The 57,671-nt window shown below is 64.0% G+C and carries 46 protein-coding genes (2 of these 46 cut by a window edge); 22 read left to right on the top strand and 24 right to left on the bottom strand.

Annotation, left to right across the window (positions count from 1 at the left end):
* Both EN808_RS20030 and EN808_RS20025 read left to right on the top strand, forming a co-directional pair.
* Positions 1 to 58, top strand: partial view of a carbohydrate ABC transporter permease gene (locus tag EN808_RS20030; RefSeq protein WP_135916696.1) — the final stretch only. Its footprint begins 773 nt before the window's first position; the window shows 58 of its 831 coding nt (coding positions 774-831); its start codon lies beyond the left edge, outside the window; its stop codon occupies positions 56 to 58.
* Positions 59 to 84: 26 nt separating this feature from the next.
* Positions 85 to 1,350, top strand: coding sequence for an ABC transporter substrate-binding protein (locus tag EN808_RS20025; RefSeq protein WP_135916695.1), 1,266 nt, complete (start codon positions 85 to 87; stop codon positions 1,348 to 1,350).
* Positions 1,351 to 1,404: 54 nt separating this feature from the next.
* Here the strand turns inward: EN808_RS20025 and EN808_RS20020 are convergent, their stop codons facing one another.
* The 11 genes from EN808_RS20020 to EN808_RS19970 all read right to left on the bottom strand — a co-directional run bounded on the left by EN808_RS20020 (position 1,405) and on the right by EN808_RS19970 (position 11,601).
* Positions 1,405 to 2,292 (bottom strand): amidohydrolase, encoded by an 888-nt coding sequence (locus EN808_RS20020; protein WP_189524139.1) that lies wholly within the window; start codon positions 2,290 to 2,292, stop codon positions 1,405 to 1,407.
* The gene (locus EN808_RS20015; protein ID WP_135916693.1) at positions 2,292 to 3,428 is read right to left on the bottom strand and encodes a VWA domain-containing protein; all 1,137 of its coding nucleotides are present in this window, start codon (positions 3,426 to 3,428) and stop codon (positions 2,292 to 2,294) included. Before EN808_RS20015 ends, EN808_RS20020 begins: the two co-directional genes overlap by 1 nt.
* A gap of 110 nt (positions 3,429 to 3,538) precedes the next feature.
* The gene (locus EN808_RS20010; RefSeq protein WP_135916692.1) at positions 3,539 to 4,420 is read right to left on the bottom strand and encodes a MoxR family ATPase; all 882 of its coding nucleotides are present in this window, start codon (positions 4,418 to 4,420) and stop codon (positions 3,539 to 3,541) included.
* A 9-nt stretch (positions 4,421 to 4,429) separates the two neighbouring features.
* The gene (locus EN808_RS37640; RefSeq protein WP_135916691.1) at positions 4,430 to 5,431 is read right to left on the bottom strand and encodes a molybdopterin cofactor-binding domain-containing protein; all 1,002 of its coding nucleotides are present in this window, start codon (positions 5,429 to 5,431) and stop codon (positions 4,430 to 4,432) included.
* Position 5,432: 1 nt separating this feature from the next.
* A complete protein-coding gene (locus EN808_RS37635; protein WP_135916690.1) occupies positions 5,433 to 6,800 on the bottom strand; it encodes a xanthine dehydrogenase family protein molybdopterin-binding subunit in 1,368 nt (455 codons plus the stop codon).
* 12 nt (positions 6,801 to 6,812) lie between these two features.
* The gene (locus EN808_RS19995) at positions 6,813 to 7,295 is read right to left on the bottom strand and encodes a (2Fe-2S)-binding protein (protein WP_135916689.1); all 483 of its coding nucleotides are present in this window, start codon (positions 7,293 to 7,295) and stop codon (positions 6,813 to 6,815) included.
* A gap of 109 nt (positions 7,296 to 7,404) precedes the next feature.
* Positions 7,405 to 8,199, bottom strand: coding sequence for an FAD binding domain-containing protein (locus EN808_RS19990; protein WP_135916688.1), 795 nt, complete (start codon positions 8,197 to 8,199; stop codon positions 7,405 to 7,407).
* Between the two features lie 11 nt (positions 8,200 to 8,210).
* Positions 8,211 to 8,654 carry an SRPBCC family protein gene (locus EN808_RS19985; protein ID WP_127278865.1) on the bottom strand — a complete coding sequence of 148 codons (444 nt, stop codon included), beginning with the start codon at positions 8,652 to 8,654 and terminating at the stop codon, positions 8,211 to 8,213.
* 113 nt (positions 8,655 to 8,767) lie between these two features.
* Positions 8,768 to 9,595, bottom strand: a complete 828-nt coding sequence (locus tag EN808_RS19980) for an AraC family transcriptional regulator (protein WP_135916687.1) — start codon at positions 9,593 to 9,595, stop codon at positions 8,768 to 8,770.
* Positions 9,596 to 9,806: 211 nt separating this feature from the next.
* Entirely contained in the window at positions 9,807 to 10,805 is a 999-nt protein-coding gene (locus tag EN808_RS19975; RefSeq protein ID WP_135916686.1) for an ABC transporter permease, read from the bottom strand.
* A gap of 52 nt (positions 10,806 to 10,857) precedes the next feature.
* Positions 10,858 to 11,601 carry an ATP-binding cassette domain-containing protein gene (locus tag EN808_RS19970; RefSeq protein WP_135916685.1) on the bottom strand — a complete coding sequence of 248 codons (744 nt, stop codon included), beginning with the start codon at positions 11,599 to 11,601 and terminating at the stop codon, positions 10,858 to 10,860.
* Positions 11,602 to 12,048: 447 nt separating this feature from the next.
* Here EN808_RS19970 and EN808_RS19965 point away from each other — a divergent pair, with 447 nt between their 5' ends.
* Together EN808_RS19965 and EN808_RS19960 are read left to right on the top strand one after the other, a co-directional pair.
* Positions 12,049 to 13,038: a sugar-binding protein gene (locus EN808_RS19965; RefSeq protein WP_127280594.1), complete on the top strand. Its 990-nt coding sequence runs from the start codon at positions 12,049 to 12,051 to the stop codon at positions 13,036 to 13,038.
* A 188-nt stretch (positions 13,039 to 13,226) separates the two neighbouring features.
* Entirely contained in the window at positions 13,227 to 14,009 is a 783-nt protein-coding gene (locus EN808_RS19960) for a FadR/GntR family transcriptional regulator (RefSeq protein WP_127280593.1), read from the top strand.
* Between the two features lie 18 nt (positions 14,010 to 14,027).
* Here EN808_RS19960 and EN808_RS19955 read toward each other — a convergent pair whose 3' ends face one another.
* Positions 14,028 to 14,966: an NAD(P)-dependent oxidoreductase gene (locus EN808_RS19955; protein ID WP_135916684.1), complete on the bottom strand. Its 939-nt coding sequence runs from the start codon at positions 14,964 to 14,966 to the stop codon at positions 14,028 to 14,030.
* Between the two features lie 120 nt (positions 14,967 to 15,086).
* On the opposite strand from EN808_RS19955, the gene EN808_RS19950 reads away from it, so the two are divergent.
* The 3 genes from EN808_RS19950 to EN808_RS19940 all read left to right on the top strand — a co-directional run bounded on the left by EN808_RS19950 (position 15,087) and on the right by EN808_RS19940 (position 17,462).
* Complete coding sequence (locus EN808_RS19950) at positions 15,087 to 15,983, top strand: NAD(P)-dependent oxidoreductase (RefSeq protein ID WP_127279251.1); 897 nt, start codon at positions 15,087 to 15,089, stop codon at positions 15,981 to 15,983.
* A gap of 100 nt (positions 15,984 to 16,083) precedes the next feature.
* Positions 16,084 to 16,860, top strand: coding sequence for a FadR/GntR family transcriptional regulator (locus EN808_RS19945; protein WP_127279252.1), 777 nt, complete (start codon positions 16,084 to 16,086; stop codon positions 16,858 to 16,860).
* A 158-nt stretch (positions 16,861 to 17,018) separates the two neighbouring features.
* On the top strand, positions 17,019 to 17,462 hold the full coding sequence (locus EN808_RS19940; RefSeq protein ID WP_127279253.1) for an SRPBCC family protein: 444 nt from the start codon (positions 17,019 to 17,021) through the stop codon (positions 17,460 to 17,462).
* Positions 17,463 to 17,503: 41 nt separating this feature from the next.
* Here EN808_RS19940 and EN808_RS19935 read toward each other — a convergent pair whose 3' ends face one another.
* Entirely contained in the window at positions 17,504 to 17,794 is a 291-nt protein-coding gene (locus EN808_RS19935) for a DUF3175 domain-containing protein (protein ID WP_135916683.1), read from the bottom strand.
* A gap of 177 nt (positions 17,795 to 17,971) precedes the next feature.
* On the opposite strand from EN808_RS19935, the gene EN808_RS19930 reads away from it, so the two are divergent.
* From EN808_RS19930 to EN808_RS19900, 7 genes are all read left to right on the top strand, one after another.
* Positions 17,972 to 19,201, top strand: coding sequence for an MFS transporter (locus tag EN808_RS19930; RefSeq protein WP_127279255.1), 1,230 nt, complete (start codon positions 17,972 to 17,974; stop codon positions 19,199 to 19,201).
* A gap of 160 nt (positions 19,202 to 19,361) precedes the next feature.
* On the top strand, positions 19,362 to 20,390 hold the full coding sequence (locus EN808_RS19925; RefSeq protein ID WP_135916682.1) for a LacI family DNA-binding transcriptional regulator: 1,029 nt from the start codon (positions 19,362 to 19,364) through the stop codon (positions 20,388 to 20,390).
* A gap of 290 nt (positions 20,391 to 20,680) precedes the next feature.
* Positions 20,681 to 21,808, top strand: coding sequence for a sugar ABC transporter substrate-binding protein (locus tag EN808_RS19920; RefSeq protein ID WP_127873185.1), 1,128 nt, complete (start codon positions 20,681 to 20,683; stop codon positions 21,806 to 21,808).
* Positions 21,809 to 21,886: 78 nt separating this feature from the next.
* On the top strand, positions 21,887 to 23,434 hold the full coding sequence (locus tag EN808_RS19915) for a sugar ABC transporter ATP-binding protein (protein ID WP_135916681.1): 1,548 nt from the start codon (positions 21,887 to 21,889) through the stop codon (positions 23,432 to 23,434).
* On the top strand, positions 23,431 to 24,411 hold the full coding sequence (locus EN808_RS19910) for an ABC transporter permease (RefSeq protein ID WP_127280764.1): 981 nt from the start codon (positions 23,431 to 23,433) through the stop codon (positions 24,409 to 24,411). Before EN808_RS19915 ends, EN808_RS19910 begins: the two co-directional genes overlap by 4 nt.
* Positions 24,408 to 25,394, top strand: a complete 987-nt coding sequence (locus tag EN808_RS19905; RefSeq protein ID WP_127873182.1) for an ABC transporter permease — start codon at positions 24,408 to 24,410, stop codon at positions 25,392 to 25,394. The genes EN808_RS19910 and EN808_RS19905 overlap by 4 nt, the downstream gene beginning before the upstream one ends.
* 2 nt (positions 25,395 to 25,396) lie before the next feature.
* A complete protein-coding gene (locus EN808_RS19900; protein WP_135916680.1) occupies positions 25,397 to 25,945 on the top strand; it encodes a gluconokinase in 549 nt (182 codons plus the stop codon).
* Here EN808_RS19900 and EN808_RS19895 read toward each other — a convergent pair.
* The 3 genes from EN808_RS19895 to EN808_RS19885 all read right to left on the bottom strand — a co-directional run bounded on the left by EN808_RS19895 (position 25,940) and on the right by EN808_RS19885 (position 28,785).
* Positions 25,940 to 27,091 carry a hypothetical protein gene (locus EN808_RS19895; RefSeq protein ID WP_135916679.1) on the bottom strand — a complete coding sequence of 384 codons (1,152 nt, stop codon included), beginning with the start codon at positions 27,089 to 27,091 and terminating at the stop codon, positions 25,940 to 25,942. The genes EN808_RS19900 and EN808_RS19895 overlap by 6 nt on opposite strands.
* Positions 27,092 to 27,101: 10 nt before the next feature.
* On the bottom strand, positions 27,102 to 27,551 hold the full coding sequence (locus tag EN808_RS19890) for an Rrf2 family transcriptional regulator (RefSeq protein ID WP_023769580.1): 450 nt from the start codon (positions 27,549 to 27,551) through the stop codon (positions 27,102 to 27,104).
* A gap of 250 nt (positions 27,552 to 27,801) precedes the next feature.
* Positions 27,802 to 28,785, bottom strand: a complete 984-nt coding sequence (locus EN808_RS19885; RefSeq protein WP_135916678.1) for a sulfate ABC transporter substrate-binding protein — start codon at positions 28,783 to 28,785, stop codon at positions 27,802 to 27,804.
* 236 nt (positions 28,786 to 29,021) lie between these two features.
* On the opposite strand from EN808_RS19885, the gene EN808_RS19880 reads away from it, so the two are divergent.
* Both EN808_RS19880 and EN808_RS19875 read left to right on the top strand, forming a co-directional pair.
* Complete coding sequence (locus EN808_RS19880) at positions 29,022 to 29,303, top strand: DUF1778 domain-containing protein (RefSeq protein WP_135916677.1); 282 nt, start codon at positions 29,022 to 29,024, stop codon at positions 29,301 to 29,303.
* Complete coding sequence (locus tag EN808_RS19875) at positions 29,303 to 29,779, top strand: GNAT family N-acetyltransferase (RefSeq protein ID WP_135916802.1); 477 nt, start codon at positions 29,303 to 29,305, stop codon at positions 29,777 to 29,779. The genes EN808_RS19880 and EN808_RS19875 overlap by 1 nt, the downstream gene beginning before the upstream one ends.
* Before the next feature lie 53 nt (positions 29,780 to 29,832).
* Here the strand turns inward: EN808_RS19875 and EN808_RS19870 are convergent, their stop codons facing one another.
* The 7 genes from EN808_RS19870 to EN808_RS19835 all read right to left on the bottom strand — a co-directional run bounded on the left by EN808_RS19870 (position 29,833) and on the right by EN808_RS19835 (position 42,494).
* Positions 29,833 to 30,873, bottom strand: a complete 1,041-nt coding sequence (locus EN808_RS19870; protein WP_127280599.1) for a sulfate/molybdate ABC transporter ATP-binding protein — start codon at positions 30,871 to 30,873, stop codon at positions 29,833 to 29,835.
* A gap of 12 nt (positions 30,874 to 30,885) precedes the next feature.
* A complete protein-coding gene (cysW, locus tag EN808_RS19865) occupies positions 30,886 to 31,770 on the bottom strand; it encodes a sulfate ABC transporter permease subunit CysW (protein WP_127873179.1) in 885 nt (294 codons plus the stop codon).
* Positions 31,763 to 32,614, bottom strand: coding sequence for a sulfate ABC transporter permease subunit CysT (cysT, locus tag EN808_RS19860; protein WP_135881967.1), 852 nt, complete (start codon positions 32,612 to 32,614; stop codon positions 31,763 to 31,765). Before cysT ends, cysW begins: the two co-directional genes overlap by 8 nt.
* A 23-nt stretch (positions 32,615 to 32,637) precedes the next feature.
* On the bottom strand, positions 32,638 to 33,666 hold the full coding sequence (locus EN808_RS19855) for a sulfate ABC transporter substrate-binding protein (RefSeq protein WP_127278932.1): 1,029 nt from the start codon (positions 33,664 to 33,666) through the stop codon (positions 32,638 to 32,640).
* A gap of 211 nt (positions 33,667 to 33,877) precedes the next feature.
* A complete protein-coding gene (locus EN808_RS19850; protein WP_135916676.1) occupies positions 33,878 to 34,555 on the bottom strand; it encodes a M15 family metallopeptidase in 678 nt (225 codons plus the stop codon).
* Positions 34,556 to 34,677: 122 nt separating this feature from the next.
* Positions 34,678 to 36,768 (bottom strand): penicillin-binding protein 1C, encoded by a 2,091-nt coding sequence (gene pbpC / locus EN808_RS19845; protein WP_245525102.1) that lies wholly within the window; start codon positions 36,766 to 36,768, stop codon positions 34,678 to 34,680.
* Between the two features lie 245 nt (positions 36,769 to 37,013).
* Positions 37,014 to 42,494 (bottom strand): alpha-2-macroglobulin family protein, encoded by a 5,481-nt coding sequence (locus EN808_RS19835; protein ID WP_135916675.1) that lies wholly within the window; start codon positions 42,492 to 42,494, stop codon positions 37,014 to 37,016.
* A 280-nt stretch (positions 42,495 to 42,774) separates the two neighbouring features.
* Here EN808_RS19835 and EN808_RS19830 point away from each other — a divergent pair, with 280 nt between their 5' ends.
* From EN808_RS19830 to EN808_RS19805, 6 genes are all read left to right on the top strand, one after another.
* Positions 42,775 to 44,703, top strand: a complete 1,929-nt coding sequence (locus tag EN808_RS19830) for an autotransporter assembly complex family protein (protein WP_135916674.1) — start codon at positions 42,775 to 42,777, stop codon at positions 44,701 to 44,703.
* A 2-nt stretch (positions 44,704 to 44,705) separates the two neighbouring features.
* Positions 44,706 to 50,762 (top strand): translocation/assembly module TamB domain-containing protein, encoded by a 6,057-nt coding sequence (locus EN808_RS19825; protein ID WP_135916800.1) that lies wholly within the window; start codon positions 44,706 to 44,708, stop codon positions 50,760 to 50,762.
* Positions 50,763 to 51,014: 252 nt separating this feature from the next.
* Positions 51,015 to 52,667 carry an ABC transporter substrate-binding protein gene (locus EN808_RS19820; protein WP_127277964.1) on the top strand — a complete coding sequence of 551 codons (1,653 nt, stop codon included), beginning with the start codon at positions 51,015 to 51,017 and terminating at the stop codon, positions 52,665 to 52,667.
* Positions 52,668 to 52,884: 217 nt separating this feature from the next.
* Positions 52,885 to 53,919 carry an ABC transporter permease gene (locus EN808_RS19815; RefSeq protein WP_135916673.1) on the top strand — a complete coding sequence of 345 codons (1,035 nt, stop codon included), beginning with the start codon at positions 52,885 to 52,887 and terminating at the stop codon, positions 53,917 to 53,919.
* Between the two features lie 11 nt (positions 53,920 to 53,930).
* The gene (locus EN808_RS19810) at positions 53,931 to 55,088 is read left to right on the top strand and encodes an ABC transporter permease (protein WP_127277962.1); all 1,158 of its coding nucleotides are present in this window, start codon (positions 53,931 to 53,933) and stop codon (positions 55,086 to 55,088) included.
* Between the two features lie 48 nt (positions 55,089 to 55,136).
* Positions 55,137 to 57,467, top strand: a complete 2,331-nt coding sequence (locus EN808_RS19805; protein WP_127873172.1) for an ABC transporter ATP-binding protein — start codon at positions 55,137 to 55,139, stop codon at positions 57,465 to 57,467.
* 13 nt (positions 57,468 to 57,480) lie between these two features.
* Here the strand turns inward: EN808_RS19805 and EN808_RS19800 are convergent, their stop codons facing one another.
* Positions 57,481 to 57,671 carry the 3' end of a transglycosylase SLT domain-containing protein gene (locus EN808_RS19800; protein ID WP_135916672.1) on the bottom strand. It continues 400 nt past the right edge of the window, so 191 of the gene's 591 nt are visible here — the last part of the coding sequence; the start codon falls outside the window, past its right edge; its stop codon occupies positions 57,481 to 57,483.

The raw sequence follows: 57,671 nt of genomic DNA, 5'->3' as shown, positions 1-57,671 counted from the left end.
CCTGTTCGCACAGAAGCGCTTCGTCGAAGGCATCACCATGACCGGTCTCAAAGGCTGACCGGGTCGAACCAGGAGCACGAGCACATGAAGCAACTTCCCAGGATTCTTGCAGCGGCGGCGGTCTCGCTGACCTTCGCCCTTCCGGCCTATGCCGACACGACGCTGACGGTTCATTATCCGATGCCCGGCTTCTTCAAGAACGTGATGGACACGATCTCGAAGAAGTTCATGGAAGAAAATCCCGATATCAAGATCCAGTTCGCCAGCCCGTCCGCCACCTATGAGGAAGGCATCCAGACCATCCTTCGCCAGGCCGGCACCGACGAGATGCCCGACATCACCTTCATCGGCCTCAATCGCCTGCGCATGCTCAACGAGCGCGACGTTGCCGTCGATCTTGGCCCGCTGGTCAAGAAGGAAGGCAACATGGCGGAGCTCGGCTTTTCCGACACGATCCTGAAGCTGGCGCAAGTCAACGGCAAGCAGATCGGCCTCGCCTTCGCCACCTCGAACCCGATCATGTATTACAATGCCGACCTGGTGAAGGCCGCCGGCGGCGATCCGGACAACCCGCCCAAGACCTGGGACGAGGTCATCGCGCTCGGCGGCAAGATCAAGGCGCTCGGCAAAGGCGTCGACGGCATCGACTTCCGCTGGCAGGGTGACGACTGGATGTTCTCGGCGCTGCTGTTCGGCGCCGGCGGCAAGATGCTGAACGAGGACGAAAGCAAGGTCGCCTTCAATGGGCCGGAAGGCGAGAAGGCCGTCGAGATCCTGGAGCGGATGGTGAAGGAGGGCGGCATGCCGGTCTTCACCAAGCCGGCTGGCGAGCAAGCGTTCGCGGCCGGCAAGGTCGGCTTCGAATTCCAGACCACCGGCGCCCTGGTCAACACGATCAAGAATGTCGGCGACAAGTTCACGCTGCGCACGGCCAAGATCCCGCTGATCGATCCGATCAACGGCCATCTGCCGACCGGCGGCAACGCCGCGGTCATCCTGACCAAGGACGCGGCCAAGCAGGACGCCGCCTGGAAGTTCGCGAAGTTCGCCGCTGGTCCTTATGGCGCGTCGGTCGTCGTGCCCGGCACGGGCTATGTCCCCAACAACGAACTGGCGGCGAAATCGCCGGAATATCTCGGCGATTTCTACAAGAAGAACCCGCTGTTCCAGGCTGGTCTGAGCCAAATGCCGCTGATGGTTCCGTGGTATGCTTTCCCCGGCACCAACGGTGTGAAGGTGACACAGACCATCGTCGACAATCTGTCGCGGATCGTCGACCAGTCGGCAACGCCCAAGGAGGCGCTCGGCGACGCTGCAAGCGACGTCGAAGGCATGCTGCCCACGCAATAAGGAAGCACGGCGGCTCTTTCCTTCTCCCACAAGGGGGGAAGGAAGACCGCTGCGTTAAGCCGGCCGATACACCCGCTCCGCCGTATTCCAGAAGATATCCGCCTCGGCGGCCGGACCGTGCTTCGCCACCGCATCGCGGTGCGCCTTGATCAGTTCGGCGTGGCTGGTCCACAGCTTTTCGATCGGGAAGTTCGAGCCGAACATCAGGTGATCGGTTCCGAGAATGTCGATCGCGTTGTCGACGATATAGGCGATGAGAGCCGGGTCGTTGCGGTGGACGAAAGTGCCGAGACCGGAGAGCTTGGCATAGAAATTGGGCGCAGCCGACAGCGTGCGCAGGCCGGCCTTCCAGGCCTCGGTGGTTTCCGTGTCCATGCCGGTCAGCATGCCGGCATGGGTGAGGATGAATTTGGTTTGCGGATTCTCGCCGACCAGCGCCAGTCCGTCCTTCATCTGGGCGGGGAAGAGCTGCAGGTCGAAGGACAGGTCGTAATCTTTCAGCCGCGCGACATTGGCGCGCACTCTCGGGTCGATCACCTGGTCGGCCGAGGCAGCGAAGCGGAAGGCCGGCGTCTCGTGCCAGTGCAGCTGCATGCGCACGCCGCGCAGCAGCGGATATTTTTTCAAGCGGTCGATCTGCGGCCTGACATCGTCGACCGTCATGTCGGCATAGCCGACGATAGCGTGCGGCCAGCCGGTCTCGTCAGCCGTTTTCTGCAGGAAGGCGACTTCCTTTTCGAAATCCTCCTTGGCCCAGTTGGTCTGGACATAGACCGCTTTTTCTACGCCGGAACCCTGCTGGTCGGCAAGAAACTCCCCGATCGGATAATCGCGGCGGATCGGCTCGTAAGGGCCGAAGATGCGCGGCACCATCGGCCCGACCAGCCAGGGCTGGTCCTGCTGGCGCCAGATGTGGAAATGCGCGTCGATGGCTTTCTGCATCACGATACCCTCTTCCAGATTGCCGCCGCCACGGGCGCGGGGCGGGCAAGCGACAGGATGAAATCGGTCAGACCGGCAAGTGACGAGCCGTCGACCAGATCGTCAAGCACTGGCAGGATGGCGCCGAGCGCGGCGGTCTCCGGCCGGAAGCGAGGGTCGCCGGCCAAAGGGGTCGCCAGCGACAACCGGAAGGCGCGGGCGCTCAGCCGGCGGATGGCCGTTTCCAGTTCGGCATGATCGCCGCGCTCCAGCGCGTCGGACAGGATGACGACGGCTGCACCGCGCGCAAAGGAGGAGAAACGCGGCACGGAGAGGAAGGCAAGCAGCGTCGGCCCCATGCGGGTGCCTCCGTCCCAGTCGTCGACCTGGGCGGCCGCGCGCGCCAGCGCCTGGTCCCGGTCGCGGACGCGCAACGCCGTGGTGATGCGGGTCAGACGCGTGCCGAAGGTGAATATTTCTGCCCGGTCAGCACCCTGAACGGCGGCATGCGCCAGCTTGAGATAGTCCGCTGTGTGCAACTTCATCGAGCCTGAAACGTCGATGAGGATCAGCAGCTTGCGCGGCACGGTCTGGCGGCGGCGCAGCAGCGGCGAGGGGACATCGCCATCGGCGCTGACGATTTCCCTGAGCGAGCGGCGCAGGTCGAGCTTGCCGCGTGAATGGGTGCGCACCGTGCGGAACGAGCGGCGCGCGGGGAGCGCGGATGACAGTTGGCGGTGAAAGGCGGTCAGCCTGTCGTCGTCGCGCTGGAAGTCGCGGGTGCTCAACTGCTCCAGCGCTGAGGAAAACTCTCCGCCTTCCTGTTGCTGCTCGGCCTCGATCCGTTCGGCGTCGGCGCCGCCATCATCCTTGATGCGGGTCTCGTCGTCGGCGTCGCCTTCGACCACGGCTGATGTGTTGCCGTAAAAATAGCGTTGGAAGTGAGCCTCAAATTCGTCGCGGCGATCCGGCGGCGGCGCCAGCGTGGCAAGGGCCGCCGCGCGGATATCGGCCATCGAGCGGGGGCCAAGCAAGGTTATCGCCTGCATGAAGCCGGAGGCTTGTTCGGGGGCAATGGCGAAACCGTGCTGGCGCAGCAGCCGGGCGAAGCCGAGGAAGGGAGCGGCGGCCGGAGGTAGGCTACGGTCGCGCGGCATGGCAGAAATATTCCGACCGTTGCGTTCCTTCGCGTCCCCCTCTGTCCTGCCGGACAGAGGGGGGCGCTGTCCCGCCGACGTTAGAGACAGAGGCTTGTTGACTCCCCGCATCACGCCAGCGCCTCCTTGACGATGCGGCCGAGCTCCGGAGCAATGTAGGACAGGTCTTCCTCGTCCTTGATCAGCACGCCGATGGCGCGGCGGAAGGCTTCCGGCCAGGGGCTACCGCCTTTTTCAAGAATGGTCGCGGCATTGGCCCATTCGACCGCCTCGGCGATGCCGGGCGGCTTGGCGAGTGGGCGTGCTCGGATGGTCTGTACAGCCGCCGCCACGGCGCGAGCAGTGGCCTGCGCCACATCGCCGGCGCGCAGCATGATGATGGCGGCCTCGCGTTCGGCGTCGGGATAGCCGATCCAGTGATAGACGCAGCGGCGGCGCAGCGCTTCGGCGAGTTCGCGGGTGCGGTTCGAGGTCAGCACGACGATCGGCTGTGCCTCGGCACGGATGGTGCCGCGCTCGGGAATGCTGATCTGGAAGTCGGAGAGGAATTCCAGCAGCAGCGCTTCGAATTCATGGTCCGAGCGGTCGATCTCATCGACCAGCAACACGCGCTGCTGCGGCGCCTTCAGCACTTGCAACAGGGGACGGGCGATGAGGAAACGGTCGTCATAGATGTCGATCTCGTGCTCGCCGGCATGACGGATGGCGAGCAACTGGCGCTGATAATTCCATTCGTAGAGCGCGTGCGCGGCGTCGATGCCTTCGTAGCATTGCAGCCGCACCAGATCGCGCCCGAGCAGCGCGGCGATCGCCTTGGCCGCTTCCGTCTTGCCGACGCCCGGCGCGCCTTCGAGCAGCAGCGGCTTGCCGAGCCGGATAGCAAGAAAGATGGCGGTGGCGAGGCTTTCGTCGGCCAGATAGCGCGAGGCGGCGAGGTGCTGTGCCACCGCCTCCGGCGAGGTCGCGACAGTCTCAGTGTTCACCTCGGGCATTTTCGGCACTCAGTTCGCCTGCGCCTTGAGCGCCCGCAAAATGCGTTCCGGCGTGATCGGCAGCGTGTCGATGCGCACGCCGACGGCGTCGAAGACGGCATTGGCGACCGCCGGTATTTGCGGGTTGGCGCACATTTCGCCCGGCCCCTTGGCGCCATATGGTCCGTCGCCGGACGGACGCTCCAGAACGATGATTTCGGTCTCGGCGAGGTCGCCGGGACCGGGCATCAAATACTGGTTGAAATCGGTGCCGCCATGGTCGCGGTTGGGATAATAGGGCTCGGTCGTCTCGTAGAGTGCGTGGCTGATGCCCATCCAGGAGCCGCCGACCAGCTGCTGCTCGACCATTTTCGGGTTCAGCGCGCGGCCGATCTCGAAGACGTTCTTCACGGTGAGCACGGTCACTTCGCCGGTCTCATCGTCGACCTCGACTTCAGCGACCGTGCAGGCGTGCGCGTAGCAGGTCGACGGCTTCATCGCGCCGGTTTCTTTCTCCGGATAGGAGCGGGGGATCAAAAACATGCCGCGGCCGGAGATCGAGCGGCCGCGTTTGAAATGCGCCGACAGCGCGACGTCGAAGATCGAGATCGACTTTTGCGGCGCGCCCTTGACCAATATGTTGCCCTGGCCGTCGGTTTCGAGGTCCGAGGCATTCACCTCCAGCTCTTCAGCGGCCACTTCCAGCATCACCTGACGGGCCTCCTTGGCGGCCTGGATCACGGCATTGCCAGCGCGGTGGGTGCCGCGCGAGGCGAAGGTGCCCATGCAGTGCGGGCCGGTGTCGGTGTCGGCGGTGTCGACGACGACGCGGTCGGTCGGCACGCCGATTGTCTCGGCGCAGATCTGCGCCATGATCTGCTTCATGCCCTGGCCGAGATCGACACTGGAAAGCGTCACCATGAAATTGCCGGTCGGGGTCGAATGCACCAGCGCCTGGGTCGGATCGCCGCCGAGATTCATGCCCGTGGGGTAGTTGATCGCGGCGATGCCGCGTCCACGCCGGATCGCCATCTCAGGCTCCCTTCTTGTAGGAGGACATCGCCATGTATTTCTCCGCCACCGGCCAGTTGGCGGCGCGCGCTGCTTCCTGCATGCACTCGATCAGTGCCGCGCCCTCGGTCGGCTGGCGATGCGCTTTCATGTCGCCGTCGCGATAGGCGTTGATGAAGCGGAATTCGAGCGGATCCATGCCGATCAGCCGGGCCAGCTTGTCCATCTGCACCTCCAGCGCGAAGTCGCCGATGGTGACGCCGAAGCCGCGCATGGCCGACGACGGTGTGCGGTTGGTGTAGACGCAGTAGGTGTCGATCCAGACATTGGGGATGGTGTAGGGGCCGGGATAGTGCCCGGCGCCCTTCTGCGCGCCATAGGGCGAGTGGCGAGAGTAGGCGCCGGCATCGGTGTAGCCTGTGACTTTGCGCGCTACGATGCGGCCGTCCTTCATGACGCCGTCCTTGATGACGACTTTCTCGGCCGCGCGCGGCGAGGAGATCTGCATCTCCTCCTCCCGGCTGTAGATAAAACAGACCGGTCGCCCGGTTGCTTTTGCGCCGAGGATGGCGATCGGCTCGACGATGACATCGACCTTGCCGCCAAAGCCGCCGCCGACGGTGCCGCCGACGAAATGCAGCTTCGAGCCCGGCATCTGCAGGATGATCGAAGTGTTGTCGAGGGTGAAGAACATCGCCTGGGTGTTGGTGTAGCAGGTGAAGCGATCATTGCCTTCGGGCGCCACGACGCAGCCGGTGGTCTCGGTCGGCGCGTGCTCGATGGGCGAGGATTGATAGCTTTGCTCCAGCACGTGATCGGCCCCGGCAAACCCCGCCTCGACATCGCCGAAGCGCACCTTGCGGCACTCGCCGCTGTCATAGAGGTAATAATTCTGGCCGTGATATTCGTTGACGATGGGCGCGCCGGGCTTCAGTGCTTCCTCCATGTCGAAGACCGCCGGCAGCACTTCGTAGTCGACCTTGACCTTGGCGGCGGCTTCCTGGGCGGCCCGCTCGGTTTCGGCCAGCACCGCCACCACGGCCTCGCCCTTCCAGCGCACCTTGCCGTCGGCCAGGACCGTCTCATCCTCGGGACCGATCTGGATGAGGATCAGGATGGTGTAGACATTGTGCGGCACGTCCTTGGCCGTCAGCACCTTGACGACGCCCGGATGCTTTTCGGCCTCGGAGGTGTCGATCGAGCGGATGCGGGCATGGTGGTGCGGGCTGCGCACCATCTTCAGATGCAGCATGCCGGGGAAGTTACGGTCGGCGAAAAAGGTGGTCTTGCCGGTGACATGGCCGGGCGAATCCGAGCGTGGCCGGGCCTGGCCGATCTCGTGCAGATCGTCCTTGCGGACATCGGCGAAGTAGCTCTTGCGCAGTTCCATTCTTTTGGTCCTTCAGGCCGCGTTCTGCGAGTTGGAGCGGGCGGCGGTGAGCACCGCCTGGATGATCGGCTCGTAACCGGTGCAACGGCAGATGTTCCCGGACAGCGCTTCGACGACCTCGTCGCGGCTGGGGTTGGGCGTGTGGTCGAGCAGCACCTTGGCGGCCATGATCATGCCCGGCGTGCAGAAGCCGCATTGGCTGGCGAAAGTGTCGAGGAAGGCGCGCTGCAGCGGGTGCAACACGCCGCCTTCGGCAAGGCCCGATGTGGTGGTGATCGTTGCGCCGTTGCAGGTTTCGGCCAGCGTCAGGCAGGAGAGCCTCAACTCGCCGTCGACGATGACGGAGCAGGCGCCGCACGTGCCCTGGTGGCAGCCGCCCTTTGGCGAGGTGTCGCCGATCTTGTCGCGCAACGCATTGAGCAGCGTCGTGCCGCTGTCGACGAATTCGGCCTTTTCAGAGCCATTGAGCGTGAATTGAACCGGGACCTTTGCCATTCTTCCTCCTTGCGCGCCTGCCCCGCAGGGCAAGCGCGCGCCCCCCGACGTGTTCATTTTTGTGCTTGTCGTTCTCCCAGAACCGCTTCACACTTTTGGGCGACAGGCATCAGCCGAGCAGCAGCCGGCCGAGATGGACCGGCAGCACTTCGGCGCGGTACCAGGCGCTGGCGATGGGATCGGTGATCGGCGCGGCGCCTTCGGTGGCGGCGGCCAGCGCTGCCGCGATGCCGTCTTGATCAAGCGTTTTTCCCAGCAGTGCGTTTTCCGCCGCCCTGGCGCGCACCGGCCGATCGGCCATGCAGCCGAGCGCGATCCGCGCCGAGGAGACGGTCCCGTTTCCAGCCTGTTCCAGAACGATCGCAATGCTCAGCACCGAGACCCCCTTGGGCTTGACCCGAGACACTTTGAGGAAGCGGAAACTGCCGGCCCTCGGAAGCATGAAACTGACCGACGTGACGATGGCGCGGCTGTTGTCCCGCCCGGCCAGGAAGGTTTCGATGGGCGTGTCGCCGTCATCGGTGCCGACCGTTGCGTCGAGCGCCAGCAGGGCTACCGCAAAATCACCATAGGGCGACGGCGCGAACAGATTGCCGCCGACGGTCGCCATGTTGCGGATCGCCGGACCGCCAACGGCGCGCGCGGCCTCGGCAAGGGTACCGAGATCCGGATGGCGGGCGATCTCCGCCATGGTCGCCGAGGCGCCGATGCGGACCTTGCCGCCGGACAGGGCGATGGTGGACAGGGCTGGGTCGGTGGCGCGGACAAGAGTGGCGACGGAGATATCGCCTTCATTGGCGGCTCGAACTACAAGCGTCCCGCCGCCGAGATAGCGGCTGCCAGCCGCCGTCAGCGCAGCATTGGCGTCCTTTACCGTTGTAAAAGTCTGCAGCGCCAGTGCCATGGCCCGCTCCTTCAGCTCTGGCCGGCGAAATGGGTCTTAAGGGCATTGAAGCCGCCCTGGAAGACATTGGCGCCCATGCCCTCGGCCAGCTTGTCCGCATCCTCGGGGGCCGCGTCGAAGCTGGCGGTCCATTCGGCATAAGTGCGGTCGCCGTCGGTGACGCGCCTGAGCTGCAGCGTCGCCTTGTGGTTGGTGAGCGGCTGCGGCGTCTCCAGGATGGAATAGCTGACGAGGAAATCGTCATCGGAAAAGTCGAGCAGTTTTTCGCGCAGGCGGGCACCGCTGGCGAGCTGGAAGTTGCGTACGCAGCCGATCGTGGTCGCATCCTTGCCGTCCTCGATATGGCTCTCGACCATGCGCGGGTGCCAGCCCGGCAGCCCGTTGAAGTCGCGTATGCGCGCCCAGACCTTTTCGACCGGCGCGTCGATGACGCTGGAGATGGTGACTTTGGGCATATGGTGTTCCCTTGCGGAGTTCGTTGCGGCAAGGGTAGGGCGCTGGAGCGGGCAGCGCTTATCAATGCGTCTTGAGCGCGTATCAACCAGTCTGAAAAACAGATGGCGCCGACTCAGGCCGTGGCCCGCGCGGCCTCGCGGTAGAGCGTCGGCGGCACGCCGACATGGTCGCGGAAGAAGCGCGAGAAATTGCCCTGCGTGGTGAAGCCGAGATTGCAGGCGACCGAGATCAGCGGCTCCTGCGACCATTGCAGCTGCCGCACCGCTTCCTCCATGCGCAGCGTGTTCCAGTAGACGTTTGGCGTCAGATTGGTCTGTTCCTTGAACAAGGCGAAGAAATGCGGCCGCGACAGGCCGACGCTGCGGGCTACATCGTCGAAGGAGATGCGCTCGCAGACATTGGCCTTCATCAGCTGGATCGCCTTGCGGACGCGGAAATCCTGCACGGTGTTGATACGGCCGCGCGCTTCCTGCGGCGCCGAGGCGTCGGCGGCATCGAGCACCGAGTCGATGAACCGCTCGATCTCGTAGTTGGCGACGTCGTCGACGCTTTCATTGTCGGTGAGATGATCGAGCAGGCTGGCGGCGGCCTGGTGCAGCCACGGCTCGAGCGCGATCGCCGCCTGTGAGAACAGCGGCGCGCTGGACGGCAGGTCGCGGCGCCGGCGCGCCCAGTCCGGGTCGATGTAGAAGGCCAGGAACAGGCCCGGCCGTCCGTCCTGGGACAGGACGTGGCTATGCGGCTGGAGCGAGTTGATGCCGGCGGCGGTACCCGGGCCGAGGCGGACCGTCTCACGGCCGATGGTCATCTCGCCGGCGGTGCCTTCGAGCCAGATGATCAGATGCGCCTCGACATGGGCATGGGTGACGAAGTCGCTCGCGACATTCAGGACAGAAACATGTCCGAACCGGCCCCAGTAGAGCCTGATCGCTTCCGTCATGGGTATATCCTCCCGCAGGCGACTGGCCTCCCTTCGCCTGCAGGGGGATTGTGCGGCCGGTTTTCGGTATCCGTCAAGGCATCGGTTGTTGGCCGGAACCAATGGCGGTCGGCTTCAGCCGATTTTCAGACTGAACGATAGCAATCAGAACGAATAGCGCGGCGCGGACTTCCCTTCTCCCCCAGCGGGAGAAGGGAGAGGCGCTCGAACGCTAATCACTGCGCCTGAAATTGCGGATGCGGTCGAACAGAACCGCCAGCAGGATGGCGCCGCCGATGAAGGTGCCTTGCCAGAAGGCGTTGATGCCAAGCAGGCCAAGGCTGTTTCGGATCACCTCGATGAGGGCAGCACCGACAATGGCGCCAAAGGCGGTGCCGACGCCGCCGGCCAGATTGGCGCCGCCGATGACGGTGGCGGCGATCACTTGCAGTTCCATGCCGTTGCCGAGATTGGTGGTGACGGCGCCGAGCCACCCGGTCTCGATGATGCCGGCAATGCCGGCTGACAGCGCCGAGATCATGTAGACGGCGACCTTGATCTGCTTGACCGGTACGCCGGTCAGCGTCGCCGCGTGCTCGTTGCCGCCAATGGCGAAGATATGGCGGCCGAACTTCGTCCAGCGCAGGATGAAGCCGGTGATCAGCGCCAGGATGATCATGTAGAGCACCGGATTGGCGATGCCGAACACCCAGGCGCCGCCGCCGAGCGCCAGCAGCTTGTTGTGGTCCGGCCCGAACTGGAAGACGACGGTGTTGTTTGAGGCGACCATGGCAAGGCTACGGGCGATCGACAGCATGCCGAGCGTCACCACGAAGGGCGGAAAGCCCAGGTAGGCGATAAAAATGCCATTGAAGGCGCCGATGACGAGCGCGGTGGCGATAGTGGCCAGAATGCCGATCTCTATCGAATAACCGGCATGCATGGTGACCGCCAGCACCATCGAGCATAGGCACAGCACCGAACCGACAGACAGGTCGATGCCGCCGGTGATGATGACGAAGGTCATGCCGAGCGCGACGATGGCGACGAAGGTGATGTTGCGGGTGATGTTGTAGAGGTTCTTCGATGTGGCGAAGGCATCGGTGGCGAAGGACAGGAAAATACAGGCCAGGATGACGGCGATCACCACCCAGAAAGTCTGGCTGGAGAACAGGCGCGACAGCAAGGTGTGCTGCTTCTGCGCGATCGTCTGGTCAAGGGTGACTGCCATTATCGACCTTTCCTGCGCTGCCGATGCGCGGTGAAATCCGGGTTCGCCATTCTCATGCCACCTGCTCGATGGCGCCGGTGATCAGCCCGGTGACCTCTTCGGGAGAACTCGACGCGATCGCCTTGTCGGCGACCTTCCGGCCGCGCCGCATGACGATGACGCGGTCGGCGACGTCGAAGACGTCGGGCATGCGGTGGCTGATCAGCACGACAGCGATGCCCTGGTCGCGCAGATGACGGATGAGGTTCAGCACTTCGGCGACCTGCCGCACCGAGATCGCCGCCGTCGGCTCGTCCATCAGCACGATCTTGGCCTGAGACAGCATGGTGCGGGCGATCGCCACCGCCTGGCGCTGGCCGCCCGACATCTGCTTGACGAGGTCGCGCGGGCGGGTCTCGGATTTCAGTTCGGCGAAGATCTGGCCTGCGCGCTTGTACATGGCGGCGTAGTCGAGGATGCGGAACGGGCCGACGCCGCGGCGCAATTCGCGGCCGAGATAGACATTGGCCGCCGCCGTCAGATTGTTGCAGAGCGCCAGGTCCTGGTGGACGATCTCGATGCCGTGCTGGCGCGCCTCGACCGGCTTGTGCAGGATCAGCTCCCTGTCATCCATCCGCATCGTGCCATGGCTCGGCCGGAAATTGCCGGCTATCATCTTGACCAGCGTCGATTTGCCGGCGCCATTGTCGCCCATCAGGCCGACAACCTGTCCGGGCTCGATCGACAGCGACACGTCATTGACCGCCTGGATGGCGCCGAAATGCTTCGAGATGTTGGTGAGTTCGAGAACCGCCACCAGTCTTTGCCTCCCATGCCTGGCCCATCCGCCTGCGGACAGGCGACGGCTTCCATTCGCCTTCCCCAACTCCTCCCGGGGCAGCGATGCCGTCATTTACGCGAATGGCGTCGCGGGCGTCAATTGTCGACGGGCAATTGTCAGACGAATAGTGCCGTGCCGTTTTTGAAAAATCAGTTTTGTAGGACAAATAGCAATTGACGTTGGCGGCAAGCCGTTATTAGTTGAGCGTCGGAGGAAGACATGCCGGCCTTGACGACGCCATCGGCGGCGCCACCGTTCGGAAGGTTTTGGCGATCGTGCGGCGTCATCGCTGAACTGGTCGCATCTGAAAATGCTTATCGGCCTGGCCGGATTGAATGAGCGCACGCGTCTCAGTCATCTCGCATCCTGGCTGGTTTGTGTGGCGGGCACGCCGTGTCCGTCTGTTTCCAAGGGAGGACTGACATGAGGAAAACAGTATTGCTCGCCGCCGTCGCCGCCATGGCGCTGGGCGCCGGGCCGGCTTTGGCCAAGAAGCAGCTCGTCATCGTGGTGAAAGGTCTCGACAATCCGTTCTTCGAAGCCATCCACCAGGGCTGCGAGAAGTGGAACAAGGAAAACGCCAGCTCGGAATATGAATGCTTCTACACCGGCCCGGCATCGACTTCCGACGAGGCCGGCGAGGCGCAGATCGTGCAGGATATGCTGAGCAAGGCCGACACGGTGGCGATGGCGATCTCGCCGTCTAACGCGCCGCTGATCGCGCAGACGATCAAGAGCGCCAATCCGTCGATCCCGATCATGACCGTCGACGCCGACCTCGCCAAGGAAGACGCGGCGCTGCGCAAGACCTATCTCGGCACCGACAACTATCTGATGGGCAAGAAGATCGGCGAGTACATCAAGAAGGCCAAGCCGAACGGCGGCACGATCTGCACCATCGAGGGCAATCCGGCGGCCGACAACATCCTGCGCCGCGCGCAAGGCATGCGCGACGCGCTGACGGGCAAGGAGGGCCTCGCGGCCCTTGCCGGCGAAGGCGGCTGGACGGAAGTCGCCGGCTGCCCGGTGTTCACCAATGACGACGGCGCCAAGGGCGTTCAGGCGATGACCGACATCCTCGCCGCCAATCCCAAGCTCGACGCGTTCGGCATCATGGGCGGCTGGCCGCTGTTCGGCGCGCCGCAGCCCTATCGCGACCTGGTCGGACCGCTGAAGGACCGGCTGGCCAAGAACGACTTCGTCATCGGCGCCGCCGACACGATCGGCGACGAGGTGGCGATCGCCAGGGACGGCCTTGTCACCGCGCTGGTCGGCCAGCGGCCCTTCGAAATGGGCTACAAGGCGCCATCGGTGATGATCGACCTGGTCACGGGCAAGAAGGTTGACGATCCGGTGTTCACCGGTCTCGACGAATGCACCAAGGACACGGTCGACACCTGCATCCAGAAGTAGGGTTTTCGATCAGGGGCGCCCGCCAAGCGGGCGCCCCTCCACCTCGTCGGATGATTGGGGCAGACGCTTCAGGGGCCAGCGGCTCCGGCTTTGTCGCGCCCATGGTTTGGTTTTTCGGCAACGGGATCGGCGCGCCGCGCGGCTCCGGATCAATCCGGGCGACAGACGGCCGACCTATTGGAACGTGGATGCCGGACGAAAAGGCAAAGAAACAGGCTGGTCGGGCGAAGGCGCAAGCCAACCGCGATACGGCGGTCGTCCGCAGGGCGGATGCGGCGCACTTTCCCGGGTCCAGCGTTCATGCATCGCTCGCCAGCGAGATCGGGCTCAGGATCGTGCGCGGCGACTATCCGCCCGGCAGCATCCTGCCCAATGAGGCCAAATGGGCCGAAACCTTCAATGTCAGCCGTTCGGCGGTGCGCGAGGCGATCAAGATGCTGATGGCCAAGAGCCTTCTGGCATCGCGTCCCAAGATCGGCAGCTGGGTCGAGCCGAAGGAGCGCTGGAACCTGCTCGACCGCGACGTGCTGGCGTGGTACGCGACCGCACCGGATCGCGAGGCGTTCCTGCGCACCGTGCAGGAGTTCCGTCACATCATCGAACCGGAGGCCTCCGCCTTTGCCGCGATGCGGCGCAGCGACGAGGAGATGGCCGAGATCAGCCTGGCGTGCCGCGAGATGGGGGAGGCGGCCAACCTGGCCGAGCGCATCCGTGCCGATACGCGCTTCCACCTCGCCATCCTGCGGGCGTCGGGCAACGACCTGCTGGTGCCGCTCGGCGTGCTGATCGAATCGGCGCTCGACCATCTCTTCGCTTTCACCACGCGCCAGGTCGGCGATCAGCGGCGGGCGCAGAATCTGCACGAGGCGATCGAGAAGAGCATCCGCCTGCAGCGGCCGGCAGCCGCCCGCAACGCCGTGCACAAGCTGCTCGCCGACACCGATGAGGGGATCGGAAGGGGCCGGCGGTAAGGCCAGCCGTCCGGGGCCTCAGATCGTCTGCTTCTTGCCATCCTTCATCGGCATCAGGTCGATACCATTCACCTTGGCGATATGGGTCGCCAGCATCGGCACGAACTGCTCGGCCGGCCCGGTGGCATGGGCGCCGGCGAAGGAATTCTTGGTGGCGTTGCCGAGCGGGTTGGCGATGCCCGCCGCGCCCGCCATCGATTCCAGATAGGTCAGGTCCTTGAAGGCATTGGCGATGGTGAATTTGTGGGCGTCGCGGTCGCCTTCCAGCGTCCAGCGCATGAAGGTCTGGTAGAAGCCGCAATCCATGCGGCCGTTGCGGATGACGCTGTCGAAACGCGGCGGCGAGATGCCGACCTTCTCGGCCAGCGCCAATGCCTCGGAATAGATGGCGGCGTAACCGAGCGATATGAAATTGTTGAGCAGCTTCATGCGATGGCCGTCGCCGGTGTCGCCGATATGGACGATGCGGCCGGCCCAGGTGTCGATCACCGGCTTGACCCTGGCGAAGACGGCGTCGGGCGCGCCGACCATGGCGTCGAGCGTGCCTTCCCACGCTTCCTTCGGCGTGCGGCTTAGCGGCGCGTCGACATAGTCGACGCCGAGCGCCTTGAGTTCGGCCGCGAGCGCCACCGTCGAAACCGGATCCGAGGTCGAGCAGTCGACGACGACCGACCCCTTCTTCAAACCCTCCTTGAGGCCGCCGGGACCGCGAATGATGGCCTCCACCTCGCGCGAGCCGGTGACGCAGATGAAGACGATATCGGATGCGGCCGCCACGTCTCGGGAGGTCGATGCCTCACGAGCGCCCCGGCCGAGAAGATCCTCCGCCGGCTTGCGGTTCTTGCGGCCGAGAAAGGTCAGGGAATAGCCCTTGTCGATGATGTTCTTGGCGATGCCGTGACCCATCAGGCCAAGGCCGACAAAGCCGATTGTCTCGCTGGTGGCGGTGGTGTTCATGCTGTCTGTCCTGTCCTGTGATTATCGATAATGTTGCCGCTGTTTTAGCCATAGACGGTTGCAGAAAGCAATATTGTCTGACAATAGACGTCAATCCCAGGACTTTCGTGGAGACCAGAAATGACCAAGCGGATCATGTTCACCGGCGGCAGCGGCAAGGCTGGACGCCACGTCGTGCAATATCTGGTGGAGCAGGGCTGCCAGGTGCTCAACATCGACACCAAACCGCTCGACAATCCCAAGGTGCGCACGCTGATCACCGACATCACCGACAGCGGCCAGGTGTTCAATGCGCTGTCGAGCTATATGGGGCTGCACGAATTCGATCCGTCGCTGCGGCCGCAGCCCGTCGACGCCGTGGTGCATTTCGCCGCCATCCCACGCATCATGATCACACCCGACAACGAGGTGTTCCGCATCAACGCGATGGGCACCTACAACGTCATCGAGGCCGCGGTGAAGCTCGGCATCCGCAAAGTGATCATCGCTTCCAGCGAGACGACCTACGGCCTGGTGTTCGCCAACGAGCCGCGCGACCCCACGCATTTCCCGCTCGACGAGGAGTATGACGTCGATCCGATGGACAGCTATGCGCTGTCCAAGATCGTCAACGAGAAGACGGCGCGCGCCTTCGCGCAGCGCAATGGCACGGACATCTATGCCTTGCGCATCGGCAACGTCATCGAGCCGCATGAGTATTCGCTGTTTCCGAAATGGTTCGCCGATCCGGGCTTCCGCAAACGTATCGCCTGGAGCTATATCGACGCGCGCGACCTTGGCCAGATCACGCTGCGCGCCATCGAGAAGGATGGGCTGGGCTACCAGGTATTCAACGCCGCCAATGACGACACCTCGTCCGATCTGCCGACCGCCGAACTCCTGAAGCGGTTCTATCCCGGCGTGCCGGTCAAGGGCGAACTCGGCGAATACGAGACGCTGCTATCGAACCGCAAGGCGCGCAACATGCTCGGCTTCCGGCCGGAGCATAGCTGGCGCAAATACGTCAAGACCGCCTGAGCGAGGTCGAATCGCGCTGGGTTGTGCATAGAAGCCGGCTTTGCCGCCCAATGGCCGCACCGCGCTTGACAGCTTCCCTAAACCGGCCTTTCTGGAATTCATGCGGGACGCGAGGCCGAACAAGGAAAAATCGCCCAAAAAGGCTGTAGCCGCCGAACGCCCGGCCGGTGTTCGCCGGCCCGACGCGGCGCGCATTCCCGGCTCCAGCGTACACACGTCGCTGGCCAGCGAGATCGGGCTCAGGATCGTGCGCGGCGACTATCCGCCCGGCACCATCCTGCCCAATGAAGCCAAGTGGTCGGAGACCTTCAGCGTCAGCCGGTCGGCGGTGCGCGAGGCGATCAAGATGCTGATGGCCAAGAGCCTGCTGGCATCGCGCCCCAAGATCGGCAGTTGGGTCGAACCGAAAGAACGCTGGAACCTGCTCGACCGCGATGTGCTCGCCTGGTATGCGACGTCGCCCGACCGCGAGGTGTTCCTGAGGACGGTGCAGGAATTCCGCCACATCATCGAGCCGGAAGCGACCGCCTTTGCCGCCATGCGGCGGACCGACGAGCAGATGGCCGAGATCAGCCAGGCTTGCCGGGAGATGGGCGAGGCGAAAAGTCTGCAGGAACGGACCCGCGCCGACACCCGCTTCCACCTCGCAATCCTGCGTGCCTCCGGCAATGACCTGCTGGTCCCGCTCGGCGTGCTGATCGAATCCGCCTTCGATCACCTGTTTGCCTACACGACCCGCGAACTCGACGATTTGCAGCTCGCCCAGAAGATGCACGAGGCAATCGAAAAGAATATTCGCCTGCAGCGGCCGGATGCGGCGCGCAATGCCGTGCGCAAGCTGCTGGCCAATACCGACAACGTCATCCGTTCGCGATAGGTTTCCGCGAGACCGCCGTTGGGCGTAGGTGTTTCCGCCTTGCCGGATCGAAGCAATTTCGGAGCCGCCACCGTCAAAAAACTCAAAAGCCTGTGTCGGATCGACCGTGTGATAACCGTCCTTGGGGTATCGAACAGAGACCACGAAGGAGTATCGACATGCCCAGCACCGTTCGTCTGCACCGCGTTCTGACCACCAGCCCGGAGAAGGTCTACCGTGCGTTCCTCGAGGCCGATGCGCTTGCCAAATGGCTTCCGCCGAACGGCTTCACCTGCACGGTCCATCACTTCGAGGGCAAGGTCGGCGGCACGTTCAAGATGTCGTTCCGCAACTTCACCACTGGCGACAGCCACTCATTTGGCGGTGAGTATGTCGAGCTCGTCGCGGGCGAACTCCTGCGCTACACCGACAGGTTCGACGATCCCAACTTGCCCGGCGAGATCGAGGTGACCGTGACGTTGAAGAAAGTGTCCGTGGGCACCGAAGTGAACATCACCCAGGCCGGTATCCCGGATGTCATTCCGGCGGAAGCTTGCTATCTCGGCTGGCAGGAATCGCTGCGGAACCTGGCCAGGCTCGTTGAACCCGAAATCAAGCAATAGGACGCCCTGTCCAGTCGGGAGCCATTGGCGGGCGAGGGCGGCTAGTCCTCCTTTGGCCGCCCGAATGCGGTGCGCAGTTCGTCCTTGGCGTCCTCGAGGACCTTCTTGCGCGCCGCGGGCAGGTTTCTGCCGGCCCTGTTGATGTAGAAATTCAGCATCGACATGGCGGACTGGAAGGGCTCAGCCTTGCGACGATGGCTGTGTTCGGCCGACCGCTTGAGCGAGGCGGCGATCTTCTTGGCGTCGTCGGATTCGAAGACATGCTCCTCGAGATCCATCGCATCGCTGTGCTCGGTTACCTCGGCCGACCATTTCTGCTTGGTGGCGGTCATGGCTGGACTCCTTGGCGGGGTTGCTGATCGGAAACTCCACAGATGGATGTCGGTTCCCACCTGCCTTTCCGCTCTGGAGCCACGGATTTGCCTGTCGTGGCGCTGCTATGGACGGGGAATGCGCGGATAGTGGCGACAACGGCGACCGGTTTTCGAGACCGCCGACAGGAAACGCCTTTGACCCGAACCGACTTGAGCCGGCCCAGTCCCGGTATCGACAGTTCCTACGCCTGGATGCGGCTGGCCATCTCGATGCTGCTGGCGACAATCGGCGCGGTCGGCATGTGGGCCGTTGTCGTGGTGCTGCCGGCGGTACAGGCCGAGTTCGGCGTCGACCGCGCCGCGGCATCCATGCCCTACACCGCGACCATGGTCGGCTTTGCCGCCGGCAATGTGCTGGTCGGCCGCGCCATCGACCGCATGGGTTACTGGATTCCGGCGCTGTTCTCCTCGATCGCGCTCTCCGCCGGCCTCCTGCTCGCGGCGCTGTCGACCTCGATCCTGCAATTCACCCTTGCCCAAGGGGTGCTGATCGGTCTCGGCACATCGGTGATCTTCGGACCGTTGATCGCCGATATCTCGCACTGGTTCAATCGTCGCCGCGGCGTCGCCGTCACGGCGGCGGCGGCCGGCAATTACCTCGCCGGAGCGATCTGGCCCACCATCATGCCGACGCTGATCAAGGCGGAAGGCTGGCGCTTCACCTATGCGGCAATCGGCGTCTTCTGCCTGGTCACCATGGTGCCGCTGGTGTTGTTGCTGCGGCGCGGCGCGCCGGAAGCGGCTGCCGCCGGCTCGCCCGGAAGCCGGTCGGTGCAGCCGATTCCTATGTCGCCGGGGGCCATGCAGGCGCTGCTGGTGGTCGCCGGCTTGGGTTGCTGCGTTGCGATGTCGATGCCCCAGGTTCACATCGTCGCCTATTGCATGGATCTTGGCTACGGCATGGCGCATGGCGCCGACATGCTGTCGATCATGATGGCGGCGGGCGTCGTCAGCCGGCTTGCCTCGGGCTTCGTCGCCGACCGCATCGGCGGCGTCAAAACCCTGCTCATCGGCTCGGTGCTGCAATGCCTGTCATTGCTGTTCTATATCCCGTTCGACGGGCTCGCCTCGCTCTATGTCGTGTCGCTGGTCTTCGGACTGTCACAGGGCGGCATCGTGCCTTGCTACGCGATCATCGTGCGCGAGTACCTGCCGGCCAAGGAGGCCGGCCAGCGCATCGGCATCGTCATGATGGCGACGATTTTCGGCATGGCGATCGGCGGCTGGATGTCGGGCTGGATCTACGACCTGACCGGCTCCTACGCCGCCGCGTTCCTGAACGGCATCGCCTGGAACCTCTTGAACATACTGGCGATCGGCCTGTTCATGTGGAAGGCGAGGCACAGGGCCGCCTTAGCCGCCTGAGGAAGGCCAGGCACAGCCACTCAGTGGCTCGGCTTGACAACAGCCAGTCCCTGCGCGACGCCAGGGGCCGATGGGTGCGGCAACAGGCCGGTGAGATGGCGACAGCTGGAAATATCGCATTGCGGGCGCGCTTCGATGGCCATGCGCATGGGCCAAGGCCTTGATCAAGCCGCGCTCGCGCCGGGGCGGTGGCCGCCCGACCATATCGGATGTGGCACGCAAGGCAGGCGTCGGCGCCATCACCGTTTCGCGCGCGTTGCGCGAACCGGAGCGCGTTTCCGAGGAACTGCGCCGCCAGATCCTGGCCGCCGTCGAAGAGCTTGGCTATGTGCCGGACCCGAACGCACGCGCGTTGGCCTCGGCGCGAGCGGAAGTGTTCGGTGTGCTGGTGCCTTCGCTGACCAACAACGTCTTCGCGGAGGTGGTGCGCGGCATCTATGACAGCCTGTCGGACAGCCCCTTCCGCATTCAGCTCGGCAACACGCATTATTCGGGGCTGGAAGAGGAGCGGCTGCTGCAGCTGTTTGGCTCCCAGCGGCCGGCAGCGCTGATCGTCGCCGGCATCGACCAGACGCCTGCCTCCCGAAAGCTGCTGGAGAACGCCGGTTGCCCGGTCGTTCAGGTGATGGAGACCGGACCCGATCCCGTGGACATGATGGTCGGCTTCTCGCATCTCGACGGCGGCAGGACCGCGACCGAGCACCTGATCGAGGCCGGGTATCGCCGGATCGGTTTCCTCGGCGCGCGCATGGACCCGCGCTCGCAGCGGCGCCTGGCTGGTTACCACGCGGCGATGGAGAGGGCCGGGCTGTTCGACCCGCGCCTGGTCACCACCACGCCGGTGCTTTCCAGCGTGTCGCTTGGCCGTGAATTGTTCCGCGACGCCCTTGCCAAGATGCCGACGCTCGACGGCGTGTTCTGCAACAATGACGACATAGCGCTCGGTGTGCTGTTTGAATGCCATCGCGCTTCGATCGAGGTGCCGAAGACCATCGGGATTGTCGGCTTCAACGATCTCGACATGATGGAGGTGGCATTTCCGTCGATCACCAGCATCCGCACCCATCGCTACGAAATCGGCAGGCGCGCTGTCGCCATGGCGCTGGCGGCCATCGCCGGTGATCGGCCGCAGGAGCGTGTCGTCGACCTAGGCTTCGAACTCAAGCGGCGCGAGAGCACGGCACGCTGAAGCAGTTTAGACCCTGCTGAAATCAGCCTTTACAGGCATTCTTGGTAGCGCTACCATTCGAACCGGCATGAAGTCTAATCGCTGTTTATTATACATAAGCGACAGAATTTTCCTTGTTTATTATTGATAATATGATACTTTCGTTGCAGCTTAAGGAAGCAACGAGGAGGGAGAGGTCGGTGCTGGCCACCTGACGTGCGCGGCCGGCCAGGGCGGGAGGTGCTGGGGCGAACACGTCATTCTACTGCAGCTAAACAAACAAGTCAGAACTGCAACTGGGAGGAATATCGATGATCAAGTCACTCGTTGGTGGCATCGTTGCCGCCACTGCATTCGTCATGTTGAGCTCAGCGGCGATGGCCGCAGGCCCGGAAATCGTCAAGGGACCGGCAGCCGAGCCGGACTGCTTTGCCCCATGGGCAGCCGATACGCAATTCTTCAAGTTTCCCAAGAAGGCCGGACCATACCGCATTGCGTTGGCCAACGGCTACATCGCCAACACCTGGCGCATCCAGATGGTGCAGACCGCCAAGGCGTATGCGGCACAGCCGGATGTGGCCAAAAAGCTGAAGGAATTCAAAGTTGTGTCGACCGGCGAGGACGTCCCGGCGCAGATCTCCGCGATCAACAATTTCATCGATTCCGGCTTTGACGCCATCGTCGTCAACGCGCAGAACCCGACCGCATTCGGACCAGTCATCAAGCGTGCGAAGGAGGCCGGCGTCGTGCTGGTCGCCTTCGACAACATCCTCGACACCAAGGATGCCATCAACGTCAATGTCGACCAGAAGGGCCTTGGCGCGTTGTGGGGCAAGTGGTTGGTCTCGCATGTCCCGAACGGCGGAAAGGTACTCGAAGTGCGCGGCGTCGCCGGCACCTCCGTCGACACGGACCGTCATGCCGGCATCCACGAGGTCCTCGACGGCTCGGGCAAGAAATGGGAAGTCACCGAGGTGGTCGGCAAATGGGACGACGGCGTTGCCCAGAAAGCCACGGCGGACGCGATTGCCACAAACGGCCCGTTCGACGGCATCACCGGGCAAGGCGGCGACACCGGCATCGTGCAGGCGATGATGGATGCCAAGCACCCATTCGTTCCGTTCGGCGGCGAGACGGAGAACGGCTTTCGCAAGTTCTGTGCCGCGCATGCCGGCGACGGCTTGAAGTGCTCTTCCGCAGGCACCGGCCCCGCCCAGGTGGCCGTGGCAATCAAGACGGCGATCGCGGCCCTCGAAGGCAATGTCGTGCCGCAATCGGTGAAGCTGCCGCTGGCTATTGTGGAGGATCCGAACTTCAAGGCTGGCCAGGATTTCTTCCCCGACCAGTCCGACAATTTCTTCGTCGGCAACTCCTTCCCAACCTGCGGCATCAATTTCAGCGCCCAGGAAATCATGGGGCAGACCAAGGAAAACCAGTAGGCTCACTGCTATCGCCGGCGCCGCGGGTCAACCCGCGGCGCCAGCCCTGAAATCCCATGATTGCCCCTGGGAGGGTTGATGGACGGTGCGGCTCCACTCTTTCGCATGGAAGGCATTTCCAAGCGCTATGGCGGCGTGCGGGCGCTGGAAAAGGCCGAGCTGACGGTCGAGGCCGGCAGCATCCATGCCATCCTCGGTGAAAACGGGGCCGGCAAGTCGACGCTGATCAAGGTCATGGCCGGGGTCGTGGCGCCTGATGAAGGCCGCATGATGCTGGATGGGCGCGAAGTGACCTTTGCTTCGCCCGGTGCGGCGAACAAGGCCGGCATCGTTTGCATCTTCCAGGAATTGTCGCTGATCCCCGAACTCAGCGTTGCCGACAACATCGTCATTTCGGATCCACCCAAACGCTTCGGCATGATCGATCGCAAGGCGCAGCGCCGCATAGCCGAGGACGCGCTGGCGCGGGCGGGCGCCGCCGATATCCATCCGCTGGCGCTGGTCAAGGACCTGCCGCTGTCGCGGCGGCAGATGGTGGAGATCGCCAAGGCCTTGGCGCGCAAGCCACGTATCCTCATCCTCGACGAGGCGACATCGGCGCTGACGGCTGCGGACGTCTCGAAGATTTTCGCTGTGCTGAAGCGGCTGCGCTCGGAAGGGCTGGCGCTGCTCTACATCTCGCACCGCATGAACGAAATCGCCGAACTCGCCGATCATTGCACGGTGTTCCGCAATGGACGCAACGTCGCCACCTACAAGGCCGGCTCGAAGAGCGACAACGAGGTGGTCGAACTGATGATCGGCCGCGAGTACAGCCATATTTTTCCGCCCAAGCCGCCAGCGGCAGCGGCCAACGCCGCCCCCAGGCTCGAGGCGCGCAAATTGTCCTGGGCCGACCGGTTGGACAACATCTCGCTGACCGTCAGGGCAGGAGAGGTCGTCGGCCTCGGGGGGCTCGACGGCCAGGGCCAGCGCGAACTGCTGCTTGCTTTCTTCGGTGTGCTGCGTGGCCTCTCCGGCGAGGTGCTGATCGACGGCAAGCCGGTGACGATCACCAGCCCGGCGGCGGCCCGCGAGGATGGCATCGGCATGGCGCTCATCCCTGAAGACCGCAAGACCGAAGGCCTGATGCTGCCGATGACGGTGCGCGAGAACCTGTCCTTCGCCGCGCTCGACCGGCTGTCGAAAGGGGGTATCATCGACCGCTCCACCGAGCAGCGGCTGATCGACGACATGGTCGGCCTGCTGGCGATCAAGACGGCCGGTCTCGACATCCCGGTCGGCGCGCTGTCGGGCGGCAACCAGCAGAAGGTGGTCATCGCCAAATGGCTGATGCGCCAGCCGCGCATCATCCTGCTCAACGATCCGACGCGCGGCATCGATGTCGGCACCAAGCAGGAAATCTATCAGCTGATGCGCAAGCTGGCGGACGCGGGCGCGGCGATCCTGTTCTATTCGACCGACTATGACGAGTTGATCGGCTGCTGCGACCGCGTGCTTGTGCTCTATGACGGGGCGGTCAAGCGCGAGTTGGTCGGCGCCGAGATCACCGAACGGGCGCTGATATCGAGCGCGCTCAACATCCATGGCGAGGAGAGCCCGGTGGGCCTGGGAGCGGAAGCGTGAAAGATTGGCGCTACTGGCTGGCCGAGCAGCGCGGAACGCTGCTGGCGCTCGGCATCTTCATCGTCATGTTCGTCATCTACACCTCCAACCATCCGGCGGGCTTCACCGCCAATGTCGTGCAGACGGCCGCGAACAAGGGCGTGCTGCTTGCCTTCGTCGCCATGGCGCAGACACTGGTCGTCATCACCTCCGGCATCGACCTGTCGGTCGGCATGATCTTCCTGCTCACCAACTGCCTGGCCTCCTGGCTGGTGGTGGGCACGCCGATGCAGACCACGCTCGGCGTCATCGCCGTGCTGGCGGCGGGCCTTCTGTGCGGCGCCATCAACGGCGCCATCGTCATCTATGGGCGGCTGCAGCCGATCGTCGCCACCATCGCCACCGGCGCGGTCTATTACGGAGTGGGCCTCCTGCTGCGCCCATTCCCGGGCGGCTCGGTCAACGAGGACCTGGCCGATGCCATGACAGGACGTTTTTTCGATCTGGTGCCGGCAAGCCTGGTCGTGCTGCTGGCGGTCGTGCTGTTGATCTGGGTGCCGTTCAGCCGTTCGGTACTCGGCCGTGCCGCCTACGCGGCCGGCTCTTCGGAAACGGCTGCCTACATGTCTGGCGTGCCGATCCGTCGCGGCAAGTTTGCCGCCTACACACTGGCCGGCCTGCTGGCCGCGATCGGCGGGCTGTTCCTCACCTTCTTCACCTATACGGGGGAGGCAGCCTATGCCAGCGGCAACGCCTACACGCTGTTTTCGATCGCGGCCGTGGTGCTGGGTGGCGTCTCCTTGTTCGGTGGCAAGGGCAGTGCCATCGGCGCCATCTTCGGCGCGCTGGCCTTCCGCACGATCGGCGATCTTCTGTTCGTCTTCGACTTCGATCCGCTCTGGCAGCCGCTGTTCCAGGGCGTTATCCTGCTGGTCGCCGTCAGCCTCGGCGCCTTCGCCCTGTTTCGGGTCCGCAACCGGCTGGAGTGGTTCCTGTGAGCGAGACGACCTTGGGCGGCATTGCCGGCCGCATGCCGAAATTCATCCGCCGCGCCGATCCGGCGGTGCTGACGGCCTTTGCCTGCATCGTGGTGCTGCTGTTGGTGGGCAGCCTCTATTCGCGCAGCTTCCTGTCGCCTGAATATCTCTTGCAGCAGCTCAAGGTGGCTTCGTTCCTTGGCGTCATTGCCACCGGCATGATGCTGGTCATCCTGCTCGGCCAGATCGACCTGTCGGTGCCGTGGTCGGTGGCGGCGGGCGCGATGATGGCCTGCGCGGCGGCGGCCTATGGTCCGGCCGGCGTGGCGCTGGCGATCCCGTTCGGCATCTTCTGTGGCGTGCTGATCGGCGTCGTCAACGGCATTGGCGTCGCCTATCTGCGCATCCCCTCGATGATCATCACGCTGGCCACCAACGCCGTCGCGCAAGGGCTGATGGTGGTCTACACCGGGGGATTCTCGCCGCAGGATTCGGCCACTGGCGCCATGCGCTACCTGGCCACCGGCTTCACCATTCCGGGCGTCCCCAACGCGGTCATCATCTGGGCGCTGATCGGGGCCGCGATGGTGTTCGTGCTGACCCGCAGCGGTTTTGGCCGCGCGGTCTATGGCATCGGCAACCGCGAGCGCGCCGCCTATCTCTCCGGCATCGACACAAGACGCGTGGTGATGATCGCCTTTGCCGTCTCCGGCGGGCTCTCCGCCTTTGGCGGCGTGCTGCTGGCGGGTTACGCCTCCAAGGCGGCGCAATCTATGGGGGATGCCTATCTGCTGCCGTCGATCGCGGCCGTCGTGCTCGGTGGCACCTCGATCCTGGGTGGGCGCGGCTCCTATCTCGGCACGGTCGCGGGCGTGATCCTGATCACGCTGCTGCAATCCATCCTGTCGGTCATGCAGATGCCCGAGGCGGGACGGCAGATCATCTATGGCGTCGTCATCGTCGCCATGCTCCTTCTCTACGGCCGCGCGCCGGCGAGCCGCTGACGGTGGACGAAAAGGCAGCGCAGGCGCCGACGGGCGCTTCCGGTTTGGCACCTCCGGCTATCGTGGTGATGGGCGTCGCCGGCTGTGGCAAGTCAGCCTTCGGTCTCGCGCTGGCCGCCGCGCTGGGTGCCGTCTTTATCGAGGGCGACAGGCTGCATCCGCCCGAAAACGTCGCCCGCATGGCGCGGGGCGAGCCGCTCACCGATCAACTGCGCGAGGGCTGGCTCGACGCGATCGGCGAGCAGATCGCGGCGTCGATCGGCAACGGCCAAGGTGTGGTCGCCGCCTGCTCGGCGCTGAAGCGCGGCTATCGCGAGCGGCTGCGCGGCTTTTGCCCCGATATCGTCTTCCTCCATCTGGAGATCGATCCGGCCACCGCGCGGCGGCGCGTCGGCAATCGCAAGGGCCATTTCATGCCGGCAAGCCTGGTCGACAGCCAGTTCGCCATCCTGGAGCCGCCGGGCCAAGACGAGCGGGCATTGACGCTCGACGCGACGCAGCCGGTCGACGAACTCGTCACCCAGGCATTGCGCTCGATGCGCCGCTCATGAGCCTTCTTCTCCGCTGATGCCGATGCCGTCCTGAGCTTCGGTCAACCGCTCATGGCGCGACCAGGACATCATCTGCTCGGGGCACTGCTTCAGCGCCTCCAGCAAGCGGTCGCGTTTCAGCAGGATGTAGTGTGCCTGCAGGGCCATGTTCTTGGCTCCGTCCCTGGTTGTGTTCACTGCCGTGAGCGCCGGTGCTGGCGGCACCAGTTCGGGGCTCAAGACGGCCCGGTATTGCCGGAAGGGCACGTCCTCGAAAGTCGACATGGCAAACAGGGCCGTCTTGCCTCGGGCGGCGAAATTCGCCGGTGCCGAGGCAAGGTGGGTCCAGCCGCTTTCGCCCAGTGCGGTTTCGGTGAAGGTCGAGCCGGCGTGGATGGTGTTGGTCATCAGCACGACGCCGTTCTGCTTCAGCATCTTCTGAATGCGGATGGTGACCTGATAGGCGTCGTCACGGTCGAAGACGATTCGGCTTTTCAGGAACCGGTTCTCGACATGAATCATTGGCGGGTTGAGGAAGCGCTGGCCGAACACCGTCTCGGACACGCCATGCGTGTTGACGCTGACCTGATGCGCTTCGATGCCGGCCTCGTGTATGGCGCGCTTGCCGATCATCGTCTGGGCGGTGAACTGATCGCACCAGAGGATCGCGCCGTGGCCGCGTTGCAAGGCTGCCTGCAAGCCTTCGAGGCCCTCCAGCCGGATCGTCGGCGTCCAACGGCCGGCGACCAGATGCGCGGCAAGTTGCATGCGGCGGCGATGGCGCGCCGTGAGCATTGCCTCGAACAGCTTGCGCGCATCGATGCCGTCGCCGAGCACCGCGCGCGTTGCGGCGGCATAGGCGCGGAAGTCCTTGCGCATATGGCGCTTCAAGCGAAACCTCGACGCCCAATCGCAGATCGGCGACCACCAGCGCACCGGCAGCGCTGCCGCGACCGCGAGGTAGAAGAGGGTAATCAGGCTTTCGCGAAGATCCCTGGTGGAGAAGCGGCGGAGCCTGCCGGGATTGGCCAGCTTGCGGCTGAAGAAGCGCACGTCCTCGGCATATTCGGGAACAAAGACGTCGGCGATGATTTCGGTGCGAAAGCTGGCTGCCGATGGCTGCTTGCGGGCGGCTTTTCGGGATTTCGTAAACCTCGACAGCCTCATCCACCCGGCTCTAGATTTGTGAAGTCAACTCGACCGGGAAATCGTCATTATCGGCATCGCGCATGGCGGCGAGGCTACGGTTGTCCAGCACCTCGGCGATCGCCTGGCGCACTTCCAGCATCATGTGCCGGACCTGGCAGGTCGCCTCGTCGCAATCCTCGCAGCGCTGATACTGCGTGCGGCTGGCGCAAGGTATCGGCGCCAGCGGCCCGTCGAGCACGCGCACGACATGGCCGATCTTGATCTCGGAAGCCGGGCGGGCGAGGCGATAGCCGCCTTCCTTGCCCTTGCGGCTCTGGACGAAGCCGGCGTTGCGCAATTCGCCCAGTATGGCATCGAGGAATTTCTTCGGGATGTTGTTGGCGACGGCGATGTCGTTGACGAAGGCCAGTTGGCCAACCGGAAGATTGGAAAGATGCACGAGGGCCTTGAGGCCGTATTTGCCTTTTTTCGTCAGCATGCCCTGATAACCCGTTGAAGCCCCAACCACCCCGCATCTGGCGGCTGTTTGTGTGCAAATGATGACGGCATTGCTTCCGCACGCCGCCGTTTCGCGAAAACAAAGCCATTGGAACGCATGTTAGGCACAAACGCGTTGATTCTTTGTAACGTTTTGCACGAAGGGCGCCGCTTTGCGCTATCGACTGCATAAACGAGAAAAGCCGGCCCACGGCCGGCTTTTCTGATTGCTCTATCGGTCCGCGGAGATTTTAGCGGCTGCCATAAGCCTGGTCGAGCAGGCCGCCGGCGGCGAAATGCTCCTTTTGGACCTTGTCCCAACCGCCGAAGACGTTTTCCACCGTCAGCAGGCGCACATCCGGAAAATCGGCCTTGTATTTGGCCGCGACAGCCGCGTCGCGTGCGCGCAAGCCGTTGTCGGCGGCGATGCCCTGGCCCTCGGGCGTATAGAGAAAGTCGAGATAGCTCTTGGCCAGATCGCGCGTGCCGTGCTCGTCGGCGACCTTGTCGACGATCGCTACCGGGAACTCCGCCAGAAGGCTGACCGAAGGCGTGACCTGCTCGAATTTGTCGTCGCCATATTCCTTGCGGATGCCGCGCGTCTCGGATTCGAAGGTGATCAGCACGTCGCCGATCTCGCGCTGCACGAAGGTGGTGGTGGCGGCGCGCCCGCCTGTGTCGAAGATCGGCACGTTGTTGAACAGCTTGGTGATGAACTCCTTCACCTTGGCGTCGTCGCCCTTGAAGGCTTCCTTGGCGTAGGCGGTGGCCGCGAGATAGGTGTAGCGCGCATTGCCCGACGTTTTCGGGTTGGGGAAGATCACCTGCACGTCGTCGCGCACGAGATCGTTCCAGTCCTTGATGTGCTTGGGGTTGCCGGCACGGACGAGAAACGACGGCAGCGAATAGAAGGGCGAGGCATTGTCGGGAAAGTCCTTCTGCCAGTCGGCGGAGACAAGGCCCTTCTTGACCAGGAAGTCGACGTCGGTGACCTGGTTGAAGGTGACGACATCGGCGCCGAGGCCCTCGGCGATGGCGCGCGCCTGCGCCGAAGTGCCGGCATGCGACTGGTCGACGGTGACGCCCGGATGCTCTGATATGAAGGCCTTGTTGACCTGCACGAACAGTTCGCGGCCGACGTCATAGGAGGCGTTCAGCAGCTTGTCGGCCGACCAGGCTTGGGAGGATGCGAGGAGGAGACCGGCGGCGGCAACGCCGAGGAAAAATCGCTTCATGAAAAGGCTCCGGATGTAATGCTCTATTGCCAGACCATAGCCGGGGCGCGAAGGAGCGGCGAGGCATGGATTCAGGACTAGACCAGTGTTGCTAGAAAACTGTTTCCCAAACAGACATATCGTAGTTTTTTCTTTCACCTTTTGAGGTCGGTCCTCTTCAGCCTGTTTCTGATAAAAGCCACAAATAGATACACATTGTGTATGCGCAATGTTATGGTGGCGGAAAGGAGTCTTCCATGACGAAAGCCGCGCCCGAAACCCACGCCAAGCCTGTCAATCTGCGCATCCGAGAGGATATGCGCATACTGATCGACCGCGCCGCGAAAATACGTGGGAAAACCCGCTCCGACTTCATGATCGACGCCGCCTATCGTGCGGCCGAGGACACGCTACTCGACCAGACCCTGATCAAGGTGGATCCGGAGAGTTACCGGCATTATCTCGACATCCTCGATAAACCGCCGAGCGGGGAAGGTTTTGGGCGCCTCATGAACGTGCCCAAGCCATGGCGGGACTGATGCTATCGGCGCCCACGCCCCTGGCAGAAAACCACGATCTCGGCCTTTTCCAAAGCGGAACAGAAAGTCTCGACCAATGGCTTCGCCGCAGGGCACGGGCCAACCAGGTCAGTGGCGCATCGCGTACTTATGTGGTGGCGGAAGGCACACGCGTTGTCGGCTACTACTGCTTGTCTTCGGGCGGGCTTGATCTGGCGGAAGCGCCCGGCATTGTTCGCCGCAACATGCCAGATCCCATTCCGATGGTCGTGCTCGGGCGTCTCGCGGTGGATGGAAGCTGGCAAGGGAAGGGGCTGGGCGCGGCGCTTCTGCAAGATGCCGTCCTGCGCGCCGGTCAAGCCGCGACGATCCTCGGTATTCGCGGAATTTTTGTTCATGCCATATCGGATGAAGCGAAAGCCTTTTACGAGCACTACGGCTTTGCGGCCTCCCCGAAAAACCCGATGACCCTGGTGTTGTCGTTGAAGGCCAGGTGAAAGACCGCCAGCGACCGGGACATCCCTGGGGCGGATTCACCGTGGTCCGATCGCTATGCAGCCGGGAACAGCTTCCAGCGCCCCGGGCGGAACGCCACGCGGCTCTTCTGCGCTGCCGGATGGTCGACCGGCAGCTCAATCTCGACCCGCTGGCGTTCGCCGCCGATTTCAAGTTCGACGCGCCTTGTGCCGGCGACGCGGCGGCTGGCCGCCACGGTGCCGGCGATGCAGCCGCTGCAGCCGTCCAGCAGTTCGACATCATGCGGACGGAAGTAAAGCATCGCATCGCCCTCGGACGCGTGCGGCGCCGACAATCCGATTGGACGGTCGGCCAGCCAGATCTCGCCATTCTCGACCTTGACCGGAAGGGAGCTCGATTCGCCGATGAAGCCGTAGACGAAGGGCGAATTCGGCGTGTCGTAGATGTCGTCGGCGGTGCCGACCTGCTCGATACGGCCCTGGCTCATCACCACGACACGGTCGGCCAGTTCCAGCGCCTCTTCCTGATCGTGGGTGACGAAGACGGTGGTGTGGCCGGTGGCGTCATGGATTTCCCGCAGCCAGCGGCGCAGTTCCCGGCGCACCTGCGCGTCGAGCGCGCCGAACGGCTCGTCGAGCAGCAGCACCTTGGGTTCGATGGCCATGGCGCGGGCGAGCGCCACGCGCTGGCGCTGGCCGCCCGAAAGCTGCGCGGGATAGCGCTTCTCCAGCCCTGAAAGCTGGACGAGATCGAGAAGCTCAGACGCACGGCGGCGGATCTCCGCTGCTGGCGGCCGCGACGGTCCGTGCCGCACCTTGAGGCCGAAGCCGATATTGTCAGCCACCGTCATATGACGGAACAGCGCGTAGTGCTGGAAGACGAAGCCGACATTGCGTTCCTGGATCGATTTCTGCGAAGCGTCCTCGTCACCAAAGAAGATTTTCCCGCGTGTCGGCCGCTCCAGCCCGGCGATCAGTCTGAGCAAGGTCGTCTTGCCGGAGCCGGATGGTCCCAGCAACGCAATCAATTCGCCCGACTTGATGTCGAGCGACACGTCGTGAAGCGCCGGAAACCGCTCGAATTCCTTGCGCACGTTGGCAACGCGAACTTCCATACAATGAACCTTCTAATGTCCGCGCGTCGCGGCGAGTTCGGCGCCGTATCGCATCTCGAGCAGTGTTTTCAAGACCAGCGTGACGAGCGCCAGCCCGGCAAGCAGCGAGGCGACGGCGAAAGCGCCGACGGCGTTGTACTCGTTGTAGAGGATTTCGACATGCAGCGGCATGGTGTTGGTCAGGCCGCGTATGTGGCCCGACACCACCGAAACCGCGCCGAACTCGCCCATGGCGCGCGCATTGCACAAAAGCACGCCGTAGAGCAGGCCCCATTTGACGTTGGGCAAGGTCACAAACCAGAAGGTCTGCCAGCCATTGGCGCCGAGCGAAAGGGCGGCCTCCTCGTCGCCATTGCCCTGTTCCTGCATCAGCGGGATCAATTCGCGGGCGACGAAGGGGAAGGTGACGAAGACGGTGGCCAGCACAATGCCCGGGACGGCAAACAAGATCTGGATGCCATGTGCCTTCAGCCACCCGCCGAGCAACCCCTGGGCGCCGAACAGAAGCACGTAGACCAGACCCGAAATGACGGGCGAGACCGAGAAGGGCAGGTCGATCAGCGTGGTGAGAAACGCCTTGCCCTTGAATTCGAACTTGGCGATCGCCCAGGCGGCGGAGATGCCGAAGACGACATTGAGAGGCACCGAGATCGCCGCGACGAGCAGTGTCAGGTGGATGGCCGAGCGTGCGTCCGGTTCGCCCAGTGCTTGCGTATAGGCACCGACGCCTTTCGCCAGCGCCTCGTGGAAGACGATGATCAGCGGCAAAAGCAGGAAGATGCCGAGGAAAGCGAAAGCGATGGCCATCAGCACGGCCTGCGCCGGGCGGCTTTCGGTCACCGCCGCCGAGCGGCTCTCGTGATACGGTTCGTAGGATTTGATCTCGGGATCAGCCATAGCGCTTGCGGCTCCATGTCTGCACCAGATTGACGACCAGCAGCATGACGAACGACAGCGCCAGCATGATTGCCGCGATCGCGGTCGCCGCTGGGTAATTGTATTCCTCCAGCCGGATGACGATCAGAAGCGGTGCGATCTCGGATTTGTAGGGCAGGTTGCCGGCGATGAAGATGACCGAGCCGTATTCGCCGACGCCGCGCGCGAAGGCGAGCGAGAAGCCGGTGATGATGGCCGGCGCCAGGCCCGGAAAGAGCACGCGGGTGACGATCTGGAAGCGGCTGGCGCCAAGCGTGGCGGCTGCTTCCTCCACCTCCTTGTCGATTTCCTCCATGATCGGCTGCACGGTGCGCACGACAAAGGGCAAGCCGATGAAGACCAGCGCGATGACGATGCCGAGCGGCGTGTAGGCGACCTTGATGCCGAGCGGCATCAGCAATTTGCCGATCCAGCCGTTCGGCGCGTAGAGCGTGGTCAGCGCGATGCCGGCCACCGCCGTCGGCAGCGCGAATGGCAGGTCGACCATGGCATCGACGATGCGGCGGCCGGGAAAGCGGTAACGCACCAGCACCCAGGCGACGAGCGTGCCGAAAACGACATTGACGACAGCCGCGATGAAGGCGGTGCCGAAGCTGATTTCAAGTGCGTTGAGGGTGCGGCGATCGGTGGCGATGGCCCAGAAATCGATCCAGCCGAGAGCGGCCGAACGCCAGATCAGCCCGGATAGCGGTATGAGGATGATGAGGGTGAGGTAGGCAAGCGAGAAGCCGAGCGTCAATCCGAAACCCGGAATGACGCTCGGCTGTCTGAACCGCCACCCCGCCTGCGCGGGTGCTGTGGTCATATCGTCCTGATCTAGGTTTTAGCTCACTGGGCCGGTTTGTAGATCTGGTCGAATATACCACCGTCGCCGAAATGATAAGGCTGTGCCTTCTTCCAACCACCGAAAAGCGGGTCGTCGATGGTGATCAGCTTGATAGGCGGCAGCTTGGCGAGATCCTCGGGCGGAACCAGTTCGGGCTTGGACGGCCGGTAATGGTTCTTGGCGATGATGGTCTGGCCTTCCTTGGAATAGAGGTAGCTCAGATAGGCCTCGGCCACCTTGCGCGTGCCCTTGGCGTCGACATTGGCATCGACCACGGCCACCGGCGGCTCGGCCAGGATCGAGGTCGGCGGATAGACGATGTCGAAATTGTCGGCGCCAAACTCGTCGAGCGCCAGATAGGCATCGTTTTCCCAGGCGATCAGCACGTCGCCAAGGCCTTTTTGCGCGAAGGTCACTGTCGAGCCGCGCGCACCGGTGTCGAGCACGGGAGCATTGGCATAGAGCTTGCCGACGAATTCCTTGGTCTTGGCTTCGTCGCCGCCATCATTGGCGTTGGCATAGGCCCAGGCCGCGAGATAGTTCCAACGCGCGCCGCCCGACGTCTTGGGGTTGGGCGTGATCACCTGGACGCCGTCCTTGACGAGGTCGTTCCAGTCGTGGATGCCCTTGGGATTGCCCTTGCGGACAAGGAAGATGATGGTCGAGGTGTAAGGCGCTGAATTGTTTTCGAATTTCTTGCGCCAATCGGGATTGATCTTTTTCGATTTGGAGACGATGGCATTGATGTCGCCTTCGAGAGCCAGCGTCACCACATCGGCGTCGAGGCCGTCGATCACGGCGCGGGCCTGGGCGCCCGATCCGCCATGTGACTGCTGGATCGTCACCGTCTCGCCGGTTTCTGTCTTCCAATGCGCGGCGAAGGCCTCGTCATAAGCCTTGTAGAGCTCGCGCGTCGGATCGTAGGACACGTTGAGAATGGTGGTGTCGGCAAACGCGAAACCGAGCGTGCCGAACTGGACAGATGTGGCGACCAGTGCGCCGAGCAGTTTCCTGAAATGAGGTTTGGTCATTTCTGCCTCCGTTGAACCCGCGCCAAATCTACCGAAATTATAGAAATTAGATGCATTGAATGTTGCCTTTTTTGCCTCCCTGGAGAAAATCTCCGGCGTTCTGCCGCGGCTATGAGAAATATTTTCCTCGCGGTTGCTCCGCGCCGGAGTCGGTCCGCCCTGTGGCCTATCTAGGGACGCGCAGTTGCCGGGCAAGTCTGCTCTGGGCGGGTTACTCGGCGGTCACCGGGAAATCGAAGCGCTGCTTTTGAAATGGCTCTTGGTCGAGCGTAAAATGCCACCATTCTCGCGCGTAGTTCCTGAAACCTCCCGCACGCATGGCATCGACAAGGAGCTTGCGGTTTGCCGCCGCTTCGGCGCCGAGCGGGCGATGCGCGGTCTCACTCGTCCGGTCGAAGCAGTCGAAGCCGGTGCCGAAATCGAGGGTGTTGGCATCGACCGCGCCGCAGGCCGGTTTCGGCACGGACATCCTGTCGGCCGGCGCGATGGCGATATCGACGGTCGAGCCGCGCGAATGTGCCGACTGGCGGGCGACATAGCCCTCGGCGATGAGGTCGCGGCGCTTGACCTTCGGATACCATTGCGGGTCCGGCGGCCCGCCCGCGGTCGTCCAATCGCCTATGTCGGCCACGGAGCGGGCAGGGCGATAGCAGTCGAACACGATCAGCGTCATGCCCCTGGCGGTCATCATCTTCTGAACGCTGGAGAGTGCCTCCGCCGCCTCCTCGGTGAGAATGCAGACAGGTGCGTCGTAGCCGTTCACCTTGCGGTGCAGGAAATTGTCGGAGCCGGCGTAGCGAATGTCCTGGCGGATGGAGGGGGCGATATCGGAGAGGGGGACGAAGCCGGCGGGAAGGGGGTCGGCGCAGGCAGAGAAAGGGATTGCCATACCGAGCGCTGCCGCAGCCAACGTTACCCTCAATCTAGCAATGCGCCTCGCACCGAGCATCAGGCGAACTACCCTTCTATCCTCGGCCTCAAAAGTCAGCGAGATGAATCCCTTGACGCAGCCTATTCAACGAACACTTTCACACTGGCCGCCCGTCCCGCCGCGTCGATGACGGTCAGCGTCGAGTAACCCGCGCCGTCGGGCTGCCATGTCGCGGTGCGGCGGCGATCGAGGCCGATGAGCGGCTTGCCGTTGGCCAGCCAGCGGAACGGCGCCCGGCCGCCTTGGAGCTTCAGCACCAGTGGCGACGCATCGGCCGAGTTGGTGGCGAGATCGACGCGGGCGCCATCCGGCGGGAAGATGATGGTCGGCGCGGGTTCGGTCGGGGTCGCCTGCACCAGGCCATCCGCGCCGGCGCCGAAGCGGGCAAGCGTCACCGGCAGGTCCTCGCGCTTGGGGGTGAAGGCGCCGGGCGGTTTGCCCGGCAGCGGTACGGTCGCCAGCCCCGAGCGGACAAAGCCTTCGAACAGGATCGGGGCGGCCGAGACATAGCCGGAAAGACCAGGCACCGCGCCGGCATCGGGCCGGCCGACCCAGACACCCAGCACATAGCGGCCGTCGAAGCCGACCGACCAGGCGTCACGGTAGCCGTAAGAGGTGCCAGTCTTGTAGGCAATGCCGCGCTGCAGGGCGCCTTCGGGTGGCTTCACACCCGACAAAATGTCGACGATCTGCCAGTTGGCCTGGTCGTTGAGGATGGTGGTGGTCGAACTCGCGGCGTTGGCCGGCTCGGTGCCGTCATGCAGCGAATGCGTCTTGCCGCCATTGGCGAGCCCTGTGTAGAGCTGGACCAGGTCGCGCAGCGTGACGCCGACGCCGCCGAGGCCGATGGCCAGGCCGGGCGCTTCATTGACCGGCAGGATCGGGTTGACGCCCGCCTGACGGAAACGCGCCGTCAGCCGCGCCGGGCCGACGGCGTCGAGCACGCGGATCGCCGGCACGTTGAGCGACAGTTGCAAAGCCTGGCGGATCGAGACGTCGCCCTGATAGCCCATGTCGAAATTCTTCGGCCTGTAGCCGCTGAAATCGACCGGGCTGTCCTCGATCAGCGTTTCCTGCGCCACCAGTCCCTGCTCGAAGGCGAGGCCGTAGATGAACGGCTTCAGCGTCGAGCCGGGCGAGCGCACGACCTTGGTCATGTCGATCCAGCCGGAACGGCTGGAATCGAAGAAATTGGCCGAGCCGACTTCGCCCAGAATGTCGCCGGTGCGGGCATCGGCCAGCACCATGGCGACGGACAGACGCGGCCCGAGCTTGGTGGCGGCATCGCGCGCCACCTGTTCCAGTCCTTGCTGGACGCTTTTGCGGATCGTCAGCTTGAGCGGCTGACCCGGAACGGCCTTGGGAAGCATCGCATAGGAGGCATGCGCGGCAAGCGCCGGCAAGGTGCGGCGCAGGCCCGAGACATCGTCAAGTGCGGCGCGTGCCGCCTCGCGTTCGCCGATCAGGCCTGACGAGACCATGCGGCTCAGCACACGATCGCGCGCGGCGTGGGCGATCTGGAGGTTGCGGTCGGGCCGGCGCTTTTCCGGCAATTGGGGGAGGGCGACGAGAAGGGCGGCCTCGGAAACGGTGAGCCGCTTCGGTTCCTTGCCGAAATAGGCGAGCGAAGCGGCGCGCACGCCTTCCAGGTTGCCGCCATAGGGCGCCAGCGTGAGATAGCGCTCGAGGATGTCGCGCTTCGACAGCCGCCGCTCGATCTGGATGGCGCGCAGCATCTGCTTGATCTTGGAGCCGAGGCTGCGGCTTTCGCGCGGCTCGATCAGCCGGGCAAGCTGCATCGACAGGGTCGAGCCGCCGGAAACGATATGGCCGCTGGTGGCGAATTGGCCGGCGGCGCGGGCGAGCGCCAGCACGTCGACGCCCTCATGGTCCCAGAAGCGCTTGTCCTCATAAGTGACCAGCATGTCGACGAACTGCTTGTCGACCTGGTCGAGCCGGGTCTCCAGCCGCCAGTAGCCGTCGGGTGTCGCGAAGGCGCGCAGCAGCTGGCCGTCGCGGTCCTGGACTTCGGTGGAGACGGTCAGAGTTGCGGGCAATGGTGGGGGGAAGGCGCGGTCGAGTTCCCAGAGGGCGGCGGTGGCGATTGCCGCAACGACGGCTAGCGATGCTCCCGCAATGGCGGCCCGCCGAATGAATTTCTTGGAGAGCATGGCGCTGCCCCTCATCCGCCTGCCGGCACGACGGCCCTTCGGGCGTTCGCCGTTCGAAAAGCCAAGCAATTGGCTTTTCGTCCGCTGCGCGGACCACGGCTCACCTCCCCGTATAGTGACGGGGAGAAGGGAGCTGTCGCGGCGGTCGGCGCTAGCCCCTTTCTCCCCGTCACTATACGGGGAGAAATGCCCGGCAGGGCAATGAGGGGCAGCGCAAGCCTCACGTTCATATCCGCCAAGGCACCTTACGGCGCCTTGATCTCCATCATGCCGGTGGCGGTGCGGGCCGAATATTGCGGCCGGTACATGTCCTCCACCGTTGCCGCCGGATGGGCATAGGTGCCCGGCGTGACGGCGCGCACGACATAGGCAAGCGTCAGATTGTGGTCGTGGTCGCCGTCGGCCGGGTTGAATGCCGCGACGAAGCGGTCGTCGCGGAATTCCAGATGCGCGGCGTCGGTCTGTGCCAGCCAGGAGAAGTTCGTCAACTGGGCGCTGGAAACCAGCCCCGGATTGTCGATCTCGAAGCCGGCCGGCAACAGGTCGGTAACCAGCAGGCGCGACGGCCAGCTGTTCTGCTCGGTGACCTTGAGCACGACGACATAGCGTTCGTTCTGGGTGGCCTCAGTCACATTGGCTTCCGTGCCATCGAGCTTGTAGTAGGTGCGGCTGATGGTGAAGCCGTCGCCGCCGGCCGGCAAGGGCTGGATCGGCGACGCCACGGTGGTGACGACGGCCTGCAGCGGGGTCTTGCCGGTGTTGGCGATTTCGAGCGGGCTGTCGACCAGGTCGGAGCCGTTGACCTGGTTGGAATAGCCGCCGGAATGCGGCGCGCCGTTGACGGTCAGCGCGATGGAGTCATTGCCCTCCTTCAGCGCACGCGCCGCCAGCAGCATCCAGGAATCGTCCTGGGTGCTGGTCCAGCGGGCTTCGGCGCGTTTCCTTGTCACCAGCTTGATCAGCTCGGGCACGATCGTCGATACCGGCTTCGATTCCGCCGCCAGCGACAGCATCGCCGCGCCGTCACGCAATGCCGAGCCGTAGTCGGAACGGTACCAGTCGTAGTCGGTGCTCGACTTGGCCAGTTGCAGCGCGGTCTTGAACGTCGCCTCCGAACGCTGCGTGTCGCCATAGAGCGCAAGGCTCGCCGCCAACTGGGCGACGGCCATCGGGCTCGAGAAGGCTTCGAGCTGGGTGTCGGCGTAGTAGCGCAGATCGCCGATCGAGGCCTTCTTGTTGCGGGCCAGCACGTAGAGGGCGTAGGCGATCTCGCTACCGCGGTCCTGTACGCTCTGGTCGTAGCCGAGCGAGTTCTGCAGGTTGTTCAGGGCCTGGTTCATCGCCAGAGCCGGCACGTCGTATTTCTGCTCCCGCGCCCTGGTCAGGAATTCGCTGACATAGGCGTCGAGCCACAGATCGCCGGAGCCCGGACCCCACAGGCCGAAGCTGCCGCTCGAGGACTGGTAGCTCAGGACCTTGTAGATCGCATCCTGGATGCGGCCGTGCAGTTCAGGGTCGCTTTCCATGCCGACGCCTGATGCCATCTCGTTGACGTAGAGAAGCGGCATGGCGCGGCTGGTGGTCTGCTCGGCGCAACCATAGGGGTAACGATCGAGCGTCATCAAGAGCGACGGCACGTCGAAGGCCGCAGCCTGCGAAACGCCGACGCTGACCGATGCGCCTTCGAGCAGGCTGGCAGCCAGCAGCTCCTTGTCGACGCGAAGCGCGCCGCCATTGCCCTTGAGGTCGACTACAAGGCGCGTGGTGACCGGCAATTGGGCCGGACGCACCGGGACATAGAGCGTCTGCTCGACCTTGGTGCCGTCCGCATGCGCCAGCTTGATGGTCAGCGAGGCATTGCCCGCCGTCTTTGCGATCAGCGGCACGGTCAAGGTCTGGCGCTTGCCCTGGGCGAGCGTCAGCTTCTGGGGCAGGGGCTTGTCACCTGTCGACAGGTCCCCCGTCGTATCGATCGACAGCGCATAGTCGCCGGCCGGTCCGTCGGTGTCGGCAACGTCGAGACGCATGACGGCGTTGTCGCCAGGCGCCAGGAAGCGCGGCAGGCCGGCGGTGATCACAACGGGATCACGCACGATCACGTCCGACTGGGCATGGCCGATCGCCTCCTTGGTCCAGGCGACAGCCATGACGCGCACGGTGCCGTTGAACTGCGGGATGTCGAAGTCGATCCGCGCCTTGCCGTCGGCGTCGAGCTGGACGATGCCGGAGAAGAAGGCGACCAGTTTTTCAGTGGGCGGGCTGCCTTGCGTCTGCATGTTGGCGCCGTCACCGCCGGTCCTGAGCTTGCCGGTGGTGCCCAGCGAGCCATCGATCAGGCGGCCGTAGATGTCGCGGATCTCCATGCCCAGCATGCGCTGGCCAAAGAACCAGTTCTCCGGATCCGGCGCCTTGTAGTTGGTCAGGTTGAGGATGCCGACATCGACGGCGGCAACGGTGACATAGGCGTTGGTGCCCGGCTGCACGCCGGCCACGGAAACCGGGATCGACAGCTGCTGGCGCGGCATCGTCTTGTCCGGCGGCGTCAGCGTGACGGCGAGTTTCTTCGAGCCCGGATCGACCGTCAGCCATTTCACGCCGATGGCGCGGGCCGGCATGCGGGTTTCCTGCGCATCGCCCGGCCGGAACAGGGTCGCCGTGACATAGGCGCCGGCGCCCCAGTCGTCGCCGACCGGGATGTCGACGGTGCTGCCGCCGGCCGGCACCGTTGCCGTGATGGTCTTCAACAGCTTGTCGGAACCGATGTTGATCAGAAGTTCGCCGGCAAAATGCGGCGAGACTTTCAGCTTGGCCACTTCGCCCGCGGCATAATTGTCCTTGTCGAGAGCGATCTCCAGGCCGTCGGGCGTTTCGGTGGTGGTCGAGGCGACATACCAGCCGGCGTCGAATTCATAGCTGGTCGCCGGCCCCTCGGGATCCGATGTCTCGACCTCGAGCCTGTACTGGCCCCAGTCGACAGGTACGGAGACGGCGGCGTCGCCATCGGCGTTGAGATCGATCTGGCCGTTGGCGATCGATTTGGTGAAGCTCACCGGCTCGTAGTTCCAGGAGTTGTTGGAGCGGTACCACTGATAATTGCGTTCGACCTTGACCAGCGTCCACTGCGCGCCTTTCAGCGCCTCGCGCTTGCCGTCGGGATCGACGGCGATCAGGCTGAACTTGGCCGTGCCGCCCTGCGGCACTTCACCATCGGCGAAATCCGGACGAATGCCGATCATATGGCCTTGCGGGCGGATGCCGATGTTGAGCGAGCGCTCGATGGCGCGGCCACCGGTTTCGCGCATGCGCACCGTCACCTTGCCGTCGACCAGCTTGGTGGTCGAGGGCAATTGGTCGACGGAGATCGGGAAGGTCGCTTTGCCGTCATCGCCGACCACCGGCAGATCGGCGAGCGGCGTGACCGTGGGCTCCGCCGACTGCTCGTCGGCGAGGCCGAAGGAAAAGTCGGGGAAGCGGTCCCAGTCCCGGGACGTCGACAGGGTCAGTTCGCCTTCCAGCGCCAGGCCCGCCGCCGGCGCGCCATAGAGGAAGCGGCCGTCAATGTTGATGTTGGCGGTTTCGCCCCGCGCAATCTCCTGCTTGTCGGCCTTCATGTCGAACTCGATGCGATCCGGCACGAAGTCCTCGACCAGGAACATCTGGCTGGCAACCGCCGGCTGCTTGGGGTCGGTGTGGATCGACACCGACCATGTGCCGCGCATGGCGTTGGCTTCAAGCGGCAGGTCGACGGTGTGACCGCCGGCCGATGCGCCGTCGCTGACGATGCGGCGGTCCTCGACGCCATCGGGACGCGAGAAGATGAAGGTCAGCGGGAGGTTCTCGACCGCCTTGGCCGCGCCGTCGCGGGCAAGCGCGGCGACATGGACGTCCTCACCGGCGCGGTAGATGCCGCGTTCGGTCCAGGCATAGACGTCGAGCGCGCCCGGTGCGGCGCGTCCGGTGACGCCGCGGTCGGACAGGTCGAAACCGGCCTTTGACATATCGAGGAAGACGAAATCATTGTCCCCCTGCTTGGCCATCAGCACGGCCGGCACCATGCCGCCGTCACCGCGCGTCAGGCCGGGGTTGAAGACGGCATGGCCGTTCGCATCCGACGTCGCGGTTCCGAGAACCTCGTTGTTACGAGCAACCAGTGTCAGTTCGGCCCCGGCAATCGGCTTGGCGCTACCCAGCGAACGGGCAAAGACGTTGAGCCCGTCCTGGCCGGTATAGGTCGAAAGGCCGATGTCGGAGACGACGAACCACTGCGTGGCCAGCGAGCCGTAGTCGTCGCTCTTGTCGTTGACGGCCTTGGCGGTCAGCACATAGACGCCGGGCTTGCGCTGCGGCAGCGCTTCGTCGACCGGGAACGAGGTGGTGACCTCCTTGTTGAGATCGTTGACGATGTCGAGCTGGCCCTGCCAGACCGGCGCGCCCATCTGCTCGGAAATGTTGGAAATGTCATAGCCGTCGAGCTGGTGCAGGAACTGATAGCCCGACAGCAACTGCGCCAGCGAGCGGTCGCCGATGCGGTAGAGCTTCATCTCGGCGGCGTTCATGTTGACGGTGACGACCGGAATGCCGCGGCGCGCGCCGGCCGGCAGCACGAAGCTGTCGCCGGTGAAGCGGGCGGATGGCGCGCGGTCCTGCACATAGATCGACAGCACCACGGGGGCAGCGGTCACTTCGCCGATCGCGGCCGGCAGGCCGGCGCGGAAGGTGACGTCATAGTGCTGGCCGTGTTCGAGCCCTTCGACGCAGATCTGCTTGTCCTTGGCCTCGATGCCCTTGGGCGCGGCGTTGTCGACGGTGACGAACTGCGCGTAGTCGACGCCGGTCTTGACCAGATCCTCGGAGAATTGCGCGCAGATGCGCGGCGCGCTGGTGTCGGCATCGACAGAGTGATCGATGACGCGGAATCCCTTGCGGGCCTTCAGATCGGCATAGTCGGCCTGGACCGCGGGCGAGCTTTCCAGCGCAAGGCTGGCTTCATAGGCCTGCAGCGCCGGCCGGTAGAGATCGCGCTTGTCGAGACCATTGCCGAGCAGCGCCAGCACTTCGGCGCGCGTCTTGGTGGTGCGCAGCAGCTTGTAGGCGTTGAAGGCGGCCGACGTGGCGTTTGACGGCAAAGTTGAGGCTTCGGAGGTGCTCGCGGCGGGCTGTACGGCCAGCGTTTCGCGCGCCAGCTTGAGCCAGAGCTGGCCGTCATCCGGCATGACCGAGACAGCGGCCTCGTATTTCTGCATGGCGGAGCGATGGTCGCCGGTCTGTACGGCTTGTTCGGCCGAGTTGATCAGCGCCGCCATGCCCTCCGTCGGCTTGTCAAAGGCAGGGCCAAGCAGCTTGTTGCGGTATTGCTGGGCCTGGTCGGCCATCCAGTTGGGGAAGAAGGCGAGTTCCGGCGGCGCGCCGATATCTGGATCGCCGTCGATGTTGACGACCTTGCCGGCGACCGCGCCGTTGAAGGATTTCAACTGGTTATAGTCGGATTTGAGAAAGCACCATTTGGCCTTGGTGTTGTAGGTGAAGGCGCGGCAGGTCGGATCGCCGAGGCATGTCGTCTTGCACTGGTCGAGCGTGACGTTCTGGTCGGACCTGAGATCGAAGCCGAAATAATCGGAATTGTCCGTCGTTGCGATTCTTCGCGCTTCCGCCGCTTGCGCGACGCTACCCCAGGCAAAGAAAAGAAGGACGAGAATCGACAGACCACGAGCCGCGCGCATTGCCATAACACCCTCCAGACAATTGCAGACGTCCGGGCATGTTCAAGCTTCAGTCAGGCTTGTCAACGCGCGGACGCGGCAGGTCTCCGCCTGCCAACGGTTTATTTTCCGGCCAAGGACCGGTATGCGGACAGTAACCTCCACGGGAAGGGGATCACGCTTTCTTGCGGAAACGCAGAAGGTGTGAATTCCAAGCCCACCCTATTTCAGACAATTGGATTGTGGCCCCTTTACGAGCGCTTCAGAACTTCATTCCAATTTTAGTTTTGTAACCTAGGTTGTCTTAATGCCGGCGCATGAAGAGCAGATGTCAGGAGGGACCGCGCCAGGGCGCGTGCTTCCGCGCGCCCTGCTTTTGGCCATGATGTGCGGGACCGCGCTGATCGCCGAATCAAGATCCGTGGCCGCGTTCGAGCTTTTCGGCATCAAGCTGTGGGGATCGTCCAGCGACGAGGACGCGGACATTGTCGATCCGCTGCGCTACGCGGTGACCATCTCCGCGCCCGACGCCGACAAGGACCTCGTCAAGAAGCTCGAAAACGCCTCGGCGCTGAAAGGCGACGAGGACCGGCCCGTTTCGGGTTCGCTCGGGCTGATGGCCAAGGCGCGCGGCGACCGCGAACAGCTGGTCGCCGCACTTTATGCCGATGCCCGCTATGAAGGCGTCGTCACCATCACCATCGACGGCAAGCCGCTCGACGAACTGCCTCCGGACGCCGAGTTCAAGGGGCCGCAGCCTATCCCTGTGGCGATCAATATCGCCACAGGCCCCAAATTCACCCTTGGCGACATCCGGCTGGAGGGCGACGCGGCGGGGCTGATGAGCGCCGATTATGGGCTGATATCCGGCGGCGACGCCGGATCGGGCGCGGTGCTCAAGGCCGAGGCGCTGATCGTGCGGACGCTGAAGGAGCAGGGCAGGCCGCTGGCCAAGGTGACCGACCGGCATATCGTCGCCGACCATGCCACATCGACGCTCGATGTGACGCTGACGGTCGCAGCCGGGCCGGTCGCCGGCTATGGCGCGACCACCGTGGAAGGCACCGAGAAGGTCGACAGGGACTTCACCGAATACATGACCGGGCTGAAGCGCGGCAGGCAATACTCGCCACAGGAGATCAGCGACGCGCGCGACAGGCTGCTGGCGCTCGAGGTCTTCAACAGCGTGACGTTCAAGGAAGCCGACAAGCTCGACGCCGACGGCAACATTCCGATCGGCGTCCAGGTCAGCGAGCGCAAGCCGCGCTTTTTCGGCCTTGGCGGCACCTTCTCGAACACCGAGGGGCTTGGCCTCGAGGGCTACTGGGGGCACCGCAACCTGTTTGGCCGCGCGGAAAAGCTGCGCATCGACGGCGCCATCAGCGGCATCGGCAGCAACAATCTGTCCGAACTGAACTACAATGCCGGCATCATGTTCGAGAAACCCGGCGTGATCGGACCGGCGTCGAAGTTCTTCGCCAGCGTCAAGACCGTGCTCGAGCATCCGGATGCGTACGACCATTTCTCGGTCAAGGGCAGCACCGGCCTGTCCTACGAACTCGACAAGAAGCAGACCGTGTCGGCCGAGGTAGCGCTCGATTATTCGCGCATCCATGACGCCTTCGGCAAGCACACCTACCTGATCGCCAGCATTCCGCTGCAATATGTCTATGACAACAGGGACAGCAGGTTGAACCCGACCAGGGGCTTCAGGGTGCTCGCCTATGCCGAGCCGAGTTACGACATACTGAGTGGTGCCGCCTTCCTCAAGCTGAAGGGCGAGGGATCGGCCTATCAGTCGCTGGATACCGCGTCGAAATTCGTGCTGGCTGAGCGTGTCGCCATCGGCTCGATCGTCGGTACCGGGCTGCAGAACGTCCCGGCCGACCGGCGCTTCTATTCGGGCGGCGGCGGCTCGGTGCGCGGCTATGCCTATCAGGGCATCGGCCCAAAGGATTTCACCGGCCAGCCGATCGGCGGCCTGTCCTTCTTCGAGACCTCTGTGGAGATGCGCATCGCCGTCACCGACACGATCGGCATCGTGCCCTTCGTCGATGCCGGCACGGTATCGACCAAGTCGGTTCCCAACTTCTCCGACGTCAAGGTTGGCGCCGGTGTCGGCCTGCGCTATGTCACGCCGTTCGGGCCGCTGCGCATCGACGCGGCCGTGCCGCTCAACCGTGATCCCGGCGACCCGCATTTCGGCATCTACGCCGGCATTGGCCAGGCCTTCTGATGATGAAAACGGTCTGGCGCATCCTTCGCATTGTCCTCTACACGCTGCTGATCATGGTCGCGGGCGCGATCGGCGCGCTCGTCGTGCTGACCAAGACCGAGCGTGGGCGCGACAATCTCGCCGGCATCATCTCGCGGCTCGCCTCGAGCGACGATCGCAAGGTCACCGTCAGCGGCATCGACGGCATCTGGTCGGGTAATCTCAGCGTCGACCATGTCGTGCTTGAGGATCGCGATGGCGCCTGGCTGGTGGCGCGCAAGGTGGCCGTCGACTGGTCGCCGACGGCGCTGCTGTCGAAAAGCTTCAGCGCCGACCGGATCGCCGCCGGGCGCATCGAACTGGCGCGCCTGCCGGTGGCCGGTTCGCAGCCGCCGGCGCAGGGCGGCACGACGACTATGCCTGTCTCCATCGACATCAAGCAGATCGACCTGCCGGAAATCGCGCTCGGCGAGCAACTGGCCGGCAGCGGTATCGCCGAGCTCGCAGCCAAGGGAATGCTCAAGGCCGATGCCGCGCCACTGGCGGTCCAGACTGTGCTCAACGTCACCCGTCACGACGGCAAACAGGGCAATGTCGATGCCAAGATCCATTTCGCACCCGCCGACAACAAGCTGGACCTCGACCTCAAGGCGTCGGAGCCGGCCGGCGGCATCATTGCCAACCTGCTCAAGCTGCCGGATGCGCCGCCGGTCGACATCGTCGTTTCGGGCAGCGGACCGCTTGCCAACTGGAGCGGTGTCGGCACCTTCCTCGTCGACCATCGGATCGTCACCCAACTTACCGGCCGCCACCAGCTCACCGACAAGGGCAATCATGTCGAGGCCAAGGGCGACGGCGATTTTGCGCGCTTCCTGCCGGAAAACCTGAAGCCGCTGTTTGCCGGCAAGACTAGCTTCGATGTCGCGGGCACCGCCACATCGGCGGGCGGCATCAGCATCGACCGGGCCAGCATCGAGAGCGATGCGGTACATGGCACCGCCGCCGGCATTGCCGATCCTGCCGGTGCCAGCGATCTCTCGGTCGAACTCGCCGCCAAGGGCCCGCCCGTGGTGATCAGCGTCGGCAGCAAGGCGCAGCCGATCACGCTCGCGATCAAGAACGCCACCGCACGCGCCTTCGGCGACGGCAAGGCGCCGATCGTCGACATCGGCGCCTCGTTCGTTTCGATCGTCGTCGGCGGCACGCGGCTGGATGATCTGGCGGCGCAAATCCATTCCGATGGTTTCGATATCCAGAATCGCGCCGGCCCGGTTGCCGTCAAGCTGGAGGCGGGCGGCCTGAAAACCGACGTCGCGACACTGGCGCCGCTGATCACCGGCAAGGTCGACGTCGATCTGGCCGGCTCAATCAGCAAGGACGCCATTATTGCCATCGATCAGGGTACGCTGCGCTCCGATGCGCTCAATGCGTCGCTGACGGCGACGGTGGCGCTGGCCGACATGTCGATGCAGCTCAAAATGAATGCCGATGCGGTGGCGACCGCGTTCCCGCAGCAGATCGCCTCGGTGCTCGGCGGGCGGGTGAAATTCTCTGCCGCTGCATCGCGCGATCCGCAGGGATCTTTCGCTGCGAACTCGATCGAACTCACTTCCGGATCGCTCAGCGCCAGCGGTACGGCCAGCATGCAAGGCACGGACATCCAGGCCGACATCAAGGGCAAATTGGGCGACGTTTCGGTGTTGTCGCCGACGGTCGGTGTGCCGGTTGCCGGCGGGGTCGATTTCGCGTTGTCGGCAACCGGCGCGATCACCGCTCCGGATTTCACCGTTAGCGCCGACAGCGACAGCCTGACCGCTTCGGGCCGCACGGTGAAGGCCATCAAGCTGACCGCGAGCGGCAAGGCCGACATAACGAACCCTTCCGCCAACGTCTCGCTGACCGGCGCCGTCAACGACCAGCCGCTCGACATCAAGGCGGCCCTGGTGACCAGCGAGGGCAAGCGCTCGATCAACGGCTTCCTGGTCTCGCTGGGCGATAACAAGGTCTCGGGCGACCTGGCGCTCGACGACAAGTTCATGCCCCTGGGCACGCTGACGCTCGCCGCACCGGCAATCGACCAGTTGGCCGCGCTCGCCGGCCAGGCGGTGACCGGCGACATCAACGGCACCATCCTCTTTGCCAAGGACGGCGACGCACCCTCCATTGCCATAGATGCCAAGAGCACATCGGTCGCGCGTGGCGAGGTGACTGCCAAGGCGATCGCCATCAAAGCGCTGATCGCCAATTATCTCAAGGCGCCGGCGATGTCGGGCACCATCAAGGCCGATGCGGTCACTTCGGGAAGCACCGAAATCGGCGCCATCGGCGTCGACCTCAAGCGCGACGGCGACTGGACCAATTTCACTGGCGGCGCCACGATCGCGGGCATTCCGGCGACCGCTGCCGGCCGGGTTAAGATCGCCGAGGGCACCACCAGCGTCGAGATTGCTTCGGGCGAAGCCACCGTTCGCGGCATCAAGGCGGCGATTGCCGAGCCGTCGGCCCTGTCCATCGCCAACGGCACGGCCAATATCGACAGGCTGGCGCTCGACGTTGGCGGCGGCCGGGTGGCGCTGTCGGGCAGCGCCGGCGAGACGCTCGATCTGGCGGCGAAGGTCTCCGCTTTGCCTGCCGCCCTTGCCAATGCGTTTTCGCCTGGCCTGGATGCCGCGGGAACGCTTGACGGTATCGCTGAAGTGAGCGGAGCGCCGGCCGCTCCCGACATCCGGTTCAACGCGAAGCTGGCCGGCGCCGAGACCAGCCAGACCCGACAGGCGGGGCTCGGACCACTCGCCGTCGATGCGGCCGGCAGCTACACGATTGCCGGCGGCGTTGTCCTCGACCATGCCACCCTCTCCGGCGACAAGGTCTCCGGCCAGGCCACCGGAACCATCAACCCGAACGGGGCCAGCGATTTCGCGATCGATCTGACCTCGTCCGGCCCCAGCCTGCCGCTGACGGTCGGAAGCACCGAGAGCCCGGTCAAGATCGAGGTCCGGTCAGTGTCGGCCAAAATCGCGGGCGAAAGCACGCATGCCCGGCTGGACCTTTCCGCGATCCTGCCCTCGGTCGTCACCAGCCCGGCAAAGGTGGACGGACTTACCCTGACCCTGCACTCGGATGCGTTCGATCTCAGGAATCGCGCCGGGCCGGTTTCCGGAACGGTGTCGGTCGACAAGGTTGGGCTCGACAATCCGACGATCGCGCCGCTCATCGCGGGCAAGGTAACGGCCGCGCTCAACGCCCGGCTGAGCGCCGACGCAGTCGCCATCGACAGCGGTACGCTGAAAAGCGATGCGCTCAGCAGCCAGGTCGCCGGCCAGGTATCGCTGCGTGACGGTGCCATCGACCTCAACCTGAAGGCGGATGCGCCATCGTCTGCGTTGCCGGCGGCGGCACGCGGCATGCTTGGCGACCGCGCCCAGATAAGCGCCACTCTGAAGCGCGAGCCCAGCGGCAATCTCAACATAGGTGGATTGAAGCTCACTTCGGGCCCGCTGAGCGCCGACGGGCAGGCAAGCCTTGCCGACAACAAGGTGACCGCCGACATCAGGGGTGCGCTGAGCGACATCTCGCGATTGTCGAAGGATGCCACGGGCGCCATCGCTTTCGCGCTGAGCGCGCAAGGGTTGGCCATGGCGCCCGACCTGTCGCTTACCATCAACAGCGACAAGCTCTCGGTTGCATCTCGCGAGATAACCGGATTGAAGCTCACCGCCACCGGCAAGGCGGACGCCGCCAATCCGGCGGCCAATGTCCAGCTTACCGGCAATGTCGCCGGCCAGGCGCTGCAGGGGAGTGCCGTGCTGGCAACGGCGAACGGCAAGAGCGCCATCAATGGCCTGCTCCTGTCGCTGGGCAAGAACAGGATTTCAGGCGATCTGGCACTGGACGACAAGTTCGTGCCCGAAGGCACCATCTCGCTCGACCTGCCCGATATCGGGCCGCTCGCCGCGCTGGCGCTGGAAAAGGCGGAAGGCGACGTGCGCGGCACGATCGCCTTCTCGAAGACCGGGGCGGCACCTCAGGTCGCCATCAAGGCGGCTACCGCCTCGATCACGCGCGGCGACCTCCAGGCGAAGGCCGTTTCCATAGATGCGCTGATCGCCAACTATCTCGCGGCTCCGGTCATCTCGGGCAAGATCCGCGCCGATACCGTCACATCGGGCGGCACCGTGATCCGCGGCATCGATGTCGATTTGAAACGCGACGGCGACTGGACCGGCTTCTCCGGCGGCGCCACGGTGAAGGGCATTCCAGCCAGGGCAGCCGGACGCGTGAAGGTAGCCGGTGGCACCACCACCATCGAGCTTGCGTCAGGGCAGGCGACCGTCCAGGGCATCAAGGCAGCCATCGCCCAGGCCTCGACCGTCAGCATCGCCAATGGCACGACGACGCTGGACAGGCTGGTGCTCAATCTTGGCGGCGGCACCGCGACGGTAACCGGCAAGGTCAGGCAGGCGCTCGACATCAATGCAGTGCTGGCGCGCGTGCCGATGTCGCTCGCCAACAGTTTCTCACCCGGGCTCGATGCAGCGGGTTCCATCTCCGGCTCGGTAAAGGTGACGGGCGCACCGGCGAGCCCCGCCATTGCCTTCAACATCGACGCGGCCGGGGTGCAGACGTCGCAGACCCGTAGCGCCGGCGTCGGTGCGGTGAGTGTTGCCTCGTCGGGTACCTTTGCCGGCAACAAGCTGACCTTCGACGCCAATGTCAGCGACGGCGCCGGGCTTGGCCTCAAGGGCGGCGGCACGGTGACGACGGTGGGCACTCCGGCGCTGGTGCTCGACTTCAATGGCGCCGTGCCGTTCGGCCTTCTCAGTGAGAAACTTGCCGCGCAGGGCTTGTCGCTGACCGGCAACGCCAACGTGAATGTCCAGGTGCGCGGTCCAGCGACATCTCCGGTGATCGGCGGCAGCGTCAAAACCTCCGGCGCGCGGCTGGTCGACGCACGCTCGGGCCTTGCAGTCAACGATATCGCGGCCGATGTCTCGATAGGCAACGGCGTCGCCACGATCAATCGGTTGACCGGAACCCTGTCGACGCGCGGCAGCCTGTCGGCCAGCGGTACCGTCGGTATCAATCCGGCGCAAGGCTTCCCAGCCGACCTGTCGATCAAGCTCACCGATGGCCGCTACACGGATGGACGCGTGGTGACCGCCAACCTTGGCGGCGACCTGACGATCAAAGGGCCGCTGACTTCGGCGCTGGCGATTGCCGGCACCGTCAACCTGGCCAAGACCGTCATCACGGTTCCGGACAAATTGCCCGGCTCGCTCTCGGCGCTTGACGTCAAGCACAAGAATGCGCCGGGTCCGGTCAAGGCACAGGACAAGGCGCTGCGCCCGGCGACGACCAGCGGCAAGAGCGGCGGCAGCGGCCTTGCGCTCGACGTCACGGTCAATGCGCCGAACCAGATCTTCATCCAGGGCAGGGGTGTCGACGCCGAACTCGGCGGCTCGCTCAGGTTGACCGGCCCGGCCTCGTCGCCGCAAGCCGTCGGCACCTTCACCTTGCAGCGCGGCCGGCTGTCGATCCTTGGCAAGCGGCTGACCTTCACCGAAGGCACGGTCGGGTTCTCCGGCTCGCTGGTGCCTTACCTCAATCTGACGGCGACGACGACCACGACCGGCGCGACCGTCACCATCGTGGTGTCGGGCGAGGCGACCAATCCGAAATTCACCTTCAGTTCGGTGCCGGCGCTGCCGGAGGATGAAGTGCTGGCGCAACTGATCTTCGGGCGGTCGATGTCGAACCTGTCGCCGTTGCAGATCGCGCAGCTGGCAGAAGCGGCCGGGCAACTGGCCGGGGTCGGCGGCTCGACGTCGCTGCTGGAGAATCTGCGCAGCGCCATCGGCGTCGACGATCTCGATGTCACCACCGACGACAAGGGCGGCACGGCGGTTTCGGCCGGCAAATATCTCAACGACCGTACCTATGTGACCATCCAGAAGGGCGACAAGCCGGGTTCCGGCAAGGCGACCATCGACCTCAATGTCGGGCGCGGCGTCAAATTGCGCGGCGAGGCGACGGACGCCGGTGAAGCCAAGGGCGGCATCTTCTACGAGAAGGAATATTGACGGCCTGGCCCCTGCCTTGGCCTCGACTGGCGCTGTCGTAACCGGTGCAAATGTCTCAATTTAATCGCCCGAAGAGATTTTGGCGAAATCTGGGCGCACTAGCAATTTTGCGCCAAGACTGTCGCTATCACGCGAACTGCCCCCCGTTCAAAGTTGCACATTCGCTCACATGTTCCCAATCCATGCCGTCTTTGACATCATGGCCCGGATGCGGAATGTTAATCGGCGGAAAGCCAACAATGGGAGTTAGTCATGACAATTTATAAGAGCAACGGCGACAGCGTTCCGGATCATATCCTGGCCATGGCCGAAGAAGCCAAGGCAGGTAAGGTTGATCGCCGCGAATTCCTGGCCATGGCAAGCGTCTTCGGCGCCTCGACGGCGATGGCTTATGGCCTTCTCGGTCTCGCCGATCCGACGCCGGCAAGGGCAGAAGAGGTAAAAGGCAAGAAAGGCGGCACGCTGAAGGTCGCGCAGTGGATCAAGGATCCCAAGGATCCTCGCAAGGCCGACTGGTCGGAAATTGCCAATGCCGAGCGCCAGGCGCTCGAGCCGCTGGTCAAGTATACGAGCGAATATACGTTCCGCCCTTATCTGCTGGAAAGCTGGGACGTGAACGACGACGCCACCCAGTATACGCTGCATGTGCGCAAGGGTGTGACCTGGTCCAACGGCGACCCCTTCACGGCCTCTGACGTCGTCTTCAACCTGAAGCGCTGGGCCGACAAGAAGGCCGAAGGCAATTCGATGCCCGGCCGTCTCGGCTCGCTGGTCAAGGATGACAAGCTCGACGAAAGCGCCGTGACCATGCCGGACGACCACACGGTCGTGCTCAAGCTCGGCAAGCCTGACATCGCGCTCATCCCCAACATGTGCGACTATCCCGGCCTGATCGTCCACAAGACTTTCGACGAGAAGGGCGGCGACTTCAAGAACTGCCCGATCGGCACCGGTCCATTTGAGCTCGTCTCCTACGACGTCGGCCAGAAAGTCGTCTACAAGCGCCGCGAAGACAACAAGTGGTGGGACGGCGAAGTGTTCCTAGACGGCATCGAATTCATCGACTACGGCACCGATCCGGCGGCCATGGTCAGCGCTTTCGAGGCTGGAGAAGTGCACACCAATTTCGAAACGTCGGCCGACTATGTGTCGATCCTCGACAAGATGGACCTGGTCAAGTCGGAGATCGTCACGGCTTCGACCATCGTCTGCCGCACCAACGTCAACAACAAGCCCTATGGCGACCAGAAGGTGCGCAATGCGTTGCAGCTCGCGGTCGACAACAATGTCGTCCTGCAGCTCGGCTATGGCAATGCCGGCTCGGTCGCCGAAAACCACCATGTCTGCTCGATCCATCCGGAATATTACGAACTGCCTAAGGTTGCCCGTGATCCGGCCAAGGCGAAGGCGCTGATGGCGGAAGCCGGCCAAGCCGACTTCGAACACGAGCTGATCACCGTCGACGAAGACTGGCACAAGAACACCGGCGACGCGATCGCCGCCCAGCTGCGGGAGGCCGGGATCAAGGTGAAGCGCACGGTGCTGCCGGGCTCGACGTTCTGGAACGACTGGACGAAGTATCCGCTGTCAATGACCAACTGGAACATGCGTCCGCTCGGCGTCCAGGTTCTGGCCATCGCCTATCGCACCGGCGAGGCCTGGAACGAGGCTGGCTGGTCGAACCCCGACTGGGATGCCAAGCTCAATGCGGCACTCGCCGTTGCCGACGCTGCCAAGCGCAAGGAAATGATGAAGGACATCGAGGAGATCCTGCAGGCTTCCGGCATCATCATCCAGCCCTACTGGCGCAAGCTCTACAGCCACTCGGTCAAGGCGGTGCAAAACTACAAGATGCATCCGACCTTCGAGCGCGACTACGGCAAGGTCTGGCTCGATCAGGCCTGATCGATCGGGCCGGGGAAAGGGGCATTGCCCCTTTCCCTCCCTCTCTGCGTCGCCATTGCAGGTTCGTCCGCAAAAAATACGGACTCACCCGGGAAGGCCATGCAATAAAAACAGGGTTGATCGCATTCGAGGGCCTATTTGACGGCCAGTCCGCCGGTGACGGCAGGCGAGGCTTTGAAGCCGGCTCAAAACCCAACCCCATCGGCAGGGGGCCGCCATGCTTTCTTTCATTCTCAGGCGTCTCGGCACCATGGCATTGACGATGCTGTGCCTGACGATGATCGTCTTCTTCCTGATCAACCTCGAACCCAACCTGAAGAAGCTGGCGATCAGCCAGACGGAAATGCACACTTCGGCCGAACAGCTGGAGGACTGGCTGATCAACCATGGCTACCGGCAGAATTTCTTCGTCCGCTACGGACAGTGGCTGGGCCTGCTGCCCAAGCAGCCGGTGACCGACCCGGCGACCGGCAAGCCGACGCAGCGCTTCACTTTCTGCAACGATCCGGCCGTACCAACTTTCTCCGGCGTCCTCGAAGGGGATTTCGGTTGCTCGACCAAGTTCAAGACGACCGTCGCCTCCAAGCTGTTCCCGGCACTTGGCGCGACCGGGATCCTGATGTTCTGTGTGTTGGCGGTGATGGTGCCGGTATCGCTCTTGATCGGCATCCTGGCCGGCATGCGCGAGGGGTCGCGAACCGACCGCGTGCTTTCGGTGGCCTCGATCGCCTCGACGGCGACGCCGGAATATGTGTCGGGGGTCATCTTCACCGTCATCTTCGCCTCATGGCTCGGCTGGTTGAACGGCTCGGCCGCGTCGGCCAGCCAGGGCATCACCTTCTACAATTTCACCCTGCCGGTGATGACGCTGGCGATCTACGGCATCGGCTACATCGCCCGCATGACTCGTGCCTCAATGGTCGAGGTGATGACGCAGCAATATATCCGCACCGCCCGGTTGAAGGGTATTTCCTTCGGCGGCGTGGTGGTGAAACATGCGCTGCGCAACGCGCTGATCGCACCATTCACCGTCATCATGCTGCAATTTCCCTGGCTGCTCACCGGCGTCGTCATCGTCGAGGTGATGTTCCGCTACCAGGGCTTCGGCTATACGCTGGTCGAGGCCGCCGGCAACAACGACATCGATCTTCTGCTGGGCTGTTCGCTGGTCTCGGTGTTCATCGTCTTGATCACGCAGCTCATTTCCGACGTCGGCTACGCATTCCTCAATCCGCGCATCCGGGTTCAGTAGGGAGAAGGCGCATGCAAGCTCAATATATCGGCGCCTCCACCATCATCCTCGAAGTGCTGTGGCGCTTCTGGCCGGTCTGGGTCGCGCTTTTCATCGTCATGGGAGCGAGCTTCCTCTACAGGAAGAAGCTGGCGCTCTATGGCCAGCTGTTCGACAGCGGCGTCGGCATCGTCGGCGTCGGCATCTGCCTGTTCTGGCTGTTCACGGCGATCTTCGCCTCGACCATCTCGCCCTTCGATCCGCTTGGCCAGATCCCGATCATGAAGGACACGCTGCCCGGCGCCATCGAACCGCAATCGGGGCTTGTCTATCTCTTCGGCGGCGACAAGCTGGCACGCGACGTGTTTTCGCGTATGGTCTATGGCAGCCAGATCGTGCTGATCATTGCGCCGGCGGCGACCGGCTTCGCGCTGATGGTCGGTATCACGCTTGGCCTGCCTGCCGGCTATTACGGCGGCAAGATCGACACGGTATTGTCGTTCCTGGCCAACCTCGTGCTGGCCTTCCCGGTGATCCTGCTGTTCTACCTGCTGGTGACGCCGGGCATCATGGACACGCCGATCCCCTATGCCATGGCCGGCGTGTTCTTCCTGTTTCCGATCATCTTCTTCAGCGTGTTGTTCTGGACACGCTACAAGAACCGGCCGGACCGGCTGTACATCCTGCTCGGCATCACCCTCATCGTCGGCGGCTGGATCTATCTTGGCCTCGTGTTCGACAAGGACCCGCTGCACATCGTCCACATCGATCCCAACCAGCTCAACATCTTCGTGGCGGTGGTGTTCGCCTCCAGCCCGGGCGTGTTCCGCATCGTGCGCGGCCTGGTGATGGATATCAAGACGCGCGACTATGTGGCCGCGGCGCAGACGCGCGGTGAATCGCCCTGGTACATCATGCTGTGGGAGATCCTGCCCAATGCACGCGGACCGCTGATCGTCGATGCCTGCCTGCGGATCGGCTACACCACCATCCTGCTCGGCACGCTGGGCTATTTCGGCCTCGGCCTGGCACCGGAAAGCCCCGACTGGGGCACGGCGATCAAGGATGCCAGCCGGCTGCTGCGCTCCTTCATCCATCCGGCGCTGCCGCCGACGATCGCGCTGATGTCGTTCGTGCTGGGGCTCAACCTGTTGGCCGACTCGCTGCGTGAACAATCGATGAAAGACTGATTGACGGGCCTTGACCCGCGTCTGGTACAATTTGGATTGGAGCGACCCATGAACGAGGCAGTTCGAAATCCCGCCAAGCCGACCAGTGGGCCGATCATCGAGATCGAGAACCTGTCGATCTCCTTTTTCACCCGCAAGGGCGAGATACCGGCGGTGATGGATTTTTCCTGCACGGTCATGCCGGGCGAGGCGATGGGCATCGTCGGGGAATCCGGCTGCGGCAAGTCGACCGTGTCGCTCGGCATCATGCGCGACCTGTCCAACATCGGGAAGATCGTCGGCGGCAGGATCAAGTTCCAGGGCAAGGACATGGGCGAGCTCTCCGACGAGGAGCTGCGCGCCATCCGCGGCAACAAGATCGCCATGATCTACCAGGAGCCGATGGCCAGCCTCAATCCGGCGATGAAGGTCGGCCAGCAGTTGATGGAAGTGCCGCTGATCCACGACAAGGTGTCGAAGGAAGAGGCCTACAAACGCTCCCTCGAAATGGTGAGCGCGGTCAAGCTGCCCGATCCCGAGCGCATGATGCGCTCCTATCCGCACCAGCTCTCCGGCGGCCAGCAGCAGCGCATCGTCATTGCGATGGCGCTGCTGTCGAAGCCGGCGCTGCTTCTGCTCGACGAGCCGACGACGGCGCTCGATGTGACGGTGGAAGCGGGCATCGTCGAACTGGTCAAGGGGCTGGGCGAGAAGTTCGGCACGTCGATGATCTTCGTGTCGCACAATCTCGGCCTTATCCTCGAGACCTGCGACCGCATCACCGTGATGTATTCGGGCGAGGCGGTGGAGACCGGGAAGATCAAGGACGTGTTCGACCGGATGCGCCATCCCTATACGCAAGGGCTGTTCCGCTCGATCCCGCTGCCGGGCGCCGACAAGAACTCGCGGCCGCTGATCTCGATCCCCGGCCAATTGCCGCTGCCGCACGAGCGGCCGAAGGGCTGCAATTTCGGTCCGCGCTGCCACCATTTCGTCGAGGGCGTCTGCAACGCCGCCGAAATCCCGATGGTCGAAGTCGCCGGACACGAGGGCCATTTCTCGCGCTGCGTACGCTTCAACGAGATCGACTGGGAAGCGCTGCCGCCCGGCGCCAAGAAGGTCAACGAAAAGGTCGTGCCCGGCGCGCCGGTGCTCAAGATCGAGGATCTCAGGAAATACTACAAGGTCGGCGGCAGCGAGGTGTTCGGCTCGAGCGAGGGCCGCGTCGTCAAGGCCAACGAGACGATATCGTTCATGGCGCGCGAATCCGAGACGGTCGCCATCGTCGGCGAATCCGGCTGCGGAAAATCGACGCTGGCCAAGGTGCTGCTCGGACTTGAGACGGCAAGTGCCGGCACCGTGACGCTGGGCAACAAGCAAATCCAGTCGACCGGCATCGAGAGCCGCAGCGTCGACACCGTGTCGTCGATCCAGATGGTGTTCCAGAATCCGTTCGATACGCTCAACCCCAGCCATTCGGTCGGGTCGCAGATCATCCGCACGCTGGAAAAATTCAATGTCGGAAAGACGGTCGCCGACCGGCGCAAGCGCATGCTGGAGCTGCTCGACCTGGTGAAGTTGCCGCGCGCCTTCGAGACCCGCAAGCCGCGCCAGCTTTCCGGCGGCCAGAAGCAGCGCATCGGCGTGGCGCGCGCCTTTGCCGGCGACGCCAAGGTTGTCGTGGCCGACGAGCCGGTTTCGGCCCTCGACGTTTCGGTGCAGGCGGCGGTGACCGAATTGCTGATGGACATCCAGCGCAAGAACAAGACGACGATGCTGTTCATCAGCCACGATCTGTCCGTCGTGCGCTACATCGCCGACCGCGTCGTCGTGATGTATCTCGGCTATATCGTCGAGCAGGGCACGACAGACCAGATCTTCGCGCCGCCCTATCATCCCTATACCGAGGCGCTGCTGTCGGCGATCCCGATTGCCGACACCAGCGTGGTGAAGAAGCACATCGTGCTGGAAGGCGACATCCCCTCGGCGATGAACCCGCCCACCGGCTGTCCGTTCCAGACCCGCTGCGGCTACAAGAAGCTGGTGCCCGACAATCTCTGCGAAACCAAGGTGCCGCCGGTGAAGAATCTCGGCGACGGCCATATGAGCCTGTGCTGGCTTTCCGACGACGTGCTCAAGACCATGGAGCCGGTCATCAAGTTCGACAAGGAACATGCCGCGCATGAGGGCGTGCCGGACGATGCGCACGGCACCGGACCGGGCTTGGCGGGGACAGCGCCCAACCGGCCGCGTGGCAAAAAGGGCAGCGCGGAAGCCGACCAGATCGGGGACGCCGCGGAGCAGGGCGAGGCGGGCATGCGAGCCCGTCGCCACGAAGTGCGCGACGAGGTTTCGGAGACCGGTGTTTCGAAGCCGAAAGACACGACGCGGCGGCACTAACCTGAAGCAGGTATCAGGAGCCGCATTGCCGTAGCTGCGCGTCATAGTCGCGGGCCATCTTGTCGGTGGCCCGGGCGTAACCCTGCACGCCGGCGTCGCCACGGTTGCGGCGGCCATAGGCGCTCCAGCCGAGATAGTAGGCGAGGTAGAGGTTGTAGGTGTCGTTGCGCGCGACGCCGTAGCTGTCGGCTGTCTTGGAATGAT

The organism is Mesorhizobium sp. M8A.F.Ca.ET.165.01.1.1, from assembly GCF_004792065.1.
Classification (GTDB): Bacteria; Pseudomonadota; Alphaproteobacteria; order Rhizobiales; family Rhizobiaceae; genus Mesorhizobium.
Note: the sequence above shows the minus strand (reverse complement) of the source record. Positions and strands in the feature narration are given on the sequence as shown.

What these genes read in the sequence shown, in the direction of transcription:
- EN808_RS20025 (WP_135916695.1), top strand. Translation starts at nt 85, where the DNA reads ATGAAGCAACTTCCCAGGATTCTTGCAGCGGCGGCGGTCTCGCTGACC.
- EN808_RS20020 (WP_189524139.1), bottom strand. Translation starts at nt 2,292, where the DNA reads ATGCAGAAAGCCATCGACGCGCATTTCCACATCTGGCGCCAGCAGGAC.
- EN808_RS20015 (WP_135916693.1), bottom strand. Translation starts at nt 3,428, where the DNA reads ATGCCGCGCGACCGTAGCCTACCTCCGGCCGCCGCTCCCTTCCTCGGC.
- EN808_RS20010 (WP_135916692.1), bottom strand. Translation starts at nt 4,420, where the DNA reads ATGCCCGAGGTGAACACTGAGACTGTCGCGACCTCGCCGGAGGCGGTG.
- EN808_RS37640 (WP_135916691.1), bottom strand. Translation starts at nt 5,431, where the DNA reads ATGGCGATCCGGCGTGGACGCGGCATCGCCGCGATCAACTACCCCACG.
- EN808_RS37635 (WP_135916690.1), bottom strand. Translation starts at nt 6,800, where the DNA reads ATGGAACTGCGCAAGAGCTACTTCGCCGATGTCCGCAAGGACGATCTG.
- EN808_RS19995 (WP_135916689.1), bottom strand. Translation starts at nt 7,295, where the DNA reads ATGGCAAAGGTCCCGGTTCAATTCACGCTCAATGGCTCTGAAAAGGCC.
- EN808_RS19990 (WP_135916688.1), bottom strand. Translation starts at nt 8,199, where the DNA reads ATGGCACTGGCGCTGCAGACTTTTACAACGGTAAAGGACGCCAATGCT.
- EN808_RS19985 (WP_127278865.1), bottom strand. Translation starts at nt 8,654, where the DNA reads ATGCCCAAAGTCACCATCTCCAGCGTCATCGACGCGCCGGTCGAAAAG.
- EN808_RS19980 (WP_135916687.1), bottom strand. Translation starts at nt 9,595, where the DNA reads ATGACGGAAGCGATCAGGCTCTACTGGGGCCGGTTCGGACATGTTTCT.
- EN808_RS19975 (WP_135916686.1), bottom strand. Translation starts at nt 10,805, where the DNA reads ATGGCAGTCACCCTTGACCAGACGATCGCGCAGAAGCAGCACACCTTG.
- EN808_RS19965 (WP_127280594.1), top strand. Translation starts at nt 12,049, where the DNA reads ATGAGGAAAACAGTATTGCTCGCCGCCGTCGCCGCCATGGCGCTGGGC.
- EN808_RS19960 (WP_127280593.1), top strand. Translation starts at nt 13,227, where the DNA reads ATGCCGGACGAAAAGGCAAAGAAACAGGCTGGTCGGGCGAAGGCGCAA.
- EN808_RS19955 (WP_135916684.1), bottom strand. Translation starts at nt 14,966, where the DNA reads ATGAACACCACCGCCACCAGCGAGACAATCGGCTTTGTCGGCCTTGGC.
- EN808_RS19950 (WP_127279251.1), top strand. Translation starts at nt 15,087, where the DNA reads ATGACCAAGCGGATCATGTTCACCGGCGGCAGCGGCAAGGCTGGACGC.
- EN808_RS19945 (WP_127279252.1), top strand. Translation starts at nt 16,084, where the DNA reads ATGCGGGACGCGAGGCCGAACAAGGAAAAATCGCCCAAAAAGGCTGTA.
- EN808_RS19940 (WP_127279253.1), top strand. Translation starts at nt 17,019, where the DNA reads ATGCCCAGCACCGTTCGTCTGCACCGCGTTCTGACCACCAGCCCGGAG.
- EN808_RS19935 (WP_135916683.1), bottom strand. Translation starts at nt 17,794, where the DNA reads ATGACCGCCACCAAGCAGAAATGGTCGGCCGAGGTAACCGAGCACAGC.
- EN808_RS19920 (WP_127873185.1), top strand. Translation starts at nt 20,681, where the DNA reads ATGATCAAGTCACTCGTTGGTGGCATCGTTGCCGCCACTGCATTCGTC.
- EN808_RS19915 (WP_135916681.1), top strand. Translation starts at nt 21,887, where the DNA reads ATGGACGGTGCGGCTCCACTCTTTCGCATGGAAGGCATTTCCAAGCGC.
- EN808_RS19895 (WP_135916679.1), bottom strand. Translation starts at nt 27,091, where the DNA reads ATGAGGCTGTCGAGGTTTACGAAATCCCGAAAAGCCGCCCGCAAGCAG.
- EN808_RS19890 (WP_023769580.1), bottom strand. Translation starts at nt 27,551, where the DNA reads ATGCTGACGAAAAAAGGCAAATACGGCCTCAAGGCCCTCGTGCATCTT.
- EN808_RS19885 (WP_135916678.1), bottom strand. Translation starts at nt 28,785, where the DNA reads ATGAAGCGATTTTTCCTCGGCGTTGCCGCCGCCGGTCTCCTCCTCGCA.
- EN808_RS19880 (WP_135916677.1), top strand. Translation starts at nt 29,022, where the DNA reads ATGACGAAAGCCGCGCCCGAAACCCACGCCAAGCCTGTCAATCTGCGC.
- EN808_RS19875 (WP_135916802.1), top strand. Translation starts at nt 29,303, where the DNA reads ATGCTATCGGCGCCCACGCCCCTGGCAGAAAACCACGATCTCGGCCTT.
- EN808_RS19870 (WP_127280599.1), bottom strand. Translation starts at nt 30,873, where the DNA reads ATGGAAGTTCGCGTTGCCAACGTGCGCAAGGAATTCGAGCGGTTTCCG.
- cysW (WP_127873179.1), bottom strand. Translation starts at nt 31,770, where the DNA reads ATGGCTGATCCCGAGATCAAATCCTACGAACCGTATCACGAGAGCCGC.
- cysT (WP_135881967.1), bottom strand. Translation starts at nt 32,614, where the DNA reads ATGACCACAGCACCCGCGCAGGCGGGGTGGCGGTTCAGACAGCCGAGC.
- EN808_RS19855 (WP_127278932.1), bottom strand. Translation starts at nt 33,666, where the DNA reads ATGACCAAACCTCATTTCAGGAAACTGCTCGGCGCACTGGTCGCCACA.
- EN808_RS19850 (WP_135916676.1), bottom strand. Translation starts at nt 34,555, where the DNA reads ATGGCAATCCCTTTCTCTGCCTGCGCCGACCCCCTTCCCGCCGGCTTC.
- pbpC (WP_245525102.1), bottom strand. Translation starts at nt 36,768, where the DNA reads ATGCTCTCCAAGAAATTCATTCGGCGGGCCGCCATTGCGGGAGCATCG.
- EN808_RS19835 (WP_135916675.1), bottom strand. Translation starts at nt 42,494, where the DNA reads ATGGCAATGCGCGCGGCTCGTGGTCTGTCGATTCTCGTCCTTCTTTTC.
- EN808_RS19830 (WP_135916674.1), top strand. Translation starts at nt 42,775, where the DNA reads ATGCCGGCGCATGAAGAGCAGATGTCAGGAGGGACCGCGCCAGGGCGC.
- EN808_RS19825 (WP_135916800.1), top strand. Translation starts at nt 44,706, where the DNA reads ATGAAAACGGTCTGGCGCATCCTTCGCATTGTCCTCTACACGCTGCTG.
- EN808_RS19820 (WP_127277964.1), top strand. Translation starts at nt 51,015, where the DNA reads ATGACAATTTATAAGAGCAACGGCGACAGCGTTCCGGATCATATCCTG.
- EN808_RS19815 (WP_135916673.1), top strand. Translation starts at nt 52,885, where the DNA reads ATGCTTTCTTTCATTCTCAGGCGTCTCGGCACCATGGCATTGACGATG.
- EN808_RS19810 (WP_127277962.1), top strand. Translation starts at nt 53,931, where the DNA reads ATGCAAGCTCAATATATCGGCGCCTCCACCATCATCCTCGAAGTGCTG.
- EN808_RS19805 (WP_127873172.1), top strand. Translation starts at nt 55,137, where the DNA reads ATGAACGAGGCAGTTCGAAATCCCGCCAAGCCGACCAGTGGGCCGATC.